This is a genomic window from Alloalcanivorax sp. C16-2 (genome assembly GCF_046507615.1).
In the GTDB taxonomy this organism is placed as follows: domain Bacteria; phylum Pseudomonadota; class Gammaproteobacteria; order Pseudomonadales; family Alcanivoracaceae; genus Alloalcanivorax; species Alloalcanivorax marinus_A.
In genome coordinates, this window is record NZ_JBKFTL010000001.1 from 1,452,498 (window position 1) to 1,510,168 (window position 57,671).

General features: G+C 66.6%; 45 protein-coding genes (2 of these 45 cut by a window edge). 22 read left to right on the forward strand and 23 right to left on the reverse strand.

What is annotated here, in order from left to right:
- The 4 genes from ACLD02_RS06865 to ACLD02_RS06880 all read left to right on the forward strand — a co-directional run.
- On the forward strand, window positions 1-5,371 hold the 3' portion of the coding sequence (locus tag ACLD02_RS06865) for an alpha-2-macroglobulin family protein (protein ID WP_410298273.1). It extends 227 nt beyond the left edge of the window; the window shows 5,371 of its 5,598 coding nt (coding positions 228-5,598); its start codon lies off the left edge, out of view; the stop codon is at window positions 5,369-5,371.
- A 10-nt stretch (window positions 5,372-5,381) separates the two neighbouring features.
- Window positions 5,382-7,706, forward strand: a complete 2,325-nt coding sequence (pbpC, locus tag ACLD02_RS06870; RefSeq protein ID WP_410298274.1) for a penicillin-binding protein 1C — start codon at window positions 5,382-5,384, stop codon at window positions 7,704-7,706.
- Between the two features lie 173 nt (window positions 7,707-7,879).
- A complete protein-coding gene (locus ACLD02_RS06875; RefSeq protein ID WP_203104760.1) occupies window positions 7,880-8,401 on the forward strand; it encodes a lipocalin family protein in 522 nt (173 codons plus the stop codon).
- Window positions 8,402-8,632: 231 nt separating this feature from the next.
- Window positions 8,633-9,274 carry an SDR family oxidoreductase gene (locus ACLD02_RS06880; protein WP_410298275.1) on the forward strand — a complete coding sequence of 214 codons (642 nt, stop codon included), beginning with the start codon at window positions 8,633-8,635 and terminating at the stop codon, window positions 9,272-9,274.
- Between the two features lie 112 nt (window positions 9,275-9,386).
- On the opposite strand, the gene ACLD02_RS06885 is transcribed toward ACLD02_RS06880, so the two are convergent.
- Window positions 9,387-11,003, reverse strand: a complete 1,617-nt coding sequence (locus tag ACLD02_RS06885; RefSeq protein ID WP_203104758.1) for a BCCT family transporter — start codon at window positions 11,001-11,003, stop codon at window positions 9,387-9,389.
- Between the two features lie 209 nt (window positions 11,004-11,212).
- Between ACLD02_RS06885 and ACLD02_RS06890 the strand changes: the two genes are divergently transcribed.
- Entirely contained in the window at window positions 11,213-13,141 is a 1,929-nt protein-coding gene (locus tag ACLD02_RS06890) for a PHB depolymerase family esterase (protein ID WP_410298276.1), read from the forward strand.
- Window positions 13,142-13,475: 334 nt separating this feature from the next.
- Window positions 13,476-14,162 (forward strand): TetR/AcrR family transcriptional regulator, encoded by a 687-nt coding sequence (locus ACLD02_RS06895; RefSeq protein ID WP_238401044.1) that lies wholly within the window; start codon window positions 13,476-13,478, stop codon window positions 14,160-14,162.
- 82 nt (window positions 14,163-14,244) lie between these two features.
- Here ACLD02_RS06895 and ACLD02_RS06900 read toward each other — a convergent pair whose 3' ends face one another.
- A complete protein-coding gene (locus ACLD02_RS06900) occupies window positions 14,245-15,588 on the reverse strand; it encodes a succinylglutamate desuccinylase/aspartoacylase family protein (protein WP_338015214.1) in 1,344 nt (447 codons plus the stop codon).
- Between the two features lie 39 nt (window positions 15,589-15,627).
- Complete coding sequence (locus ACLD02_RS06905; protein ID WP_410298635.1) at window positions 15,628-17,541, reverse strand: ATP-binding cassette domain-containing protein; 1,914 nt, start codon at window positions 17,539-17,541, stop codon at window positions 15,628-15,630.
- A gap of 173 nt (window positions 17,542-17,714) precedes the next feature.
- Here ACLD02_RS06905 and ACLD02_RS06910 point away from each other — a divergent pair, with 173 nt between their 5' ends.
- From ACLD02_RS06910 to ACLD02_RS06925, 4 genes are all read left to right on the forward strand, one after another.
- A complete protein-coding gene (locus ACLD02_RS06910) occupies window positions 17,715-19,652 on the forward strand; it encodes a purple acid phosphatase family protein (RefSeq protein ID WP_203104755.1) in 1,938 nt (645 codons plus the stop codon).
- A gap of 126 nt (window positions 19,653-19,778) precedes the next feature.
- Window positions 19,779-20,798: a phospholipase gene (locus ACLD02_RS06915; RefSeq protein ID WP_203104754.1), complete on the forward strand. Its 1,020-nt coding sequence runs from the start codon at window positions 19,779-19,781 to the stop codon at window positions 20,796-20,798.
- A gap of 8 nt (window positions 20,799-20,806) precedes the next feature.
- Window positions 20,807-22,138, forward strand: coding sequence for a peptidyl-prolyl cis-trans isomerase (locus ACLD02_RS06920; RefSeq protein ID WP_410298277.1), 1,332 nt, complete (start codon window positions 20,807-20,809; stop codon window positions 22,136-22,138).
- Window positions 22,135-22,728 (forward strand): hypothetical protein, encoded by a 594-nt coding sequence (locus ACLD02_RS06925; RefSeq protein WP_410298278.1) that lies wholly within the window; start codon window positions 22,135-22,137, stop codon window positions 22,726-22,728. Before ACLD02_RS06920 ends, ACLD02_RS06925 begins: the two co-directional genes overlap by 4 nt.
- A gap of 113 nt (window positions 22,729-22,841) precedes the next feature.
- Here the strand turns inward: ACLD02_RS06925 and mscK are convergent, their stop codons facing one another.
- The 10 genes from mscK to ACLD02_RS06975 form a co-directional block, all read right to left on the reverse strand.
- Entirely contained in the window at window positions 22,842-26,249 is a 3,408-nt protein-coding gene (mscK, locus tag ACLD02_RS06930; protein ID WP_410298279.1) for a mechanosensitive channel MscK, read from the reverse strand.
- A 77-nt stretch (window positions 26,250-26,326) separates the two neighbouring features.
- Window positions 26,327-27,244, reverse strand: a complete 918-nt coding sequence (locus tag ACLD02_RS06935) for a PA2778 family cysteine peptidase (protein WP_203104751.1) — start codon at window positions 27,242-27,244, stop codon at window positions 26,327-26,329.
- Window positions 27,244-27,633 carry a PA2779 family protein gene (locus tag ACLD02_RS06940; RefSeq protein WP_203104750.1) on the reverse strand — a complete coding sequence of 130 codons (390 nt, stop codon included), beginning with the start codon at window positions 27,631-27,633 and terminating at the stop codon, window positions 27,244-27,246. Before ACLD02_RS06940 ends, ACLD02_RS06935 begins: the two co-directional genes overlap by 1 nt.
- A 33-nt stretch (window positions 27,634-27,666) precedes the next feature.
- Window positions 27,667-29,874 carry a selenide, water dikinase SelD gene (gene selD / locus ACLD02_RS06945; protein WP_410298280.1) on the reverse strand — a complete coding sequence of 736 codons (2,208 nt, stop codon included), beginning with the start codon at window positions 29,872-29,874 and terminating at the stop codon, window positions 27,667-27,669.
- Window positions 29,875-29,964: 90 nt separating this feature from the next.
- Window positions 29,965-31,467, reverse strand: a complete 1,503-nt coding sequence (locus ACLD02_RS06950) for a PhnE/PtxC family ABC transporter permease (RefSeq protein WP_410298281.1) — start codon at window positions 31,465-31,467, stop codon at window positions 29,965-29,967.
- Complete coding sequence (locus ACLD02_RS06955) at window positions 31,464-32,126, reverse strand: ATP-binding cassette domain-containing protein (RefSeq protein WP_410298282.1); 663 nt, start codon at window positions 32,124-32,126, stop codon at window positions 31,464-31,466. The genes ACLD02_RS06950 and ACLD02_RS06955 overlap by 4 nt, the downstream gene beginning before the upstream one ends.
- 2 nt (window positions 32,127-32,128) lie before the next feature.
- Window positions 32,129-33,031, reverse strand: a complete 903-nt coding sequence (locus ACLD02_RS06960) for a putative selenate ABC transporter substrate-binding protein (protein ID WP_203104747.1) — start codon at window positions 33,029-33,031, stop codon at window positions 32,129-32,131.
- Between the two features lie 121 nt (window positions 33,032-33,152).
- Window positions 33,153-34,238: a tRNA 2-selenouridine(34) synthase MnmH gene (mnmH, locus tag ACLD02_RS06965; RefSeq protein WP_410298283.1), complete on the reverse strand. Its 1,086-nt coding sequence runs from the start codon at window positions 34,236-34,238 to the stop codon at window positions 33,153-33,155.
- A gap of 58 nt (window positions 34,239-34,296) precedes the next feature.
- Window positions 34,297-35,172 carry a MaoC family dehydratase gene (locus ACLD02_RS06970; protein WP_203104745.1) on the reverse strand — a complete coding sequence of 292 codons (876 nt, stop codon included), beginning with the start codon at window positions 35,170-35,172 and terminating at the stop codon, window positions 34,297-34,299.
- A 130-nt stretch (window positions 35,173-35,302) separates the two neighbouring features.
- Window positions 35,303-35,956, reverse strand: coding sequence for a TetR family transcriptional regulator (locus tag ACLD02_RS06975; protein WP_203104744.1), 654 nt, complete (start codon window positions 35,954-35,956; stop codon window positions 35,303-35,305).
- Between the two features lie 180 nt (window positions 35,957-36,136).
- Between ACLD02_RS06975 and ACLD02_RS06980 the strand changes: the two genes are divergently transcribed.
- The 3 genes from ACLD02_RS06980 to ACLD02_RS06990 all read left to right on the forward strand — a co-directional run bounded on the left by ACLD02_RS06980 (window position 36,137) and on the right by ACLD02_RS06990 (window position 39,463).
- The gene (locus ACLD02_RS06980; RefSeq protein ID WP_410298284.1) at window positions 36,137-37,222 is read left to right on the forward strand and encodes a flavin reductase family protein; all 1,086 of its coding nucleotides are present in this window, start codon (window positions 36,137-36,139) and stop codon (window positions 37,220-37,222) included.
- 18 nt (window positions 37,223-37,240) lie between these two features.
- On the forward strand, window positions 37,241-38,362 hold the full coding sequence (locus tag ACLD02_RS06985) for a fatty acid desaturase family protein (RefSeq protein WP_410298285.1): 1,122 nt from the start codon (window positions 37,241-37,243) through the stop codon (window positions 38,360-38,362).
- A gap of 72 nt (window positions 38,363-38,434) precedes the next feature.
- Window positions 38,435-39,463 (forward strand): AraC family transcriptional regulator, encoded by a 1,029-nt coding sequence (locus ACLD02_RS06990; protein WP_203104741.1) that lies wholly within the window; start codon window positions 38,435-38,437, stop codon window positions 39,461-39,463.
- 3 nt (window positions 39,464-39,466) lie between these two features.
- On the opposite strand, the gene ACLD02_RS06995 is transcribed toward ACLD02_RS06990, so the two are convergent.
- Window positions 39,467-40,021, reverse strand: a complete 555-nt coding sequence (locus ACLD02_RS06995; protein ID WP_203104740.1) for an FxsA family protein — start codon at window positions 40,019-40,021, stop codon at window positions 39,467-39,469.
- 178 nt (window positions 40,022-40,199) lie between these two features.
- On the reverse strand, window positions 40,200-41,618 hold the full coding sequence (locus ACLD02_RS07000; RefSeq protein ID WP_410298286.1) for a 3-oxoacyl-ACP reductase: 1,419 nt from the start codon (window positions 41,616-41,618) through the stop codon (window positions 40,200-40,202).
- A gap of 191 nt (window positions 41,619-41,809) precedes the next feature.
- Here ACLD02_RS07000 and ACLD02_RS07005 point away from each other — a divergent pair, with 191 nt between their 5' ends.
- A complete protein-coding gene (locus ACLD02_RS07005; RefSeq protein ID WP_410298287.1) occupies window positions 41,810-43,096 on the forward strand; it encodes an acetyl-CoA C-acetyltransferase in 1,287 nt (428 codons plus the stop codon).
- A 94-nt stretch (window positions 43,097-43,190) separates the two neighbouring features.
- On the opposite strand, the gene ACLD02_RS07010 is transcribed toward ACLD02_RS07005, so the two are convergent.
- Window positions 43,191-44,054: an acyl-CoA thioesterase gene (locus ACLD02_RS07010; protein ID WP_203104737.1), complete on the reverse strand. Its 864-nt coding sequence runs from the start codon at window positions 44,052-44,054 to the stop codon at window positions 43,191-43,193.
- A 292-nt stretch (window positions 44,055-44,346) separates the two neighbouring features.
- Here ACLD02_RS07010 and ACLD02_RS07015 point away from each other — a divergent pair, with 292 nt between their 5' ends.
- From ACLD02_RS07015 to ACLD02_RS07030, 4 genes are read left to right on the forward strand one after another with little or no spacing between them, the layout of a single operon-like run.
- Window positions 44,347-44,661 (forward strand): PepSY domain-containing protein, encoded by a 315-nt coding sequence (locus ACLD02_RS07015; protein ID WP_194865280.1) that lies wholly within the window; start codon window positions 44,347-44,349, stop codon window positions 44,659-44,661.
- A 39-nt stretch (window positions 44,662-44,700) separates the two neighbouring features.
- Window positions 44,701-44,988: a PepSY domain-containing protein gene (locus tag ACLD02_RS07020; protein WP_410298288.1), complete on the forward strand. Its 288-nt coding sequence runs from the start codon at window positions 44,701-44,703 to the stop codon at window positions 44,986-44,988.
- Window positions 44,988-45,659: a response regulator transcription factor gene (locus tag ACLD02_RS07025; protein ID WP_410298289.1), complete on the forward strand. Its 672-nt coding sequence runs from the start codon at window positions 44,988-44,990 to the stop codon at window positions 45,657-45,659. Before ACLD02_RS07020 ends, ACLD02_RS07025 begins: the two co-directional genes overlap by 1 nt.
- 2 nt (window positions 45,660-45,661) lie before the next feature.
- The gene (locus ACLD02_RS07030) at window positions 45,662-46,987 is read left to right on the forward strand and encodes an ATP-binding protein (RefSeq protein WP_203104735.1); all 1,326 of its coding nucleotides are present in this window, start codon (window positions 45,662-45,664) and stop codon (window positions 46,985-46,987) included.
- 23 nt (window positions 46,988-47,010) lie between these two features.
- Here the strand turns inward: ACLD02_RS07030 and ACLD02_RS07035 are convergent, their stop codons facing one another.
- Window positions 47,011-47,613: a TetR/AcrR family transcriptional regulator gene (locus ACLD02_RS07035; RefSeq protein ID WP_203104734.1), complete on the reverse strand. Its 603-nt coding sequence runs from the start codon at window positions 47,611-47,613 to the stop codon at window positions 47,011-47,013.
- Between the two features lie 116 nt (window positions 47,614-47,729).
- On the opposite strand from ACLD02_RS07035, the gene ACLD02_RS07040 reads away from it, so the two are divergent.
- Window positions 47,730-49,748 carry an FAD-dependent oxidoreductase gene (locus ACLD02_RS07040; RefSeq protein WP_410298290.1) on the forward strand — a complete coding sequence of 673 codons (2,019 nt, stop codon included), beginning with the start codon at window positions 47,730-47,732 and terminating at the stop codon, window positions 49,746-49,748.
- Between the two features lie 72 nt (window positions 49,749-49,820).
- Here the strand turns inward: ACLD02_RS07040 and ACLD02_RS07045 are convergent, their stop codons facing one another.
- The 6 genes from ACLD02_RS07045 to ACLD02_RS07070 form a co-directional block, all read right to left on the reverse strand.
- Entirely contained in the window at window positions 49,821-51,023 is a 1,203-nt protein-coding gene (locus tag ACLD02_RS07045) for an acyl-CoA dehydrogenase family protein (RefSeq protein ID WP_203104732.1), read from the reverse strand.
- Between the two features lie 12 nt (window positions 51,024-51,035).
- Window positions 51,036-52,343 (reverse strand): acyl-CoA dehydrogenase family protein, encoded by a 1,308-nt coding sequence (locus ACLD02_RS07050; RefSeq protein WP_410298291.1) that lies wholly within the window; start codon window positions 52,341-52,343, stop codon window positions 51,036-51,038.
- A 306-nt stretch (window positions 52,344-52,649) separates the two neighbouring features.
- Window positions 52,650-53,825: an OmpA family protein gene (locus tag ACLD02_RS07055; RefSeq protein ID WP_203104730.1), complete on the reverse strand. Its 1,176-nt coding sequence runs from the start codon at window positions 53,823-53,825 to the stop codon at window positions 52,650-52,652.
- Window positions 53,826-54,016: 191 nt separating this feature from the next.
- Entirely contained in the window at window positions 54,017-54,781 is a 765-nt protein-coding gene (locus ACLD02_RS07060; protein WP_203104729.1) for a GGDEF domain-containing protein, read from the reverse strand.
- Window positions 54,782-54,861: 80 nt separating this feature from the next.
- On the reverse strand, window positions 54,862-55,374 hold the full coding sequence (locus tag ACLD02_RS07065; RefSeq protein ID WP_203104728.1) for a chalcone isomerase family protein: 513 nt from the start codon (window positions 55,372-55,374) through the stop codon (window positions 54,862-54,864).
- On the reverse strand, window positions 55,353-55,916 hold the full coding sequence (locus tag ACLD02_RS07070; RefSeq protein WP_203104727.1) for a nuclear transport factor 2 family protein: 564 nt from the start codon (window positions 55,914-55,916) through the stop codon (window positions 55,353-55,355). Before ACLD02_RS07070 ends, ACLD02_RS07065 begins: the two co-directional genes overlap by 22 nt.
- An 84-nt stretch (window positions 55,917-56,000) precedes the next feature.
- On the opposite strand from ACLD02_RS07070, the gene ACLD02_RS07075 reads away from it, so the two are divergent.
- The 3 genes in view from ACLD02_RS07075 to ACLD02_RS07085 are tightly spaced (each overlapping or abutting the next) and all read left to right on the forward strand, a layout consistent with a single transcriptional unit that may run on beyond the window.
- Window positions 56,001-56,540, forward strand: coding sequence for a DUF2878 domain-containing protein (locus ACLD02_RS07075; protein WP_410298292.1), 540 nt, complete (start codon window positions 56,001-56,003; stop codon window positions 56,538-56,540).
- On the forward strand, window positions 56,533-57,309 hold the full coding sequence (locus ACLD02_RS07080; RefSeq protein WP_203104725.1) for a DUF1295 domain-containing protein: 777 nt from the start codon (window positions 56,533-56,535) through the stop codon (window positions 57,307-57,309). The genes ACLD02_RS07075 and ACLD02_RS07080 overlap by 8 nt, the downstream gene beginning before the upstream one ends.
- A protein-coding gene (locus ACLD02_RS07085) for an SAM-dependent methyltransferase (RefSeq protein WP_410298293.1) crosses the window boundary here: on the forward strand, window positions 57,306-57,671 show its beginning. Its footprint extends 645 nt past the window's final position; the window shows 366 of its 1,011 coding nt (coding positions 1-366); it begins with the start codon at window positions 57,306-57,308; the stop codon falls past the right edge of the window. Before ACLD02_RS07080 ends, ACLD02_RS07085 begins: the two co-directional genes overlap by 4 nt.

The following is a 57,671-nucleotide window of genomic DNA, read 5'->3' on the forward strand; positions in this document are numbered from 1 at the left end:
CCACCCGGTGGTGGATGAAAGCGGCCTCGACAAGCCCGTCGACGGTGTCGCCCGGCTGGCCCCGGAGCAGTCCTTCGAGGCGGTGTTCACCGCCCGCGACCGCCTGGAAATCCGTCCGCGCCAGGCGCTGCCCGCCGGCCAGACCCTGCAACTGACCCTGTTCGCCCAGGGACTCTCCGGAGTGGATGATGGCCTGCCGCCACTGCGCGCCGACGTCACCGTGATGACCCAGCACCTCAGTCTGCGCGTGGATGCCCTGGCACCGGAACCCGGTGACGAAAGCGCCATGCGCATGAGCGGCGCCCTGCGCACCCGGGACCAGGCCGACCCGGCGCAGGCGCAGTCGGTGCTGACCGCCCGCCAGGGCGACCGGACCCTGGACATCGCCTGGCAGCATGACGCCGCCAGCCTCAACCATGAATTCGTGATCTCCGGCATCCAGCGCAGCGACGGCGCGGCGCCGGTGATTTTGCGCTGGGATGGCGCGTCCCTGGACGTGGACGACAGCGGCGAACGAAGCTACCCGGTGCCCGCTCCCGGAGAATTCCGTGTCACCACCGCGCGTACCCTGAGCTACCCGGAACCACAGATCCTCGTGCAGTTCTCCGAGGCACTGATGGGCACCCAGAACAGCGCCGGCCTGGTCACCCTGAACGGCAAGGAGGCCCGGGTGCGCATCGACGGCAGCCGCCTGCGCGTTTACCCGGAGGACCGCGACGACCTGGGCGACGGTCGTTTCCGGTTGCGCATCGAGCCGGGCCTGCGCAGCGCCAGCCGCGCGCGGCTGGACAGCGCCTTCGAGCAGGAGCTGACGCTGACCGTGGCCAAGCCCGGCGTGCGTTTCGTCGGCGAGGGCGTGATTTTGCCCAATGGCGAGACTCTGAGCGTGCCGTTCGAGGCGGTGGCCGCCAAGGCGGTGAAGGTGCAGGCCTTCGAGGTGTTCGAGGACAACATCGCCGCCTACCTGCAAAACAACGAACTGGACGCCGCCTACCAGGACAGCCGCGCCGGCCGCTACCTGTGGCAGAAGACCCTGTCCCTGCCGCCCGGCACCGGGGATGACTGGCAGCGCTATCGGCTCGATCTGTCCGAGCTGATGGCCGGTCATCCCAACGGCCTGATCATGCTCACCCTCAAACTGGATGGCGAGACCATCGACTACCTGTGCCAGGGTGACGGCCCGCGGCGGGTGGCCGAGCTGCCGGACAGCTACGAGGGCCCTGGCCAGGCGGTCGACGACCAGGACCGGTTGAGCCGCTACTACCGCGACGCCGGCTATTTGAGATGGAGCGAGCGCGATGACCCCTGTTCCGATGCCTACTACCGCTACAATGATCGCGCCGAATCCAGTCGCGCCTTCCTGGCATCGAACCTGGGCCTGATCGCCAAGCAGGGCGAAAGCGACCGCCTTACGGTGATCGCCACTCACCTGGACGACAATACCCCGGCCACCAAGGTGCGGGTCACCGTGCACAACTACCAGCACCAGGTGCTGGCCAGTGGCACCACCAACAACAAGGGCGAGGTGACCCTGGCCCTGGATGGCGCGCCGTTCTATCTGGTGGCCCGGGACAACAAGGATCGCGGTTACCTGAAACTGGCCCGCAACCGGGCGCTGCCCACCAACCAGTTCAATACCGGTGGCGAGCGGGTTCGCGATGGTCTCAAGGGCTTTTTCTATGGCGAACGGGACGTTTGGCGGCCCGGTGACGATATCCACCTGACCTTCATCCTGGCGGACCCGCACAACCGCCTGCCGGACGACCACCCGGTAACCCTGGATTGGTTCGACCCGCGTGGCGACAAGGTGGCCAGCTACAGCAGCGCCGAGCCGGTGGGCCAGTTCCATGCCTTCACCCTGAGCACCAGCGAGGACGCGCCCACCGGCAACTGGCGGGCGGTGGCCCGGGTCGGCGAGCGTTATTTCGACACGCCGCTGCGGGTGGAAGCAATCAAGCCCAACCGCCTGAAGATCGAACTGGATGCGCCGGAGCCGCTTAAAGTCGGCGGCGATAACCCGGTCACCCTGCACGGCCAATGGCTCAATGGCGCCCGCGCCGGCGGCCTGAAAGCCGACGTCAAGGCGCGCCTGGTCAATGCCGGCGCTCCCTTCAAAGGCTATGACGGCTTCACCTTCACCGACCCGACCCGGAATCTCGGCGCGAACGACTTCACCGCCTTCGAGGGCACCCTGGACGCCGCCGGTGACGCCCGCTTCCCGCTGCAGGTGCCGGACATCACGCCGCCGGGCATGGCGGCGGCCCTGCTTACCAGCCGGGTGTTCGAGCAAAGCGGCGATTACAGCACCCAGGTGAAACGGCTGCCGGTGTCTCCATACGCGCACTGGGTGGGCCTCCGGGTGCCGAAAGGCAGCGGCTGGGGCGATTCCCTGGGCCGCGACCGGGACCATGAAATCGGCCTGCTGGCCCTGGATCGGGACGGCAAGCCCGAAGCCGGCCGTGACCTCACCCTGAGCCTCTACCGCATCGACTGGCGTTGGTGGTGGGACCGGGGTGGCCGCGACCTGACCCACTTCATCAGTGACCCGCATACCGAGAAACTGCGCGAGGAAAGCCTCGTCAGCGATGCCCAGGGCCGCGCCCAGTGGACGCTGGCCGGCGCCGACTACGAATGGGGCCGCTATCTGCTGCGGGTGTGCCAGCAAGATGGCCGCCACTGCGCCTCGCAAAGCGTTTACCTGGGCTGGAGCGGCGAGCGCAATGCCCAGGGCGATGCCGCCACCCGCCTGGCCCTGTCCAGCGACAAGGACCAGTACCAGGTGGGCGAGACCGCCCGGGTACGGGTGCCCGCCAGCGGCCAGGGCCGCCTGCTGGTCAGCCTGGAAACCGGTGACCGGGTGCTCGACCACTACTGGGTGGACGATACCGGCAAGGAGGGCGAAAGCCTGACCCTGGACATCCCGGTCACCGCCGAGATGGCGCCCAATGTCTATGTACATGTGGCGTTGCTGCAGCCCCATCGCGGCCGCGACAACGATCGGCCGATCCGTCTCTACGGCATCGCGCCGCTGATGGTGGAGGACCCGGCCACCCGGCTGGTCCCGGAGATCCGGGCGCCCGAGGAAGTGAAGCCGGACGCCACCCTGAAGGTGGCGGTGTCGGAGGCCAAGGGCAGGGCCATGACCTACACCCTGGCGGTGGTGGATGAGGGTCTGCTGGGCATCACCGCTTTCGCCACGCCGCGTCCCCATGACGCTTTCTACCAGCGCGAGGCCCTGGGCGTGCTCACCTGGGACCTGTTCGATCAGGTGGTGGGTGCCTACGGCGGCGAACTCGACCAATTGCTGGCGTTGGGTGGCTCCGACGCCCTCCAGGACGGCGAGGAGCAACGCCGCCGCCGGTTCCCGCCGGTGGTGCGCTTCGCCGGTCCGTTCCAGCTCAAGAAAGGCGAGACCCGCGAGCACGACATCGACCTGCCCCCCTACATGGGCCAGGTGCGGGTGATGGTGGTGGCCGGCAATGAGCGGGCCTACGGCCACGCCGAGCAGGATGTCACCGTGACCCAGCCGCTGACCCTGCTGTCGACGCTGCCCCGGGTGCTTGGCCCCGGCGAGACCCTGGATCTGCCGGTGACGGTGTTCGCCGCCAAGGACGGGCTCGGGAAGGTGGCGGTCAGCGCCGAGGCCCAGGCACCGCTGACCCTGACCCGGGACAGCGCCAGCCTGAACTTCACCGAAAGCGGTGACCAGGTGGCGGCGCTGTCCCTCAAGGCCGGCGACGCCACCGGTATCGCCGACGTGACGGTGCGCGCCCGGGCCGGCGACCACCGCGCCGAGGAAACCGTGCACTTGCCGGTGCGCAGCGCCAACCCGCCCACGGTGCGTGACAGCGGCAAGCTGTTGGAGCCCGGCGCCAGCTGGAGCCTGACGCACACCCCCCATGGCCTGCCGGGCACCAATGAAAGCCTGCTCACGGTGAGCAGCCTACCGGACATGGGCCTGGAACGGCGCCAGGAATACCTGATCGAATACCCCCACGGCTGCATCGAGCAGACCGTGTCGGGGGTGCTGCCGCAGCTCTATCTGTCGCGGCTCACCACTCTCAGCGCGGAGCAGCAGGCCGCCGTGCAGGAAAACGTGGACGCGGCCATCCAGCGGCTGCGGCGCTTTCAGCGGGGTGGTGGTTTCAGCTACTGGCCCGGAGGCGACAGCGTCACCGACTGGGGCACCACCTACGCTGGCCACTTCCTGCTGGAAGCCCGGCGCCAGGGTTACGCGGTGCCCGCCGACATGCTCGACGCCTGGCGGGCCTACCAGAGCCGGGTAGGGCAGAGCCCCGGTCGTTTCCCCTGGCAGTGGGCGGCCCAGGCCTACCGCCTGTATACCCTGGCCCTGGCCGGTGAGCCGGAGGTGGGCGCCATGAATCGCCTGCGCGAGGCCTATCAGGCCCGTGCCGGCGAGCAGAGCCACGGCCAGGCCAGTTACCGCGCCGGTCGCTGGCTGCTGGCGGCGGCCTACCAGCAGATGGGGCTCACCGAGGTGGCCGGCGAATTGCTGGCCGCCGCCCGCGACGACGCCGGCGACTACCTCAGCCCCGGGCCCACCTACGGCTCACGGTTGCGTGACCAGGCCATCGCGTTGATGGTGCTGGACGCCCGTGGCGACAGCGAGGCCGCCTGGGAGCAGGCCCGTGTCATCGCCAGCCAGCTGGCATCCCGGAACTGGTACTCCACGCAGAGCACCGCCTGGGCGCTGATGGCCATGGCCCGTTTCGCCGGCAGTGCCGGCGGCCAGGGCTATGATTTCGCCTGGCGGCACGACGACGGCGACTGGCAGGCCATCAGCAGCCAGTCACCGGTGTTCCGCCAGGCCCTGGCGTTGGGCGATCGCAGCGCCGAGCTGGCGATTCGCAACGACAGCGAACGGCGCCTGTTCGTGTCGGTAAGCACCCGCGGCACGCCGGCCGCCGGCCAGGAACGGGCGGAGAGCCATGGCCTCAATCTGAGTGCCCGCTTCCGCACCCTGGATGGCCGCGAGCTGAACCCGGCATCCCTGGCCCAGGGCACCGACTTCCGCGCCACGGTGACGATCACCAACCACAGTGGTCAGCACCTGGACAACGTGGCGCTCACCCAGGTAATCCCGTCCGGCTGGCAGATCATCGACAGCCGGCTGGCCGGGGATGAGCAGGCCGAGCCGGTGGATTACCGGGACCAGCGCGACGACCGGGTGCTCAGCTACTTCTCGTTGCCCGCCGGCAAGAGCCGCACCTACCACCTGGGGCTCAACGCCACTTTCGCCGGTCGTTTCTATCTGCCCGGCTGGCAGGTGGAGGCCATGTACCGGGGGGATATCCGTGCCCGGGACCAGGGCCGCTGGGTGGAAGTAACCCGCCCGGCCGGCGCCGATTGAGGGACCGCCCGTGAAGCGTCGGCGTCGCCTTCGGCGGGCCGGCGCGGCGTTGCTGCTGGCGGCCCTGGTGGTGCTGGGGTGGCTGCAGTTCACGCCGTTGCCGGCGACCCTGGACGGGGAGGACTACGCCACCCTGATGCTGGACCGCCATGGCCGGCCCCTGGCGGCGCGCATCGCCGCTGACCAGCAGTGGCGATTCGCCCCGGTCACCGCCTTGCCGGACAAATACCGGCGCGCGCTGCTCACCTTCGAGGACCGGCGCTTCGACCAGCACCCCGGCGTGGACCCTCTGGCCATCGGCCGGGCGGCGCTGGCCAACGTCCGTGCCGGCCGGGTGGTCAGCGGTGGTTCCACCCTGACCATGCAACTGGCTCGCTTGCTGCACCACGACCCGCCTCGCACCCTGGCCGAGAAATTCCGCGAGGCACGGCTGGCGCTGCGTCTGGAATGGCACCTCAGCAAGGACCGGATTCTGATCGAGTACGCCAGCCGGGCCCCTTTCGGTGGCAACACCGTGGGCCTGCGCGCCGCCGCCTGGCGTTACTTCCGGCGCCCGCCGGAGTCCTTGAGCTGGGCCGAGGCGGCGCTGCTGGCGGTGCTGCCCAACAGCCCGGCGCTGATCCACCCGGGTCGCGACCGGGGCCGGCTGCGGGCCAAGCGCGACCGGCTGCTGGCCCGTTTGCACCAGCAGGGCGACCTGGACGCCGACGACCTGGCCCTGGCCAGGTTGGAACCCTTGCCCCGGGTCCATGCGCTGCCGTCCCTGGCGCCGCGCCTGCTGGACACGCTCAGCGCCAACGGCGGCGGGCCACTGCTGCGCACCACCCTGGACGCCAACCTGCAGCGCCGGGTGCGCGAGCTGGCGGAGCGTCATGGCCGGCGTCTGGGCCGCCAGGGCGTGCACAACCTGGCGGTGGTGGTGATCGACCACCGCGATCTGGAAACCCGTGCCTACCTGGGCAATGTGCAGCACGGCGATACCGACACCTACGGCGCCGCCGTGGACATCGCCAACCGCCCGCGCTCCACCGGCAGCGTGCTCAAGCCGCTGCTCTACGGCCTGATGCTCGATGCCGGCCTGATCCTGCCGGACACGCTGATCCCGGACCTGCCCACCAACTACGGCGGCTACAGCCCGGAGAACTTCGATCGGCAATACCGTGGCGCGGTGCCCGCCCACGAGGCCCTGGCGCGTTCGTTGAACGTGCCGGCGGTGCGCCTGCTGCGCCGCTACGGCGTGGGGCGCTTCCACGATCAATTACGCGAGCTGGGCATGACCACCCTGTTCCGCTCCGCCGACGACTACGGCTTGACCCTGGTGCTGGGCGGCGCAGAGGGCACCCTGGAGCAGCTCACCGCTATTTATGCGCGTCTGATCGCCACCGCCCGGGACGGCCAGGCGGCGCCGGTGACCCGCTTGGCCGGCATCACGCCGGTGGCGGAGCCGTTCGCGCTCAGCCCCGGCGCCGCCTGGCTGACCCTGGACGCGCTGCGCGACGTGGCCCGGCCCGGCACCGCCCGCCAGTGGCGGCTGTACCAGTCCAGCCAGCCGATCGCCTGGAAAACCGGCACCAGCTATGGCCTGCGCGATGCCTGGGCAATCGGCAGCAACGGCCGCTACACGGTGGGGGTATGGGCGGGCAACGGTAATGGCGAGCCGGCGCCGCACCTGGGCGGCGCCGACAGCGCCGCGCCGCTGATGCTGGATGTGTTCAGCCTGCTGGGCCCGGCGCCGTTCCCGGAACCGCCACTCAACGATCTCAAGCAGGTGCGGGTGTGCGCCGACGACGGTTACCTGGCCGGTGGGCGCTGTCCGGCGAAGACCGCGTTGGCGCCCTTGCACAGCCACTTTCAAACGGTGACACCGCACCATCGCCGGGTGCATGTGGACGTTAACGGTCAGCGGGTGCACGGTGGCTGCGAAGCGGTGGCCGCGATGCAAAGCCGCGACTGGTTCGTGCTGCCGCCGGCCCAGGCCTGGTTCTACCGCCAGCACCACCCGGATTACCGGCCGCTACCGGCCTGGCGCTCGGACTGTCTGGCCGGGGCCCGGAAGCTGGACCATAGCCCGCCCATGGCGATTCTCTATCCCCACGCCGGCGCCGGCCTCTTCATTCCCCGGGAACTGGGCGGGCAGCGCGGGCAGGCGGTGTTCCGGGTGGTCCACGAGCGCGCCGGCGCGAGGCTGTTCTGGCACCTGGACGATCACTACCTGGGCGTGACCGAACACTTCCATGAATGGGCCCTGCGCGCCGACCCGGGCTGGCACATCCTCACCCTGGTGGACGACCAGGGCTTCCGCCTGCGGCGTCGCTTCAAGGTGCTCGGCGACTGACGCTGGGGCCCCACACCGCGATGCTTCGAGGTAGCGTCCCGCGTGATTTTGTAGTGGGCTCCAGCGCTGCTTGTGGGTGAAGCGGTCGCGGGAAAGGGGAGGGCGTTTTCACGCGCTCTTGGCCGGGGGACGGGCAGGCTTTGGGCACTGTCTTATCGATTTGGAGAACCCCCATGCGCCTTGCCCTGATCGGAGTGTTCGCCCTGTTGCTGGCCGCCTGCCTGAGCCAGCCGGAGCGGCCGCCGATTCCGCTGGCGAAGAACCTGGATCTGGACCGTTTCATGGGCGACTGGTACGTGATCGCCAACATTCCCACGCCGCCGGAGAAGGGCGCCCACAACGCCGTGGAAAGCTACCAGCGGCTGGGGCCGGACAAGATCGGCGTGACCTTCAGTTTCAACCAGGACGGCTTCGACGGCGAGCGCAAGACCATGACCCCCACCGGTTTCGTCAGCGAGACGGATAACTCGGTTTGGAAGATGCAGTTCATCTGGCCGTTGCGGGCGGATTTCCGGGTGGTGTACGTGGACAATGCCTACCAGACCACCATCATCGGCCGGCAAAAACGGGACTATCTGTGGATCATGGCCCGGCAGCCGAACCCGGACGAGGCCACCCTGGAACGGCTCTATCGGATCGCCGCCGACGCGGGCTACGACACCGACAGTATCCAGCGTGTGCCTCAGCGCTGGTAAGGGAAAACGCCAGCCACAAGATACCGTGCCGGCGGACGGGCCTTACCATCTCGCCGGACGATCATGCGATTTCAACTTGCAACTTGTAACTTGCAACGGTCTCTCGATAGACACGGCCCATCCGCCATCATCATCATCGGCTTGCGGCTTGCGGCTTGCGGCTTGCGGCTTGCGGCTTGCGGGCCTAGGGTTGAGGCCGTGTTCCAAGTCGAGCTGTGAGGAGACCTCCCCATGCGTGTTCTGATTGCCGGGGCCAACGGCAAGATTGGCCGTCGTCTGGTGAAGCTGTTGGGCGACAGCGACCATGTGTGCCGCGCCATGGTGCGCGACCCGTCCCAGGAATGGGAACTGCGCCAGCTGGGCGCCGACGAGGTGGTGGTGGCGGATCTGGAAGGCGATTGCCGGGCGGCGCTGATCACCTGCGACGCGGTGGTGTTCACCGCCGGTTCCGGGGCGCACACCGGGCCGGAGAAGACCGTGGACGTGGACCAGAACGGTGCCATCAACCTGATCGACCTGGCCCAGGAAATGGGCGTGCCCCGTTTCGTGATCGTCAGTTCCATGCGCGCCGACGATCCGGACAGCGGGCCGGAAAGCATGCGCCATTACTTCGTCGCCAAGCAGAAGGCGGACAACCATCTGCGCGCCAGCCATCTCAACTACACCATCGTGCGTCCGGGTCGGCTTACCGAGGAAGAGGGCACCGGCAAGGTTCGCCTGGCCGAGCGCATCGATGCGTTCGGCGAGATCCCCCGCCAGGATGTGGCGGCGGTGATCCGGGCGGTGCTCGACCACCCGGGCAGCAGCAAGCGGGAGTTCGACCTGATCAGCGGCGACACCGCCATTGATCAGGCGGTGGCCTCACTGGAGTAGGCCGCCTTGCGTGTTGTAGGAGCGACTTTAGTCGCGATGAAGTTGGCACCGCCGGTGAATCGCGACTGAATTCGCTCCTACAAAACAAAACGCCGAACCGCGCTCCCCTGGCTTACGGTTTGCGATTGAAGTTGAGCCGGCGGCGGATGCGTTGCTCGGGAACCAGATCGGTGAAGTCGTCCGCCTCGAACACATCGGCGCCCACCGGAGTTTCCGCGTTGCGTTGATACAGCTCCACCAGCATGGCGCGGCGGTCGGCGCGCAGCTGCGAGATCAGCACCCCCATCATCAGGAACAAGACCACCGCGAATGGTAGCGCCGCCAGAAGACTGGCGGATTGCAGCCCCTTCAGGCCGCTCGCCACGATCAGGGTCAAGCAGATCGCCGAAATCAGCACGCCCCAGGTCAGGCGTTTGTAGAGCGGCGGGTCGAGAGAACCGTGGTCGGTCATCTGCGAGACGATGTAGGAGGCGGAGTCCGCCGAGGTGACCAGGAACACGAACAGGATCAGCATGGTGATGCCGGAAAGGAAGGTGCTGAACGGCAGCGCCTGATACATCTGGAACAGGGCGTTGGCCACGTCGTCGGCCACCGGCCCGGCCAGGTCCACGCCGCCGCTGAGCTGCAGGTCCAGGGCGGTGGTGCCGAACACGGCGATCCAGGCGCAGGCCAGCAGCGGCGGCACCAGCAGCACGCCGAGCACGTACTCGGTGATGGTGCGACCCTTGGAGATGCGTGCCACGAAGGTACCCACGAACGGTGACCAGGCGATCACCCAGGCCCAGTAGAACAGGGTGAAGCGGTTCATCCAGTCCCGGTCCTCCATGGGCGGGATGGTGAGCGCCATCTCGATGTAGTTGCCCAGGTAGGCGCCCAGGCCGTTCACGAAATTATCCAGGATCAGCACCGTCGGGCCAGTGAACAGCATGTAGCCCATGAAGCCCAGGCACAGGGCCATGTTCAGGTTGCTGAGCAGGCGGATGCCTTTGTCCAGGCCACTGTAGGACGAGGCCGTGTAGCACACGAACATCGCCCCCAGAATCGCCGCCTTGGTCCAGAAGTTGTCCGCCCAGCCGAACACCGTGTGCAAACCGCCGTTCATCTGCAGGATGCCCAGCCCCAGGGAGGTGGCGACCCCCATTACCGTGGCCACCACCGCCAGCACGTCCAGGGAATCGGACAGACCCTGGCGGCCCGGCAGGTTCACCGTGGCCGGCTCCACCATGGTGGACACCAGGCCGGGGCGTTCCTTGCGGAACTGAAAGAAGGCGATGATCAGCCCCACCAGGGTGAACGCCGCCCACTGGTTCATGCCCCAGTGGAAAAAACTGTACTGCATGGCCAGGGTAGCGGCCTCGGCGCCGCCGGGTTCGACCAGGCCGTGGGGCGGCTCGGTGAGGTGCTGGATCGGTTCGGCCATGCCATAGAACACCAGGCCGACGCCGAAGCCGGCGGACAACAGCATGCTCAACCAGGAAAACACCCCGTACTCGGGCCCGGAGTTTTGCGGCCCCAGACGGATCTTGCCATAGCGGCTCATGGCCAGCCCCAGCAGGAAGACCACGAACACGAAGGTGCTGATCAAATAGAACCAGCCGAAGTAGTGCCCCAGGGTATTGAGCACCGTCTCGGAGACACTCTGAAAGGAATGGGGAGCGGCCACGCCGAGGGCCACGAGGAGGGCCATCAAACTGGCGGATATGAAATACACGCGGTGTCGTTTCAGCATCCGGCAAGGTTACCAGCGGAGAACCACAGCGCTACCCCGTTTGTGCGTCTGTTCAAAGATTATACATTTTTACCCCTCGCCATGACTGGACCCCGGTTATTCATCGGTTGTAGAGTTTTTATTCATCGGCCGATGAATAATGAAAAAACGATCACAACAACCCATCACGCAACCGACTACAACAACAACGCGAAAAACGGGAGAACATCATGATCAAGAAGGCCCTGACCGCCCTCGCGGCGGCACTGTTCCTGGTCGCGGCGCCGGTTCACGCCGGTAGCTGGCAGGACAATCTGTCCCTGGGCGGCTTCAACAATGTCCATCTCTACACCCCCGACACCGACTCACCGGTGGGCGCTGGCAAGGCGCTGCTGATCGTGCTGCACGGCTGTACCCAGTCGATCAACGCCTACAAGACCGCCAACCTGGAAGTAGCCGCCGAGGAATACGGCATGGTGGTGGCGGTGCCGGACGCCATGAACAAAGCCGGTTTCAGTTGCTGGTCCTACTGGCAGGGCAGCAAATCGCGCAGCGCCGGCGACTATAAAAACCTGATCGACCTGGCCAATGAACTGTCCGGCGACGGCGCCCGCGACATCGACCCCAACCAGGTCTATATCGCCGGCCTGTCGTCCGGCGCCAGCTTCGCCAACACCACCGCCTGCCTGGCCCCGGACGTGTTCGCCGGTGTCGGCGTCAGCGCCGGCCCCAGCGTGGGCACCAGCTCCAGCGGTGCCATCGGCGTTTGCGAACAGGCCAACGTGGAAAGCCGCTGCCGCAACCTGGGCGGCGCCTACCAGAGCGCCTTCGACACCCAGGTGGCGTCCATCGCCCACGGCGACGCGGATACCACCGTGGACACCTGCTACAACCGCCAGAACGCGGAAGGCATGGCCGGCCTCTACGGGGTCAGCGAACTGTCCGGCAGCACCGTGATCAGCCAGGACGGCGGCACCGCCGAGGAATATCTGTGGCAGGATGGCCGCGTCTCCATGCTCTGGCTCAACGGTCTGGACCACTCCTGGTCCGGCGGCCAGGGCGCCAGCGGCAACTACATCGGCAGCGCCAGCATCAACTACGCTCGCTACCTGGGCGAATTCTTCAGCCAGAATAACGCCCGGGTGAATCGCAACCTGGCGCCCAGCATCGACGGCCTGACCCTGGCCGCCAACGGCGACGCCATCCAGATCGGCGGCCAGGCCGATGACGAAGACGGTACCGTCACCGTCATCACCATCGTCATTGAAGGGTTGGCCGGCGGCGGCGAGACCCTCACCACCACCGTGGACGGTGGTGGCGCCTTCCAGGCCACCAGCGGTAGCCTGGTGGACGATCTCTACACCGTGGCGGTCACCGCCGAGGACAACGACGGCGGCGAAAGCGACCCGGCCATCGACACCGTGCGGGTGGGCCCGGCGCCGCCGCCCAGCGCCCCGGTACTCAGCGACATCGCGGTGAGCGTGGACGGCCAGTGCGCCACGGTCAGCGGTCAGGTAGTGGACGAAAATCAGGATCTCGCCTCGGTGACGGTGACCTTCGCCAGTGGCGCGGTCAGTGCTGAACTGGACGGCGTGCACTACAGCGCCCGCGCCTGCGACCTGCCCGGCGGCGCCAACAGCGCCAGCGTGGAAGCCCTGGACCAGGGCGGTCTCGCCGACAACGACCAGATCGACTTCCAGATCGACGCCGGCCAGGTGGCCACCCTGGACCAGCACATCAGCGCCGGTCGCCTGGACTACACCAACTACGCCAACTGCTACCTGGAATACGGCACCGCCACCTTCAAACTCACCGAGCAGCCCAATGGCGACCAATGCCAATGGCAGGACGACGACGCCAGTTGCAGCGGTCCGGTCCAGGCCTGTGCCGGTGATGATGGCGGTGATGATGGCGGTGACGATGGTGACGACAACGGTGGCGACAACGGCGGCGGTGACCCGCAACCGGGCTGCCAGCAGGAAAGCGCCTACAACTACTACCACAAGACCGCCGGCCGCGCGTACAGCACCGGCAATTACCTGACCCCGGACTACTTCGCCCAGGGCAGCGACCAGCCCATGGCCGGCTCCACCTGGGGCAACACCACCCTGTACAGCAGCGACGGCGGCGCCACCTGGCAGGTCGGCACCTGCCCCTGACCGTTCCTGCCGGGGTCGTCCGTAGGAGCGACCGGGCGGCGCTCCGCTTGAGTCGCGATTGCCGGCGCTGCCACCGGCATCGCGGCTAAAGCCGCTCCTACACTCTCCATCCTGGCGCCGGGATATAATCCGTTACGCGGAGGATCACCGCCAAGCGATTCCGGGCCAGGCCCTTCCGGGACCCTTGAGAACAGGACGTTCGAAAGGGAGCCCCCAGGGACGGGTTCACGGCGTTCCCGGAAGGGCCTGGCCCGGAATCGCGCCTCGACTGGAGGGTGACGCGCATAGGGCCGGGTTGCTTGTTGTCCAAGCGGCGCTTGCGTACTATCCGCGCATGACGAAAAAGACCGTGGGTCGCCCCCGGGCCCGGGACGGCGCCGGCGACCGTGGCGCCACCATCCTCGATGTCTCCGAACGCCTGTTCGCCCGCCACGGCTACGACGGCGTGACCCTGCGCACCATCGCCCGCGAAGCCGGCGTGGACGTGGCCCTGATCAACTACTACTTCGGCCCCAAGCAACAGCTCTTCGACACCGTCTTCCAACGCCGTGCCCGCATCCTCAACGACGACCGCCTGGAAGAACTCCACCGTGCCCGCGCCGAAGCCGAGCCGGCCCCGGTGCCGCTGGAACGCATCATCGAGGCCTATCTGCGACCGCTGGAAATGGCCCAGGAAAGCGAGGACCAGGGCTGGCGTAACTACTGCGCGCTGCTCGCCTACGTGAACACCTCGCCGGTGTGGGGCCCGGTGCTCATGAGCCGCCACTTCGATGCCCCCATGGAAGCCTTCGTGGAAGCCCTGGCGCGGGTGCTGCCCAAGGCCGAGCGCGCCGACCTTTACTGGTGCTACCACTTCATGTCCGGCTCCATGACCCTGACCTTCGCCAACACCGGGCGCATCAACGCCATGTCCGGCGGCCTGTGCCGTTCCGACGACTTCCAGACCGCCTACGACCGCATGATTCCGTTCGTGGTGGCCGGCTTCGAGCGTGTTTGCGGGCCCCTGGCGGATCGCGGCTGAAGCCGCTCCTACAGCAGTGTTAGACGTACCGTAGGAGCGGCCAGGCGGCTTACCGCTTGAGCCGCGATCCGCACCCAGGCTGCTATTCGGTATCGCCGTCGGGCCGGTCCGATTCCTCGGCGGATGCGCCGGCACCGGTGTTCTCGTCGTCGCCATCCGCATCGCCCTGTTCCTGGGCCTGCTCCGCTTTGGCTTCCACTTCCTCGGCGCTCTTCTCCTCGCCGATGCGGTAGGCGGCGAAGCCGGCGTGCACCACCTGGTTCACCGCCATGCCCAGCACACGCCCGTCGTAGGGGGCGATGATGGCGCTGCCGGTATTGCTGATCGGGTCGGTGACGGTGCCCAGGATCTGGCCCTTCTTGACCTGATCGTTGAGTTCCACCTCGGAGAGCAGAATGCCGCCCTGGCCGGCCCGAATCCATTCAGACTCATAGAACACCGGCTGCGGCGCGCCCCAGAAGCGGCTCGCCTTGCGCATGTCCAGGTTCTCCAGCAGCGTTTCCAGGGCCTGCACGCCGTAGTCCACGGCGTCGTCCTCGAGACGATTGGGGCCGCCAGCTTCCATGGTTACCGCGACGATGCCCTGGTCCACGGCGGCGGCGCGCAGCATGCCGCTGGAGGAGGGGCTGTGCAGCACCGTCATGCCACCGAAATGCTTGGCGAACGCCACCACCTGGGGATTTTCCAGGTCGGCGCGCAGCTGCGGCTGGTTGACCCGCTTCTGGGAACCGGTGTGCAAGTCCACCAGGTAGTCGCAATGGCGCACGATGTTCTCGAACAGGGAATACGCCACCCGGCTGGCGGCGCTGCCGTTCTTGCGGCCGGGGAAATAGCGGTTCAGGTCGCGGCGGTCGCTCAGGTAGCGCGAGCCGTTGCGGAAGCCGTCCAGGTTGACGATCGGCACGCCCACCACGGTGCCCGCCAGTTCGTCGGGTTCGAGCTCGTACATCAGGCGGCGCACCATTTCGATGCCGTTCAACTCGTCGCCATGCACGGCGGCGGTCAGGCACAGGTGCGGGCCGGGCCGGGTGCCGTGGGCCACCAGCACCGGCACCGGCGTGGCGATGGAGCGGAAGGACTGGTCCGGAGTCCAGTAGAGGGTGTCGAAGGTGCCCACCGGCACGCTCTGGCCGAGCAGTTCCAGCGGTGCCACCGGGTCCGGCGCCGGCGGCGTGGCCGGCTCGGCGCCAGTCTCGCCGGTGGCGGCCGGGTGGCTTTCGGCGCCGTCACGGTTGTCGTCGGCGCGATGGTCATCACGGCGCGCCGGCGGGCCATCCGGGTCCTCGGCGGGCGGTGCCGCCTGGTCGGCGCTGGCGGGGGCCACGTGGCGGCCATCCTCATCCTCACTCTCATTGGCCGCCAGTGGCGCGGCCAGAGCCAGCAGGGAGAGGGTGATGGCGATGTTCTTGAGCGGTTGCCTGGGCACGAAACACATCCTCCTCGCGGCCCGGGATCACCGGGCCTGCTATGACGGTCGCTGGTCCAGTTCCTCCCAGCGGCCGTAGTGGTCGTTGAGCGCCTGCTCCAGCGTCTGCAACTGGCGCTGGGCGGCGGCGATGTCCTGCGCCGGCCCCTTGTAGAAGTCCGGGTCGGCGAGCCGCGCCTGGGCGGCGTCAAGCTCCGCCTCCAGGGCTTCGATCTTCTCGGGCAGCGCCTTCAGCTCGAGCTGTTCCTTGTAGGTCAGCTTACGGGCTCCGGCCTGTTCCGGCGCGGGCGCCGGCGTGTTTTTTACCTTGCTTTCCGTTTGCGGCGCGGCGGCGGGTTTGACGTTTTCCGTCGGCGCCGGTTCCGGACGCTGCCGTAGCCAGTCCTGGTAGCCGCCCACATAGACGCGGGGGTCACCGTCGCCCTCGAACACCAGGGTGGAGGTAACCACATTGTCGATGAATTCCCGGTCATGGCTGACCAGCAGCAGGGTGCCCTGGTAGTTCACCAGCTGTTCTTCCAGCAGCTCCAGGGTTTCCACGTCCAGGTCGTTGGTCGGTTCGTCCAGCACCAGCAGGTTGAATGGCCGGGTGAACAGCTTCGCCAGCAGCAGCCGGTTGCGCTCGCCGCCGGACAGCGAGCGCACCGGCTGGCGGGCCCGGGCCGGCTCGAACAGGAAATCCTGCAGGTAGCCCATGACGTGCTTCTTGCGACCGTTGATCTCCACCACGTCGGAGCCTTCCGCCAGGTTGTCGAGCACGCTCTTGTCGCCGTCCAGGGTGTCGCGCAGTTGGTCGAAGTAAGCCACCTGAAGCTGGGTGCCCGACTTTACCGTGCCCCGTTCCGGCTCGAGCCGGCCCAGCAGCAGGCGGATCAACGTGGACTTGCCACAGCCATTGGGGCCCAGCACACCGATGCGGTCGCCGCGCATCACGGTCAACGAGAAATCCTCCAGGATACGCTTGCCGCCCAGTTCGCAGGCCAGGTGCTCGGCCTCGATCACCACCTTGCCGGAGCTGTCGCCCTGCTGGATTTCCAGGCCCGCGGTGCCTTGGCGGTTGCGGCGCTGGGCGAACTGCTCGCGCAGGCTCTTGAGGGCGCGCACGCGGCCTTCGTTGCGGGTGCGCCGGGCCTTGATGCCCTGGCGTATCCAGCGCTCCTCCTGGCTCAGCTTCTTGTCGAACTCGGCGTTGGCGCGTTCCTCGTTGTCCAGCGCCGCCTGTTTGCCGGCCAGGTACTTGTCGTAGTCCCCGGGCCAGCTGGTCAGATGGCCCCGGTCCAGCTCGATGATGCGGGTCGCCAGCGCGCGGATGAAGGCGCGGTCGTGGGAGATGAACACCAGGGTCGCCGGGTAGCTTTTCAGGAAGCTCTCCAGCCAGCGGATGCTGTCCAGATCCAGGTGGTTGGTGGGCTCGTCGAGCAGCAGGATGTCCGGCTCGCGCACCAGGGCCCGGGCCAGCAGCACGCGGCGCTTCATGCCCCCGGAGAGGCCGGCGAAGGCCACCTCGCCGTCCAGCTTGAGCTTGGAGAGCACCGTCTCCACACGCTGGAACAGCTGCCAGGCGCCGCGTGCCTCGATCTGGTCGTTGAGCGATTCGAAGCGCGCCATGGCGTCTTCGTCGCCGTTGGCCAGGGCGCGGCTCAGGCGGTCGTGCTCGTTGAGCAGCTCGCCCAGCTCGCCGAGGCCACCGGCCACCATGTCATGGACGCTGTGATCCTGATCGTCCGGGACTTCCTGTTCCAGGCGCGCCACGGTCAGTTCGCGGGCGGTCTCAATCTGGCCATCGTCGGCCTGCTGCTCGCCGGTGAGCACCTTGAACAGGGTCGACTTGCCGGTGCCGTTGCGGCCCACCAGACACAGCCGCTCGCCGGGTTCGATGGCCAGGTTCACCTTGTCGAGCAAGGGTTGCTCGCCGTAATGGAGGTCGAGATCACGAAGGGTAATAAGAGGCATGTAATGGGCGCGATTCGCGGTCATTGGGAAAGCCGCCAGTGTAACACCTTGCGGGCCTTGAAGTGGTGCTGTGAACCGGCGCACGGAATCGCGGGGGCGTCATCGAATCTCAACGGTTCTGTCATGTGTCGCCTTCAGCATGTCCCGGTCTTTTATTTCCAGGAGAATGGATAATGCGCGGGTCGTTCTTGCCGGTTCTGATGGCGCTTTCGGGCGCCCTGGCTCTGTCTGGTTGCTCCGATGATGAGGAGCGCGTGGAGGTAATCACCGAGGTGCCGGTGGAGGTGAATCAGGAAAACCGCTTCATCACCGATCCTTTTCTGCAAATGCCCGATGCCGATTCCGTCCACGTGGTCTGGTTCACCAGCTTCGCCGGCAAGGCGCACACGCTTCATTATGGCGATGGCCGTAGCGCGGAGGCGGACACCTTCAAGATGTCGCGCATGATGGAGGACGCCTCCTCCAAGCAGTTTGGCAAGAGCTACGAAGGCATCACGGAGCGACCGGTGTACCGCCATGAAGCCATCGCCGCCGGGCTGGCGCCGGGGGAGCGCCTGGAATACCACGTATCCAGTACCGACGAAAACGGCCATACCCTTACCAGCGATAGCTTCTCGCTGGCGCCGGCGCCGGGGAAAAACCAGCCCTTGAAGATTCTGCTCACCTCCGATCTGCAACTGAAAAAGAACGCCGCCGCCAATTATCAGAAAGTGGTGGAGACCGTGGGCCGACCGGACGCGGTGTTCTTCGCCGGGGATCTGGTCAACGTGCCCGACCGTGCCTCCGAGTGGTTCGATCAGGCCTCCGACAACGCGCCCGCCTTCTTCCCAACCCTGCAGGGGCGCTATCAGGAATTCCTGCCCGGCTACCCCTACACCGGTGGTGAGATTCTGCAGCACGTTCCGCTGTTCGCCACCATTGGCAACCATGAGGTGATGGGCCGCTATACCCATGACGGTAGCGCCGACAGCGATTACACCCTCGGCGGCGCGTTCGGTGACCCGCAGCCGCGCTGGTACGCCGGCATCGCCTATGAGCAGCTCAAGGACGAGGTCAATCCCAGCGGCGACGCGGACATCAAAGCCCGCTGGATCGCAGACCATTCCCACAATCATGAAAGCTACCGGGAAATGTTCAGCTTCCCCGACGACGGTCCCGCCGGCGAGGATTATTACGCGGTGGCGTTCGGCGATGTGTTCCTGATCTCCATGAATGTCTCGCGGATCTGGCGATCCTGGAGCGTCAGCGGCACCGGCAATAGCAAGTTCGTGGAAACCCTGAGTGAACTGGAAAATCCGGAAGCCTGGGGGTTTGGCGAGTTCATCTTCGAGCGTTTCGACAAGGAGTCGGAACAGTACCGTTGGCTGCAAGAGGTGCTGCAAAGCGATGCCTTCAAGCAGGCCCGCTACAAGGTGGTCATGGCGCACCAGGGCGTATTCGGCCTCGGCGACAACACCGTGCCGGTGCTCGCCGAGCCGGTGATGCAGCTGGTGGAAGTCGAAAACGGCGAGGAAGTCATCACCGAACTGCCGTTCCCGATCAGCGCGGAGCAGTGGCAGCAGCAGGTGCGCCCGCGTCTGGATTCCGCCGCTCTCAGCGAAGTCCGTTATCAGTACCCCCTGGAAGAAGACGTCTGGTACCGCGACATCGAGCCACTGCTGATAGAAAACGGCGTCGATCTGGTACACATCGGCCACTCCCATCTTTGGAATCGCGCCGAGGTGGAAGGCATGCACTATCTGGAAAGCTCCAACGTGGGCAATAGCTACGGGGCTTACTACCAGGACAACACCGGCAACTACACCAAGGATGTGCGTTCCAGCGGCGCCGATTTCTGGGACGACGTGAAGGGTCCGAACCCGCGCTGGAGCATCGACGACTATGCTCCCAATGGCGATCCCCAGGGACGTGTCATGGCCCTGCCCAGTGAGTTCAGTCCGATGAGCTGGGAGAACGACAGCTATCCGGATTTGCCGTTCGTGGCCAGCAACGACCTTAGCGTGTTTTCCATTCTCGAAACCGACACCGGGCTGGTGAAAAGTTATGTGTTCGACCCCGCCGACCTGAACGGTGAGGTGCAATTGTTCGACCAGTTCTCGATCGTCAACTGAGGTGGCCGTCGCGCGGCCCGGAAGGGCCGCGTGAAGGCGGTTGTCGCGGATGAACAATTGAAGCGTGGACCGAATTACGCCTGTATAGGACGGGCATACCAAAAACAACATCCCAGGGAGGGAGTCATGAAACGGATGCTCATCGGTTTGCTGGCCGTGGCCTGTGTTTGCCCCACCGCCCAAGCCTTCAAGCAAGAGACCCATCGCCGTCTGGTGGAAGACGCGGTGGCCTACATGCAGGCCCATCCGCAGACCACCGGCTACGCCGACCTGCAGGCGGTGGCCAGCGCCGCCGGCTATACCGTGGCCCAGTTCGCCCAGGTGCTTGGTCAGAGCGCCTACGACGTGGACGACTTCCAGGACACCTATTTCTGCGGCGCCATCACCGGCGATTGCGTCTACGCACCGGTGTTCAACGCCGGCAGCTCGCTGGTCAACTACACCTCCTACTGGCACTTCCAGAATCACACCCGCGGGCCGGACGTGCACGGCAACGACCTGGGCGGTTACAACTACGACAAGCTCACCGTGTCCGGCGACATCGACAATCTGGCCGCCGCCTGGCTGGTGGGTGACTACATGGACGATGGCCCCGGCGGCATGACGGGCTGGTGGTCCAACGACGACTCCGAATACAACACCTACGGCATCACCGAGGCCAATTACCGGCAGGGCACCACCTCCTCGAAATCCATGTACGACGACTTCGAGGAAATGCCTTTCCAGCCGCTGGATAACCTGGCCCAGTACTGGTACGACCAGTTCCTGGCCAATCCCACCGCGCAGAGCCTGGGTTATGCGCTGCACGCCACCGACGTGGTGCAGCCGCACCATGTGTGGACCACCTCGGCGCTTAACCACAGCGGTTGGGAAGGCTGGGTGGCCGATTATTACGACAGCGAGGACCTCAACGACGAAACCCTGGTGACCCAGGCGCTGTCCAGCTTCACCGCCCCCGGCAGCGGTACCACGGATATCCGCCCGCTGCTCACCCAGGGCGGTGATATCGCCTACGCCAACGGAAGCCTGGTGCTGTCCAGCACCGACCATACCGATCGGGTACAGGTGGGCCGGGTGGTGGTGCCCCACGCCATCGCCATGGTGGTACACCTGCTGGGCCATGCCTCCGCGCAGTTGACCCAGTGACCGGGTGCTTGCGACACGCGCGCCGCCGGGGCCAGTTTCTGGCGGCGCTGTCGATGACCGCGCTGTCGATGACCGCGTTGCTGATGGCCACGCTGGCGAGCGCCACGCCAAGGGACGCGCGGGTGGTGGCGGAGGTGGACGGCGTCGCGCTGACCCGCCCGGTGCTGGACGTGTTTCTGGCGTCGGCGCGGATGCACGACCCCGCCGTGGAGCCGCTGCAGGTGCTGGAAAACCTGGTGGACATTCATCTGATGGGCGAGTGGTACCGGCAGAACCATGCCGCCGGAGCGGAGCCGGCCCGTGTGGGCTACAACCGCGCCACCCGCGTCGACCGGGATACCGCCGCCTTGATCCGGGTCGCCTATCGCGATGAGCTGGCGGCGGCGCTGACCGCCAGTGGCTGGGCCTCGCCACTGGACGCCTTGCAAGGGGAGCTGAACCTGGACCGCAAGGCCCTGAGGCCGATTCTCAGCGCCGATTCCGGGCTGCGCCAGACCCTCAACCCGGCCCAGCGCCGGGCGGCCCGGGCCTGGGTGGTGGCGGAATACCGCTTCCCCGCCGCCGGGCCCCGGCAACTGACCCTGGCCGATCTCTACGATGCCCAGAACATCGCCCTGAAAACCCGCTTCCATAACCTGGACACCCTGGCCATGGCGAATGCCGCCGATGACTGGGTGCGCCGCGCCTTCGTGCTGGACTGGTTCGAGCGGCGCTCGCCGCTGGAGGAGGAGGAACGGGCCTGGGTGCGGCAATTGGTGCTTGACCGCCTGGACCAGCGTGCCCTGATTCGCACCCTGGGGCTCAGCGACGACCCCCACGACGACAACACCCGGCTGCGGGAAGTGGCCGACGGCATTTCCGACAAGGAAATCCGCCGTTACTACCAACTGCACCGGGATCATTTCCGGCGCGTGGAGAAGGTGCGCGCGGCGCGTCTGTATCTTCCCACCCAGGCGCTCGCCGACGAAGCGCGGGCCCGCCTTGATGGCGGCGCCAGCCTGCCGGAACTGGCGGAGGCTTACGCGGACCAGGAAGGCGTGGTCTACCGGAAGCCGGCCTGGCTGGAGCGCGGTGACGGCGAGGATGCCTGGCTGGTCGGCTTCGCGTTCACGTTGCAACAGGGCGCGGTGTCGCCGCCGGCCCGGGTGCCGGGGCAGGCGCGTTGGGTGATCCTTCGGGTGGACCGGCGCCAGGAGGGCTTCCAGGCCGCCGACAGCGAGGCGGTGCGTTATCAGGCATCACGAGTGCTGGCCCGGGAGCGCCTTCAGGAGCGGTTACGCACCGGCCTGGCGCGGCGCCATGCGTCCGCTGGTGTGCGCTTTCACGCGGAGGCGCTGTGATACGCCTGGCGGTAGCGATGGCGGCGGCGCTGGCGGTGCTGGCGGCGGCGGCGATGTGGTGGCCCGGCGATCCGGCGCCGCCGCCGGCGGTGGCCGCGCCGGTCGCCGCCGACACGGCGGAGGGGCCGCCGCCCGTGTTGGCCCCGGCGGCGCCGGTGTTGGTCTCCGAAGTGCCTCCGGCGCCGTCGCCGGCGCCCTCCGATGCCAGGCCGGCGCCAGGGGTGGACGCGGTGATCGCGCCCCGGGTGCGGCCGGCGGCGGCGGAGTCGCTGCGGCGAGCACGTCGCGATGGCGATCCGCGTACTCCGCCGGTGGCTCCCCGGGAACCCCGGGTGCCCCCGCCCCAGGAGGTGCTCGACGACCCGGAGCTTTACAGCCGCTATGAGCAGGGGGAAAGAATGGCGGTGTACGCGTCCTTCATGGCCGCTTCCCAGCGGCGCATTGGCGAGCTGGAGGCACTGGTGGCCCAGGGGGAGCGGGACGGGCTGCCGCCGGAGCAACTGGCGGAGGGGCGGCGCAAGCTGGAAGGCTTGAAAGCCCGCCGCCAGGAATTGCTGTCCCGGTTCCCCGGGCTGGCGCCGACGGACTAACCCGCCTGGCCGGAGGGTTGCTTCAGTCGCGATCAACGGTGGTGCCACCAGCCATCGCGACTGAAGTCGCTCCTACAACAGCACCATCCAGGCTACGGAGCGGCGCTGGCGGCCTATTCCTCACCCTCGTCGCCGACGCCCTTGGGCGGCTCATCGCCGTCGTGGTAATGGCTCCGGGTGTTGCCGTAATGGCCACGGGTGTCGCCGCCCCTGCGCTGTTCGGCTTCGGCGGGTTCGCCGCCGGCTTCCAGTATCTTGACGTCGTCGGTGGTGGAGCGCAGGTGCACATCGATCTGGTTGAAGGCGATCTCCACGCCATGCTCCCGGCAGGCCGCGTCGATGGCCTTGTTGATCTCATCGGTGGCGAACAGGATGTCGCCGATTTCTCCCAGATAGACCCGCAACTCATGATCCAGGGTGCTGGCGCCGAAGGCCATGAACAGGATCAGCGGCTCTGGATCACTCAGCACCCGGGTGTTGTCCCTGGCCACCTTCTCAAGCAGGTCGTGGCAGACCTTGAGATCCGAGCCGTAGGCGAACCCCACTTTGATGGTAAGGCGGGTAATCGTGTCCGAGAGCGTCCAGTTGATCAGCCGCTCGGTGACGAACACCTTGTTGGGAATGACGATCTCCTTGCGGTCGAAGTCGATGATGGTGGTGGCGCGAATGCGGATGCGGCTCACCGTGCCGGACAGATTCTCGATGGTGATCACGTCGCCGATGCGGATCGGCCGTTCGAACAGGATAATGATGCCGGAAATGAAGTTGGCGAAAATCTCCTGCAGGCCGAAGCCCAGGCCCACGCCGAGGGCCGCCACCAGCCACTGCATCTTGCTCCAGGACAGCCCCAGTGAACCCAGGGCGACGATCACGCCGAGCACGATCACCAGATAGGAGAGCAGGGTGGTGACCGCGTAGCTTGACCCCTGGCGCAGGTTGAGCCGTGACAGCAGCAGCACTTCCAGCAGGCCGGGCAGGTTGGCCACCAGCATGAAGGTGCCGGCGCCGATGGCCAGCGAGGTGATCACGTCGCCCAGGCTGATCGGCGTGTTGGTGGCGTTCAGGCCGCTGCCCTCGGTGCTCTGCCAGAGCACGATGGTGTCGGTGTAGGAGAAGGCGTTGATGACATCCGCCCACACCCAGTACAGCAGCAGCCCGAACAGACCCAGCAGGGCCAGCCGGATCAGGCGCAGGGATTGCTGGTTGATCTGCTGCAGGTCGAGCTGGGGCTCCTCGACTTCCACGCCTTCCACGTTTTCCTTGGGCTCGGCGTCCCGCTCCGCCACGGCCCGTTTGTAGGCCAGGCGCTGGGCGGCCACCGCCAGGCCACGCACGGCGGTAGCGTCGAGCAGAATCCACAGCAGGGACAGATAGAAAGTGTCGATCATGCGTCCGGACAGACGCACGGCGGTGAAGTAATAGCCGGCCACGATCAGGGCCACCAGTATCAACGGCACGCCGGCGCACAGCACCACGGCGGCGCCGCGCAGGGTGCGGGAGTAGCGCCGGGCGCGGTAGGCCAGGGCGGCCCGGGACAGGGTCACACTGATCACCAGCAGACAGGCGACCATGGTCACCAGGCCAATGCGGTCGTTGCTGAGCTGGGCCGGCCATTCCTCGCCGAAGGCGATCACCAGGGTCATCGGTACCATGGTCAGGCCCACCACCAGCAGCCGCCGGCGCAGTACCAGGTTGCCTTCCGCCTGCCAGCGGAAATGGCGCTGGGCGATGCCCTTGGGCGCCAGCAGGCGGTAACAGAGCTCGAACACCATCCATAGCAGGGCGATCTTGGCCAGAGCCGCGCCCAGCACCGTGCTCAAGGTGCCCGGTTGCGTCCACAACCCCCACGCCAGAAGACCGATGGCCAGCGGTACCGGCGCGCTCACCAGGGTGGTGATCACGATGGCCGCTGGCGTGTGCCGCTGGCTGTCCCGTTTCAGAAAGCCGATGTCGCCATTGAGCGCGCGCAGACGGGCGCGCAGGCGCCGCCGCCACAGCCACAGCAGCCCGGCCAGCAGCAGGGGAAGGAACAGCCACGGCCACTTGTTCTTCATCAGTTCGGCGGCGTCGTCACCCAGCCGCGCCCAGGGGATGTCATGGACCTGATCGCGCACCTGAGTCGGGAAATCGCGTATCCAGGCGGGCAACGGCTGGGTGCTGGGCATCCAGAAGGTCTGCTCGGAAATGGTGTCGTGCAGATTTTCGGTGATCTTGCGTAGCTGCTCCTGGGACAGATTCAGCCGCACCAGAATGTTGAGCTTGCGGCCCAGCTCCTGGTCGAGCTGGTTGAGCAGTTCCAGGCGGCTGTCCGCCAGCCGGCGCAGGGCGTCGTCCAGTTGTTGCCGCTCGGCGGGCGGCAACTCATCCGTGTTCTCCACTTCCAGGGGCCGGCTTTCCAGTTCCTGCATGGCTTGGCGCAGGTCGAACTGGGCCAGGCGGGTATCGCTGATCAGTTTGTCCAGGCCTTCCTGGGGGTGATATTCCGGCAGGCTCTTCTGCTGCTCGTAGAGAATGCGCGAGAGCAGCAGGCTGCCGTCGAGCATGCGAATCTGATCGTTCACCGTGCTCGACAGCGAGCGCGCCCGGTCGAGCCGGGTCTCGGCGCTGATCACTTCGCGAATCAGGTCGTTGACGTCGTTGCTGGTCTGTTTGAGCTGGTCGCGCAGCTCGTCGTTGCGCTCGCGGGCCTGCTTGAGCCGGGGATGGTCGGCCAGCGCGGCGGGCAGGTCGGTCTCGTCGTCGCCGATTTCATTGCTGAGGCTTTGTTCGCGGCGCTCGTTGATCATCGGCTGCAGCACGTCCAGGCGCTTTTGAATCACCGCTTCCTGGGCTTCCAGCACCCGCTTGTTGAGCCGCGACAGTTCTTCCAGGGTGCTGGCCACGGACAATTCCTGGTTGCGCAGTTGAATGCGTGTTTCCAGGGTGGTCAGTTCGGTTTGCAGGCGGGTCTTCTCGGCGTCGTCCAGGTTTTCTTCCTGGCGGTTCAGTCGCTGGCGGATCTCATCCATGCGCGACAGGCTGTCGCTGATGGTGGTCTGTGCCCGTTCGGGCAGGGTCTGGGCGCGGGTCAGCTCGCTGCTGACCCGCGCCAGCGTTTGCTGATTCTGTTCCAGGGCGTCGAGCTGGTCGCTGAGTTCCTTGGCCAGGGCCGCCAGGGACAGGGATTGATAGCGCTGACGCCAGTCCTGCTGACGCTCGCGGCGGGCTTCGTCCAGGTCGTTGCCGAGGCGGGCGCGGCGGCGTGGCGCTTCGGCCTGCTGTTTCTTGAGCGCGTCGATCCGTTCCCGGTTGGCGTCGATTTCGCGGCGCAGTTCCAGGGTCTTTTCCAGGGTTTCCCGGTGTTCCGGATTATCCTGGCCGCTCTCGCCGTTCTGGCCGCCACCGTTGTTGTCGCCGCCGCCGTCGCCGGCCAGCTGTTTCTCCAGGTCGGCGATCCCGGGCAGGGTGAAATCAGCGGGGCTTTGCGCCAGAGCCGGGGTCGCCGCGTACAGCAGCCCCAGCAACAAGAGTCGAATCCACACAGGCGTTGTCTTCCGTCGTTTTTGCGCAGCTTAGGCGTTGTTCGCCTCAAATACGATAGCCGCCGACGGCGTCAGGGTCAGCATCCCGCGTCGCCGGTGATCTCCTTGACGCTGTCGGCGATGTTGTCGCTGTCCGGCGCCAGGGCCCGGGCCCGACATACCGCCTCGCGGGCGCCGGCCTGGTCGCCGGCGTCACGGCGCGCGTAGGCCAGGTTGTTCCAGGCCGGCGCCAGCTCCGGGGCCAGGGTCACGGTGCGTTCGTAGGCATCCAGCGCCTGATCCTGCTTTTGTGCCGCCCACAGGGCATTGGCCAGGCCAAAACGCAGGCGGCCATTGTCCGGGAAGCGGGCCACCGCCGCCCGCCAGTGCGCCAGGGCGTCCTGTTGCATTGGCGCCAGGGCGCGCAGCAGGGGTTCGGGCTTCACGCTGGCGGGCATTTCGCCGGGGGGCAACAACACGAAACCCCAGTACTCCGCCCGCGCCCAGGTGCGCAGGAAGCGGTTCCAATGGCTGCTGGTGGCTTCCTTGGTGCCACTGTGCAGCACGATGCGCTCGCCGCCATCGCGGTAGCCGATCACCACCGCGTAGTGCCACATGGGCCATTGCGGCAGGGCCAGGTTCTGCAGTACCAGCACCGGGTGGCCGGCCTGCACTTCCGCGAACAGGGCATCCGGGGATTGCACCGGGTAGGCGAGCAGGCCGCGGGCGCGACCGGCGGCCTTCAGTTCAATGCCCAGGGCGCCTTTGCGTTCCGGCAACCAGACCTCGTCCACCAGGGCCTCCTTGTCACCGGGCAGCCGATTCCATTGCAGCATCATGCCGAGGGCGGCGGGGCCGCACTGATAGGCGTCCTGGGCAATGAAAGGCACGTCCAGGTATTGCTGGGGAGGGTGTTCCGCCTCCTGGGGCGGGGGGACGGTCTGACAGGCCGCGAGCAGCAGGCCCAGCAGCAAGGCGGCGACCGGACGGCCGCCGCGCTTCAGGGGCAGGGGCATCACCCGATCGGATCGATGACCGGGAACACGTCGGTGGCGCCGAGCAGATCAAGCAGCACCAGGATCAGGATCACCGCCAGGATCACGCCCACCACGCCGCTGCCGGCGGGCATCTGGTCGGCCTTGGTGGCCAGTTGCTGCAGTTCGGAGTCGCTCAGGCGGCTCAGGCGCTGCTGCACGTCGTCGCGGGTAACGCCGTTTTCGGCGAGTACCTTGGCGGCGGCGTCCCGTTCCATGAAACGCATGACTTTCTGTTCCATGGCGGCGCGCTGTTCATTGGCGACCATGCCATCGGTGGTCACCATGGCGGCCTGGGCGGCGGGGACGAACAAGCCTTGGGTAATCAGCATGACGAGGGCGGTCAAGGCGCCCGTGATGGACTTCTTCATTGGCATCGCTCCACTTGAAATGATGGCCAAACACTAGCATGGGCCGTCGCCGTGCAACGTCAGGGTGGCGAAAGCTTTGTGATTTTTTACAGTCAGCTCACCGACTTGCGTGGCGTGCAGGCCATGGCGGCGCAGCGCGGCCAGCGCCGCCGCGGCGCGTTCCCGGTCGATGCTGAACAACAGTCCGCCACCGGTCTGAGGGTCGGTGAGCGCGGCCAGGCGCGGGTCGTCCTCGGCCACGCCCCGGTGCTCGCAGCGGGCCAGCACCTGATCGTTGGCCGGCTTCAGGGTGCTGACCACACCCGCCTCCACCAGCGCCAGGGTGCCGGGCAGCAGCGGGATCGCATCCAGGTCCAGGCGCGCGTCCACGGCGCTTTGCTCGCAGATCTCCAGCAAATGGCCGAGCAGGCCGAAGCCGGTCACGTCGGTGCAGGCGCCGGGGCGGGTATCGGTCAGCCCGGCCAGGGCGTCCCGCGCCGGGCCGTTGCCGGCCAGCATGGTGTCCAGGGTGGTATCCAGCCAGGGGCCATGGGCCTGGCCGCGCATCAGGCTGGCCAGTTGAATGCCGATGCCCAGCGGGCGGGTCAGGATCAGCGTCTGGCCGGCTTGGCCTCCGCTTTTGTGCCACAGCGCCGTTGGCGCGGCGGCGCCATTCACGGTGAAGCCGGCGGCCAGCTCCGGGCCCTCGATGGTATGGCCGCCCACCAGGGTGCAGCGGGCCCGGTTGAGTTCCGCCACGGCGCCGGCCATCAGCCGTTGCAGGTCACGGCCCTGCAGGCGCGGGTGATGACGTGGCAGGCTCACGGTGGCCAGGGCGGAATGGGGCGTGGCGTTCATGGCGTAGAGGTCGCTGAGGCTGTGCAGGGCGGCCACGCGACCGAACAGATAGGGCTCGTCGAGGAAGGCCGGCAAATAGTCCAGGGTCTGCACCAGCCGTTGCCCCGCCGGCCAGTTCAGTACGGCCGCGTCGTCGGCCTGGTGCAGGCCGGCTTCCACGCCTTCACGGGCGAACGGGCGCAGCGGCGCCAGGGCTTCGCTCAGGGCGCCGGCGCCAACCTTGGCGCCGCAACCGGCGCAGTACGGCGCGGAGTCCGCCGGCGCCGCCGTCATCGCCGGTAGCGGCTCATCGAAGCGGGCCATGAAGCGGCGGTCGATGCGGTCCTTCCAGCGCCACACCCAGGGGCCGGCCACGCCCGGTCCGACGCCCCGGCTGCCCACCGCGTCCTGGTCGCCGGCGGACAGCAAGGACAGGAAACGCTTCTGCGGGCGGTAGGTCCGCAACCGGCGGCCAGCGACGGCGGCGGCCAGGTTATGGGCCAGTGCACGGGCCTGGCGCACCGCGTACACCCCGGCCTTGGGCAGATCGCCGGGGAAGGCGGCGCAGTCGCCGGCGGCGAACACCCGCTCGTCGGCGGGGCTGCGCAGGTGTTCATTCACCCGCACGAAGCCGGAGCCGTCGCAGGGCAGGCCGCTGGCCGCCAGCCAGGGGGCGGCCTTGACCCCGGTGCACCAGAGCAGAAAGTCGTAATCCAGCGTGTCGTCGCCGAGGGTCAGGCGCCCCGCGTCCACCCGCTGTACCCGGGCATGGGTGCGCAGCCGCACGCCGGCGTCCGCCAGCCGCCGCGCCATGCGCAGCCGCACGCCGCGCGGGTAGCCGGGCAGCAGATCGCCGGCGGTAACCAGGCTGAGGCGCGCCGCCAGGCCCTGTTCGATCAGCGCCCGGGCCACCGCCAGCACCATCTCGGTGCCGCCGGCGCCGCCCCCCACCACGGTGATCGCCAGCTCGTCGGTGCGGTGGTCCAGATCGGCCAGCAGGGCCCGCCAGCGGCGATGAAAATCGCTGACCGGCTTCACCGGCACGGCGTGCTCGGCGGCGCCGGGCACCGTCTCCAGGTCCGGGGTGGCGCCCACGTCCAGGCTTAGCCAGTCGTATTCCAGGGTGCTGCCATCGTCCAGGGTCAGCCGCCGTGCCGCCGGGTCCAGCGCGGTGACCCGGGCGCGCACGAAGCGGGTGCCGGATGCCTGGCACAGCCGCCGCAGGTCCACGTGGGTTTCCTCCAACCGGTAGTGGCCGGCCACCAGGCCCGGCAGCATGCCGGAATAGGCCGCCAGGCTGTCCGGTGACACCAGCGTCAGGCGCAGCCCGGGTTCCGGCTTCATGGCCAGCATGCGCAGAGCCAGGGCATGACTGTGACCGCCGCCTACCATGACCAGATCCTGGTTCGCCACGGATGCCCTCATGATCGGGGGACTCCTCGGGGGCGGCGGGTAAGGCGGCGGACGGCAGGCTTCATGCGGGGTCCTTCAGCGTTTCGCAATGGTGGCATGGGTTCAACACAGCCTCCCTTCGCGGGCCAGGCGCAGGCGCGCCCGCAGGCGGCGGGAAAAGGCGTCCACGGCGAGGTTCAGGCACACCGTGGCGAGGATCAATACCAGGGTGCGGTCGAAACGGAACTCCGCCACGCTGGAGTCGATGTAGAACCCCAGGGTATGAATACCAAGAATACCCAGCACGGCGGTTTCGCGCATGATGATTTCCCAGCGGTACAGCAACAGCGCCAGGAAGGTGGGCGACAGCCGGGGCAGTACTTCGTAGGCATAGCGGTTGATGCCCCGGGCGCTATCGGCGCGCAGCCGCAGCCCCTCGCTGAAGCGGCCGGTGAGATGGCCGATGATGGCGCCGGTGTGCAGCGCCAGGGCGAGAATGCCGGGCAGCATGGACGGCCCCAGGATGATCAGCAGGAAGAACGCCAGGAAGAACTCCGGGGTGGTGCGCAGCACCACCAGCAGGCCGTGGCCCAGCCACCGGGTCAGCCGGTTACCGAACAGCGGCGAGCGCAGCGGAAACAACAGCAGCGCCAGCAGCGCGGTGAGCAGCAGCGCCGCCATGCCCAGCACCAGCGTGTTCCACAGGCCGGGGCCGACCTGCTCGCGCCACAGCATCCAGCCCCAGTCGCCCAGGGCCGCCCAGCCCTGATCCCGGGCCAGGGGTGCCGGCACCAGATCCTGGGTGACGAAGCGCACCAGGGTGGCCCAGTCGCCCTGGCTCAGCGGCGGCGCCCACAGCAGCGCGGCCAGCAGATAAACCGGCACCAGCCGGGCGCGCAACCACAGGCGCTGGGTCAGGATCAGGGCGAACAGCAGATACAGCAGGCCGGCGCCCTGGCTGTAATGGCCCTCCCGGAACGCGGTCTCCAGATGAAAGCCCAGGGTCGGCAGCCCGATGAAACCGAGAATCGCCGAAGCACGCAGTGCGCATTCCAGCCGGTAGGCGGTGTAGGCGCGGGCGTCGGCGGCGATCAGCGGCAAGCGGGCATAGAAGAAGGTGCTCAAACGCTGGCGCGCGAGGGGCAGGCTGGCCACCGGCGCCGGGTCCGCCTCCTCGAGCATTTCACCGAACACCTTGGCGAAGATGCCGGCGTAGGGCAGGGCGATGGCCAGCACCCCGGTGAGCGGCGACAGCCCCGCCACCTGCATCAGCAGCAATCCCCAGAACAGCTCATGAACGGCGCGCACCGAAGCGGCGGCGGCGCGCACCGCGCGCCGGTGCCAGAACAGCGCCAGCAGGAAGCCGGCGGCGGCGCCGAAGACCACGCCCTGGAAGGCGAACGCCAGCGTGTTGGCCAGGGCGCGGCCCAGCTCGCCGGCGCCCAGGCCATGCTCGCCCAGCAGGCGTGGCGCCAGGAAGCCCTGAGCGACGCGCAGCAGCTCGGCCCCCGGGGCGGTACGGGTCACCGCCAGATCGGCGCAGGCGAAGGCCACCAGGCCGGCCAGCAGTAGCCAGCCACTGGCGCGGCGCCAGCCGGCGGCGGTGGTGGCGGGGCGCTCGTTCATGGTCGGTACAGGGCGTCCAGGTCGGCCAGGGTGAGGCTGGCCGCCGGGGCGTCCAGTACCAGCTCGCCGTGGCGCAGGCCCAGCACGCGCTGGAAGCAGGCCAGGGCCAGGGCGCGATCGTGCATCGCCACCACGGCGGTGTCATGGGCGGCCAGGGCGTGTCGCATCAGCGCCAGCCCCTGGTGCTCATCCAGGTTGGAGACCGGCTCGTCGCCAAGCAGCACCGGCCTTTGAGTGTAGAGGGCGCGGCCCAGGGCGGTGCGCTGGGCCTGGCCGCCGGACAGCCGGTCGACGCTGGTGAACAGCTTGTCGGTAAGGCCCAGGCGCGCCGCCAGGGCGCCTACCTCGGCGCGGTCGGCGGCGCCGGGGCGCAGCAGGGCGCGCAGGTTGTGCCAGGTGCCGTGGCGGTGCAGGCCACCCATGTAGATGTTGTGGAACACGCTCAACATGGGCACCAGGGCCTGCTCCTGGGGGCACCAGGCGCACAGCGCCTCATGCTGGGCGCGCAGTGCCGCCAGCAGGGTGGATTTGCCGCTGCCGGAGGCGCCCAGCAGCGCCACGGTTTCGCCGCGCTGGATACTCAGGTCCAGGGCCGCGAACACGGTGGCGTCGCCGTGGCCCAGACGCGCGCCGTGGAACCGGAACAGGGCGTCGCTCACCGTCAGTCCAACAGGCCAATGGCCTCGGCGGTGTCCTCGATGGCCTGGTAGTCGTCGTTGGACGCCGGCACGAAACGCTGGCGCGGGAATGCCTCCAGCAGGGCCGGGTCGTCGATCGCCAGCAACGCCTCGGTGACCCGGTCGGTGAAGCCGTCACCGAAACGCTCGTCGAGGTCGCCGCGCACGGTCCAGTGGTAGTCCGGGTAGGGCGGTGTTTCCCAGATCACGCGTACCTGGTCGGTATCCACCTGGCCGTCCTTCAGTGCCCGCTCCCAGACCTTGTAGTTAAGCGCGCCGGTGGCGTAGGCGCCGCTCTGCACCAGGGCCAGGGTGCGGTTGTGATCGCCGCTGAAGCCGACCTTGCCGATCAACTCCTGGGGTGCCGCGCCGAACCGTTCGCGGAAGAAGTATTCCGGCATCAGGCGCCCGGAGGTGCTGCCCTTGGAGCCGAACGTGAACGACGGCTGCTCGGCGAAGGCGTCCGGCAGGGTATCGCCGGGTTCCAGGCCGGTGGCGGCATTGGCGATGAAGTAGGACTTGAAAGCGGTGTCCTCCTGGCCCTGGGCGATGGCCCGGGAGCCGGGCACGAGGCGCCGGGCCTGGACACCGGACAGGCCGCCGAACCAGGCCATTTGTACCTGGTCGTTGCGGAACGCGGTGACCGCCGCCGGGTAGGATTTCACCGGTACGTAGGTCACCGGTACCCCCAGGGTTTCTTCCAGGTAGTCGGCCACCTGGCCGAAGCGCTTCTCGAGCTGGGATTCATCCTGGTCGGGAATCGCGGTGAAGGTGAAGGTGGGGGCCTGCTCGGCGGGGCCGCAGGCGGTGAGCAGCAAGGTCGCGCCGGCGGCGGCCACCAGGGTGCGGACAGCCCGCGCGGCGCGGGTTGCAATCAGCAAGGGCATGATCGTCTCCGTTCAATGGGGAGTCGGGCCGGACCGTTATCAATGCCCGCCGCTGGTCCGGTCAGCGCGGCGGGCAATGTCGCTATCGTGGCTGAAGCGGCTCCTGCCGCGTTCGCGGGTGTCAGCGCAGGAACGCCAACACTTCCTCCCGCGTGCCCCGGAACAGGATTTCGCCATCCCGGTGCTTGCTCATCATGTAGTCATACATGGGATCGTAGTAGCCCGCCAGCAGCTCGCGAATCCAGTCCCGGTGGGCGTCGTTGTCGCCGTGCCGGCGCTGCCGCTCCAGGGCGCGCGCCAGCTGGCCGCGCAGTTGCCGGTGGCGGTCGCCACCCAGGCGGCTCTGGATGCGATCCATGGCCGCCAGCAACTCCTCGGCGAGCCGCTCGAAGCCATGGGCCGGGCCGTAATGGCGGCGGTATTCATCCAGCGGGCCGATCACGTAATCCTCCAGGGTCACCTGGACGCGGGCCTCCAGGGGCTCCTCGATCAGCACCCGGGGCGCCGTCTTCAGGCGGGCCTGCAGGGCCAGCGGCAAAAAGCAGCGACCGATCAGCTTGCTTTCATCCTCGACCACCACCGTGGGCACGCCCCGTTCCGCCAGGCCGAGCAGGTCGATGGCGAGGCGGTTCTCGAAGTCGATCTGTGAAGGCTGCCCGCCCGGACGGCGGCCGAAGGCGGAGCCGCGATGGTGGGCCAGACCCTCCAGGTCCAGGGCGTTGCCCAACCGACCAATAACCCGGGTCTTGGCGCAGCCGGTGCGCCCGCCCAACACCCACAGCGGCAGGCGTTGCAGATTGGCATCCAGGCTTTCGAGCAGGAACCGGCGCATGGCTTTGTAGCCGCCCACCACCAGGGGGACCGTCACCCCTTCGGTGGCGAGCCAGGCCTGGGTGGTGTGGCTGCGCAGGCCGCCGCGGAAACAATACAGGTAGCCGTTCGGATGCGCCGCGTGCCACTGGCGCCAGGCTTTCAGCCGGTCGCGTTTGACGCGACCGCTGACCAGTTCGTTGCCGAGATCGATGGCGGCCTGCTGGCCGGCCTGTTTGTAGCGAATGCCGACCCGGTGGCGTTCCCGGTCGTCAAGGAGGGGCAGATTGGTGGCGCCGGGAAAGGCGCCCTTGGTGAATTCCACCGGCGCGCGCACGTCCAGCAAAGGCGTGCGGGTCAGGAAAAGGGCGCGGTAGTCTCGGGTGTCGTCGGCCATGACGCCAGGTTCCTGCAACAGCGGCGCGGGGCGGGAAGCCGGCGCGCCGGGGTGCCGGTCAGTCGCCCAGCAGGCGCAACTGGCCGGTCAGGTGGGGTTTGATCCCGTCCCGGGCCAGTACCCGGAAATCCAGGCCGCCGTCCACGTCCCGTTGCTCGAACTTGACGGTGGCGGGGATGAACATGGGCAGCTTGAACTGCACGTCCACGCGGAACGCCTCCTCCGGCAGTTGCCGCTGGAGCTGGCCCAGGGCGCGGGCCTTGGACCACATGCCGTGGGCGATCTGGCGCTTGAAGCCGAACAGCCGGGCGGTCAGCGGGTACAGATGGATCGGATTGCGGTCGCCGGACACGGCGCCGTAGCGGCGGCCGGTGTTGCCAGGCACCTTCCACTCGATGGTGTCGGTGGCCGGCGCCGGTTCGCCGGAGCCTTTCTTCTCTTCCTTGCGACCGTGGCCGCCGCCCCGGAAGAAGTTGATCGATTCGCTGGACCAGACCCGCTCGCCGGCGGTGCTCACCACGGTGAAGATGGAAAACTCCCAGCCTTTTTCCACCTGATTGAGGTTGCCCAGGGAGCATTTGATATTGAGCTGTTCGCGTTCCGCGATGGGGCGGTACTGGGTGATGCGGTTGCGTACATGCACCAGCCCCATGGCCGGGAACGGGAACCCTTGTTCCATCATCAGCGCCATGTGCAGCGGGAAGGCGTGGATGTGCGGGTAGGTCACCGGCAGACGGCCATCGGCGCTGAAACCGCACACCTTGCGGTAGGCCTTCAGGTGCTTGCTGTCCAGGCCCACGTCGTTGAGACGCAGCCCCACGTTCGGCAGGGTCGGGCTGCTGCCCGGCTTGACACCGGCGCGCAGCACCGCCTTGGCGAAATTCACCGGCATCGCCGGCGCGTGGCGCAGTTCGCGGAAGTGGACTTCACTCATAGCAGCGTCCTTGATCCTGTACAAAAAACGGTCCGTAAAGCGTGGGGACAGTATAGGGAGGGCGCCGAAGTGCCTGATTGGCCGTTCCGCCTGAAAGGTTGCTGGAAGAGCCTATTTGCGCGGCCCCGGTTCAGGCCGGCGCGCCGGCCTCCGAACGCCACTGGGCAACGCCAAAATAGATCAGGCGCACCTGCTTTTCCGCCAGGATCAGCATTTCCTGCTGGCCGGCTTCGTCGTCTTCGTCCAGTTCCAGCATCTCCTGGGTCAAGGCCACCACGCTGTTGACCACCAGCGAGGCCATCATTTGCAGGTCCTCGGCATTCACCTGCACCAGGAACGGGAACCGCGCCATGTCCATGGCCAGCTCGCTGACGAACAGGCGGATTTCCCGGCGAATCGCCTGGCGCATGGTGGCGGAGCCGCCATACAGCTCCTTGGACACGAACAGAAAGTGGGTGCGGTTATTACGCACGTAGGTGAAGAAGGTCTCCATGGAGCCGCGAATCATGCGCTCATTGGGCAGTTCCTGCTGGCGCACCTCGCGCATCATCTGGCGCAGGGTACGGAACGATTCATCGAGCAGGGTCAGGCCGAGGGCGCTCATGTCCGGGAAATGCCGGTAGAAGGCGGTGGGCACCACGCCGGCGCGCTTGGTTACCTCGCGCAGGCTCAGCGACGAAAAAGGCGCCTTCTTCGCCACCAGGTCCAGGGCCGCGTCCATGAGCGCCTGACGCGTACGTCCCCGCTTGGGCCGTCGCCCGCGGGCCGGCGTTTCTCTGCTCATGGTTTTGCTCCCCGTTGGTGATTTGTTATCGCTGATTGTTTAGCCATGTTATTCAAGTTTCTCTCCCGGATACATACAACTACTTGATTTTCCTGTGTAAAAAAATATTTGTGAACATGTGTTGACTGAAAAAGCGGGTCGCGGTACAAAGTGCACAACTGTAAACATCCGGAGTTGGTCATGCACCTGGAGACCCGTTTCGACACCACCGGCTGGATGCGTCGCCTGGGCAAGGCCCTGGCCACGCCGTTCGACCCGGAGGACTACCTGGCACTGTTCGATGCCCGCTATTCGGCCCGGGAAATCCGTGCCCGGGTGCACCGCGTGCGTCGCGAAAGCGACCGGGCGGTGACCCTGGAACTGGCACCCAACCGGCTCTGGAAACCCCATAAAGCGGGTCAGCACGTGCTGGTCGGCGTGGATATGGGCGGCGTGCGTCGGCAACGCTGTTTTTCCCTGTCCTCGGCGCCGACCGACCCGCGCCCGATGATCACCGTGAAACAGCACGGTACCGGCGGCGTCAGTGATCACCTGGTGAACCACTGCCGGGAAGGCGACCTGCTCACCCTGTCGCCGGCCAGCGGTGACTTCGTGATGCCCGAACCCGCACCGGAGCGCATTCTGTTCCTTACCGCCGGCTCAGGGGTAACACCTGTTCACAGTATCGTGAAGTCCCTGCTCGCGTCCAACTATGGGGGACACCTGATCTGGGCCCACTTCGAGCGTTCCTATGATCAATGGTTGCTCGGTGAAGGCCTGCGTGGCCTGGCCTTGGACGAACGTCTCGATTTCCGGCTGGTGCTGACCGGCGATACCCCCCGGCCCGGTGACCTGGCCGGTCGCCTCGATGAACACTGGCTCACCGAGCAGGTCCCGGACGGCGCCAGCCGGACACTGTTCACCTGCGGCCCGCAAGGCTTTCTGGACACCGTAATCGACTGGCACCAGCGGTGTGGCCGCGCGCCCCTGTTCCATGAGCGTTTCCAGAGCACGCCGGTCAGCGGTGGTGACGGTGGCACGGTGCGTTTCGCGCGCAGCGGCGGCGACATCCAGGCGCAAGGCACCCAGTCGCTGCTGGAGGCGGCGGAAGCCGCCGGCCTGCGGCCCCAACACGGTTGCCGGATGGGGATTTGCCATACCTGCAAATGTCGCGTGACCCGGGGCCGGGTGCGAGACCTGCGCAGTGGCGCCAGCCTCGAGCTGGCCAATCAGGAAATCCGAATTTGCATGCACGGCGCCGACGGCGACGTGGAACTGGATATTTGAGGCTCCAAGGAGGTTTGTATGAACGCCAAGGTGGAAGAACTGGACCCGATTGTCTTTGAACGGGGCGGCACCCGTCTGACCCGGTCCCAGGTCGAGGCGTTCGGTCGCGAGATCGACGCCCTCCGCGAGGAGATCATGAACGACCTGGGTGAAGAGGACGCACGCTACATCCGGCGTCTGGTGAAAACCCAGAAAGGCATGGAGCTGGCCGGGCGCGGCCTGCTGTTCCTGGGCATCCTGCCGCCGGCCTGGCTGGCCGGCACCGCGCTGCTTTCGGTGTCCAAGATCCTGGAGAACATGGAGATCGGGCACAACGTGATGCATGCCCAGTGGGACTGGCTCAACGACCCGGCGCTGGATTCATCCACCTACGACTGGGACAACACCTGCCCGGCGGAGCAGTGGAAGCACTCACACAATTACATGCACCACACCTTCACCAACGTGGTGGGCAAGGATCGGGACGTGGGCTACGGCATCATGCGGCTATCCGATGACCAGCCCTGGAATCCCCTGTATCTGGCGCAACCGGTTTACAACTGGATGCTGGCGGCTCTGTTCCAGTGGGGCGTGGCGTTCCACGACCTGGAATACGAAAAGCTGCTCAAGGGCGAGAAAAGCCGGGCCGAGTACCGGACGCAACGGCGCAAGATCATGAAGAAGGTGCGCAAACAGGTGCTCAAGGATTACCTGCTGTTCCCGGCTCTGGCCGGCCCTTTCTTCCCATTGGTGTTCGCCGGCAACCTGAGCGCCAACCTGGTTCGCAACCTGTGGGCCTACATGATCATCTTCTGCGGCCATTTCACCGAGCACGCGGAGATGTTCACCGAGCAGGACATCATCGATGAGAGCCGTGGCCAGTGGTACCTGCGGCAGTTGCTGGGGTCGTCCAACCTGGAGGGAGGGCCGCTGTTCCATATCATGAGCGGCAATCTCAGCCACCAGATCGAGCACCACCTGTTTCCCGACATGCCGTCCAACCGCTACGCCCAGGCGGCGCCCCGGGTACGCGCCATCGCCGAGCGCTACGGGCTGCACTACAACACCGGCCGGTTGGGGCGCCAGTTCGGCACCGTGCTCAAGCGTATTCACCGTTTGGCATTGCCCGGTCGGCGGCGTGCGAATTCCGCACCAATGTGATGTGGTTCCGGCTCCCAAGACGGTATGCTAGTCTCCGGATTTGGTGTTTACCGTTGGGGAAGTTGCAAAAGGATGGCAGAACTTACCGATTCCGGCGTACTCCTGCGAATGGCCTACCGGGCCATGCTGAACGCGGATATTGACGCCGACGCGGTGCTGGCCGAGCTGGGCCTGGACCGTTCGATACTGGATGTACCGGACCTGCGCACGCCCCATGATGGCCAGGAGTGGTTCTGGGAGGCGCTGGAGAAGGTGTCCGGCGACGCCCATGTGGGCCTGCATCTGGGCAAGCACATCCCGGTGTACAAGGGGCAGGTGCTGGAGTACCTGTTCCTGTCCAGCCCCAACTTCGGCGAGGGCCTGGACCGGGCCCTGAGCTATCAGCGGTTGCTGTCCGATGCCGCCAGCGCCGAGATGTTCCGCGAGGGTGACCGGGTGTTTCTGCGTCAGCCTTTCTGGGGGCGCCGCCTGTCGCACCTCAACGAATGCGTGATGATGGGGTTGATCAAATTCTTCCGCTTCGTCACCGACGACGCCTTCGAGCCCCTGGAAGTGCACTTCGGTCACGCCCTCCAGGGAGACCTGCTGGAATACGAACGGGCCTTCGATTGCCCGGTGAAATTCGACATGCCTTCCGTGGGCGTCTACTTCGACGCCGCGCTGCTGTCGCTGCCCTCGGCCCACCACGAGCCGGAGCTGCTGCGCCTGCATGAGCAGCTCGCCAGCGAGCAGGTGGCACGGCTGGAAAAGCAGGATCTGGTGGCCCAGGTGAACCGGCTGATCGCCGAGTTGCTGGAATCCGGCCACGCCAATCTGGAAGAAGTGGCGGAGCGGCTTGGCATCAAGGCGCGCCAGTTGCGCACCCGCCTCGCGGACGCCGGCACCAACTTCAACCAGTTGGTGGCGGATTACCGTTGCAAATTGGCCAAGCGCTTGCTCGCCGGCACCGATGAGTCCATTGACGAGATCGTTTACCTCACCGGTTTCTCCGAGCCGTCCACCTTCTACCGGGCGTTCAAGCGCTGGGTGGGGATGACGCCCATCGAGTATCGGCGCATGAAAGCCGAAGAGGACGCCGCCGCGGCCCGCGGCGAAGTCTGATCATCAGCGCCGGCCTTCGGGGCCGTCGTCCTCGTCCAGGGTCAGTGGCCGGCGCTGGTGGTCGCCATCGTTGGCCGGCTCCCGATCCGCGCCGGCCTCGCCTTCATAGACATTGCCGCCGCCGAAACCGCCCGGTCCGCGCCGCCACTGGGTGCTCTGGTAAAAGAACGCCCCGTTACCACCCCGGGTGGCGAAGGCCTGCACCGTGCCCCGCCGGATCAGGCGTTCCGCCAGGGCACGGCGGGTAAACGGCAGCAGCAGCACGAAGCCCAGGGCGTCGGTAATAAAGCCCGGAGTGATCAGGAAAGCGCCGCCCAGCAGCAGCATCATCCCCTCCACCAGTTCCCGGCCCGGCATCTCGCCCCGGTTCATGCGCTCATTGAGTCGCACCCAGGTATCCAGCCCCTGGCGCCGGAACAACGCACTGCCGATCAATGCCGTGGCCACCACCGCGATGATGGTGACCGGCCAGCCGATCATGTCCGCCACGGCGGCAAGCACCATCACCTCCACCAGGGCGAAGATCAGGATGGTCAGAAAAACACGGCCGAAGCCCATGGGCACCTCTAAAACGTCACGATTTCTTCAGAGGTGGCGGCAAAGCGGGGGGGATTCAAGGGTAGGGACGTGGGAAAGAGCGGTTGGGACAGTGGTAGGAGCGGTTTCAGCGCGATCAGCGGTGGAAGCCAGGCCGCGCGGCTTTTCGCGGCTGAAGCCGCTCCTACAGGGGGCAGTGTCAGGCGCCCAGCATCATCTGGCCGCAGACGCGCACCACATTGCCGCTCAGACCCTGTGACGCGGGGCTGGCGAAGAAGGCGATGGTTTCCGCCACGTCCACCGGCTGGCCGCCCTGGTTCATGGCGTTCATGCGCCGGCCGGCCTCGCGGATGGTGAACGGAATGGCGGCGGTCATCTGCGTCTCGATGAAGCCCGGCGCCACCGCGTTCACGGTGATGCCCTGGTCCGCGTACTCCTCGGAATAGGTGTCGATCATGCCGATCACCGCGGCCTTGGAGGTGCCGTAGTTGGTCTGGCCCAGGTTGCCGGCGATGCCGGCGATGGAGCTGATCGAGATAATACGGCCGCCTTCGCCCATGGCACCGTCGGCCACCAGTTGTTCGTTGATGCGCAACTGGCTGGCGATGTTGATGTTCAGCACCATGTCCCAGAAGTTCTCCGGCATGTTGCCGAGCATCTTGTCACGGGTGACACCGGCGTTGTGCACCAGGATGTCCAGGCCGCCCATCTTGCGCGCCGCCTCGGCGATCACGCGTGGCGCCTCGTCGCTGGTGATGTCCAGCTCCAGGGTCTGGCCCTGGATTTCCTCGGCCACCTTGTTCAGGTCCTCGGCCATGGGCGGAATATCCAGCACCGTGACCTCGGCGCCGTCACGGGCCAGCACCCGGGCGATGGCCGCGCCGATGCCCCGGGAGCCGCCGGTGACCAGGGCTTTCTTGCCGGCCAGGGGCTTGTCCCAATCGAAGGCGCTGGCGTCGAAGCCGGACGCCGCCACCCGCACCACCTGGGCGGACACATAGGCGGACTTCGGCGACAGGAAGAAATGCAGCGGCGAAGCCAGCTGGCTTTCGGCGCCGGCGTCGCAGTACACCAGCTGCACCGTGGAGCCCTTCTTGATTTCCTTGCCCACGGAACGGGTGAAGCCTTCCAGGCCACGCTGGGCGACCCGGGCGGCGCCGCCCAGGGTTTCCGGGGTACGACCGATCACCAGCACCCGCGCGCATTTGTCCAGTTTCTTGATCACCGGGTGGAAGAATTCCCACAGCGCCTTGAGCTGCTCCGGGGTCTCGATGCCGGTGGCGTCGAACACCAGCGCCTTGAAGCGGGTCTCGTCTTCCTTGGTGGCGGTGTAGTTGTCGGCGCTGACGCCGGCGGCCGCCGCCTGCTTTTGCAGATCGCTGGCGTTGCCGGTGTTGGCGAGCACCGCCGCTTGTGCGTCCGGCGCCTCCTTGAGGGTGGCGAAAACGGTATCCACGGCGGTGGAACCGGGGGCGGCACCCACCAGCACCCGGCCGCTGATAAAGGAGGCCTGGCCGGGCTGCCAGCGTTCGAGAATCACCGGGATGGGCAGATTGATGGCGTTGAAGAGGGCCTTGCCCATGGGAGAATTGGCAATCGTCTGATAGGTATCGCTCATGATCCTGTCCTTTGCCGTGCGATGTGTAGTGAGGCCGCGTATTGAAGCACCCGCCTGTAAAAGGTGTATTGACCGGTCGGAAAAGCCGGTAGGCGCCCAAGCCAATGAGGCCGGGCGGTGGGGAGATAGACTGCGCTCATCTGTTAACCTGGGCGAACCGACCGGAAACGCCCCTGTGGAGGATTTCAACTATGCTGGCAGGCGATAAAGTACGCAAGGTGGCCATCGTCGGTGGCAACCGCATCCCCTTTGCCCGCTCCAACACCGCCTATTTCGAGGTGGGCAACCAGGAAATGCTCACCGCCGCCCTGAACGGCCTGGTGGATCGTTTCAAACTCCACGGCGAGCGCATGGGCGAGGTGGCCGCCGGCGCGGTGATGAAGCACGCCAAGGACTTCAACCTGGTGCGCGAATGCGTGCTGGGCTCCAAGCTGGCCCCGGAAACCCCGGCCTACGATTTGCAGCAGGCCTGCGGCACCGGCCTGGAAGCGGCCATCCTGGTGGCCAACAAGATCGCCCTGGGGCAGATCGACAGCGCCGTGGCCGGCGGCGTGGACACCACCTCCGACGCGCCCCTGGGCGTCAACGAGCAGGCGCGCAAGATCTTCATGGAGATCAACCGTGCCAAGAGCACCGGTGACAAGCTCAAGCAGGCGGTCAAGCTGATCAATCCCAAGCTGATGATTCCGGACATCCCCAAGAATGGCGAGCCGCGCACCGGCCTGTCCATGGGCGAGCACCAGGCGATCACCGCCGCCGAGTGGGGCATCGCCCGGGAAGCCCAGGACGAGCTGGCGTGGCGTTCCCACCAGAATCTGGCCAAGTCCTACGAGGAAGGCTGGCAGCAGGACCTGATGAGCCCGTTCCATGGCCTGGAGCGCGACAACAACATGCGCGCGGATTCCACCGTGGAGAAGCTGAGCACCCTGAAGCCGGTGTTCGGCGGCCCGGAGGGCACCATGACCGCGGCCAACTCCACGCCGCTGACCGATGGCGCCTCCGCGGTGTTGCTGGCCAGCGAGGAGTGGGCCGAGCAGCGCGGTTTGCCGGTACAGGCTTATATGACCCACTGCGAAGTGGCGGCGGTGGATTTCGTCGGCAAGAAGGAAGGGTTGCTGATGGCGCCGGCCTACGCGGTGCCGCGCATGCTCGAGAAAGCTGGCCTGACGCTGCAGGATTTCGATTTCTATGAGATCCACGAAGCGTTCGCTTCCCAGGTGCTGAGCACCCTCAAGGCCTGGAACGACGAGACCTTCTGCAAGGAACGGCTGGGTCTGGACAAGCCGCTGGGCGAGATCGACACCAGCAAGCTTAACGTCAAGGGTTCGTCCCTGGCCGCCGGCCACCCGTTCGCCGCCACCGGCGGCCGGATTCTGGCCAACGCCGCCAAGCTGCTCAACCAGAAGGGCTCCGGCCGTTGCCTGATCTCCATCTGCGCCGCCGGTGGTCAGGGCGTGGTCGCCATCCTGGAAAAATAAGTTGGAAGTGAAAAGTTAAAAGGAGAAAGCGCGGGCATGGCCTGGCTGAAAAGGCGAGGCTCCGCGCCGCGTTTCAACTTGTAACTTTCAACTTTTAACTTTGCCGCCGCATCAACCCTTCCTGGGCCACCGACGCCACCAGCTCGCCGGCGCGATTGAAAATCCTGCCTCGCGTGAAGCCCCGCCCGCCCGTGGCGATGGGGCTCTCCATGTCGTAGAACAGCCAGTCGTCGAAGCGCACTGGCCGGTGGAACCAGAGGGTGTGGTCGAGGCTGGCCACCTGCATGTCCCGGCTCATGAAGGTGACGCCATGGGGCAGCAGGGCGGCGCCCATCAGACTGTGGTCGGACACATAGGCCAGTAGCGCCTGATGCAGCAGCGGATCGTCGCTATCCAGGCCGCTGGCGCGAATCCAGGTCTGACGCACCGGCTCGGTTTTTTCCGGGCGCAGCGGGTGGCGCCGGGTCACCGGGCGGATCTCGATGGGCTTGCGGCGCAGCAGGGCGGCGCGGAAATTGTCCGAGATCTCCTCGCCTTCGAGAAAAGCGGCGGTCACCGTCTGTTCCGTGTCCAGGCTGTCCGGGTCCGGTGCCTCGAACGTGGCGGTCTGGTGCTCCAGGCCCGGTTCGGCCTGGTGGAAGGACGCGGCCAGATCGAAGATCGGTCGGCCCCGTTGCTCCGCCACCACCCGGCGGGTGGAGAAGGTGCCGCCGTCGCGCACCCGCTCCACTCGGTAGATCACCGGCTCGCGCACGTCGCCGGGGCGCAGGAAATAGGCCTGCAGGGAGTGGGCGGGGCGGCCTTCCACGGTGCGGGAGGCGGCCACCAGGGCCTGGCTGATGACCTGCCCGCCGAAGATGCGCGGCCCGACGATATTGCGGCTTTCGCCCTGAAAGTGATCCTCATCCAGGGGGGTCAGGTCGAGCAGGGCAAGCAGGTCGGGCAGATCGGTGTGCATGGATTGTCCTTGTTATGGCTCCCGATGAACGGAGCTCGTAATGAAAATGGAAATGCGTTCCGAAAACGTAACTTCACCCAGGCGCCGTTGCTTTGCAAGGGTCGATACCGACAGCGGGCGTGCGAGGCGCGCCACCGGCGGCGGACCGGGGGCTGGCCGGTTAAGGTTGCGTTCAGGATCGCTTCAGGGAGAATTAAGCGGGCCGTCGTATCGTGACAACCGTACCCAGGCGGTACGCACGATAACCCGGCAGCGCCGAGCCGCGTTGCCCCGATGAGGAAAGGAGACACTCATGAACGCCATCAACAAAACGCTGCTCGCTACCCTGATTGCTTTCACCGGCGCCACCACCGTGGCCCACGCCGACGATGTCGGTCCCGAGCAGGTGGTCAAGCTGGTCAATGACGGCACCATCCAGTCCTTCGAGAAACTCAATCAGGCGGCCCTGGCCAACCACCCGGACGCCAAGATCGAGGACACCGAACTGGAACAGGAATACGGTCGCTATATCTATCAGGTGGATCTGCGCGATGCCCAGGGTCAGGAATGGGACGTGGAGCTGGACGCCACCAACGCGGAAATCCTGCGCGAGGAACGGGACGACTGAATGCACCCTGATTTTCTTCAACGCATGGGAAAGGCGGCCTTGGCCGCCTTTCTGGCGTGTCTGGTCACTGCCCCCGCCGGTGCCCTGGACGTGGACCAGGACGAGGCCCTGCGTCTGCGCCAGAGCGGCGAGGTGCTTTCCTTCGAAGCGATCCTGGGCGTCGCGCTGGCGCGCCATCCGGGCGCCCGTCTGCTGGAAGCGGAGCTGGAGCGCGACGATGGCGAGCTGATCTACGAGCTGGAGCTGCTCACCGACGACGGCGTGGTTCGTGAGCTGGAGATCGACGCGCGCACCGGCGATGTCATCGAAGACGAAGTGGACGACTGATGCGCCTGTTACTGGTGGAAGACAGCGTCGACCTGGCCGATCAATTGATGCCGCTGCTGCGCGACAACGGTTACGCGGTGGACTGGTTGGCGGATGGCCGTGATGCTCTGGTGCGCGCCCACGACGAGCCCTTCGATCTGGCCATTCTCGATCTCGGCCTGCCCGGCATGGACGGCCTGGAAGTGCTGCGTCGCTGGCGCGACGAAGGCCTGGCCATGCCGGTGCTGATTCTTACCGCCCGGGACAGTTGGGCGGAGCGGGTGGACGGTCTGCGCGCCGGCGCCGACGATTACCTGACCAAACCCTTCCACCCCGACGAATTGCTGCTGCGGGTGCAAGCGGTGCTGCGGCGCAGCCATGGCAGCAGCGGCGGCGGCCGTCTGGAAGCCGGCGGCCTGGCCCTGGACGAGGCGCGTCAGTCCGTGTGGGAGGGCGACCGGGAAATGGAACTCACCGGCGCCGAATTCCGCATGCTGCGCTATTTCATGCTCAACCCGGGCCGGCTGTTGTCCAAGGCGGCGCTCACCGAGCACCTTTACGACGGCGAAAGCGAACGCGATTCCAACGTGGTGGAGGTGCACGTCAACCGGCTGCGTCGCAAGCTGGGCCGTGACGCCATCCAGACCCGGCGCGGTCAGGGCTATCTGTTCGTCGGTCGCGGGGCGGCCTGACCATGGCGCACCCGTCCATCGGTCGCCGGCTGGGCATCAGCCTGTTCGTCAGCCTGTTGCTGGCCGGCGTGCTGGTGGGGCAGGCGGCACTGTGGTGGCTGGACCGGGAGCAGCGCCAGTTGAGCGGTCGCCAGCTGCGCGAGGAAGCGGCCAGCGTGCTGGCGGCCATTGTCACCGGCCCCGGCGGCCCGGTGCTGGATGAGGACCTGCTCGACCCGGCCTACCGCAAACCCCTGTCGGGCCGCTATTTCGTGGTGCTGATCGGCGACCAGCGCTGGCGCTCCCGGTCGCTGTGGGACGCGCGCCTGGCGCTGCCGGAACACACCGGCATGGACACCGAACTGCGCCCTGGCCCCGGCGGCCAGAGTCTGCTCCGTTACCGGGCGGAATTCCGCCGCGACGACCGGCCTCTCACCGTGGTGGTGGCCCAGGACTATGGGCCGCAACTGGATAAGTTCAGCGAACTGAAACGGGCCGCCCTGGCCGCCTGGGTGGTGTTGCTGGTGGGGCTGGCGCTGGCCCAGCAGTGGCTGATTCGCCGTGGCCTGAGACCGCTTAAGGGCGCGCGCCGGCAGATCGAGCAGTTGCGCGGAGGCCGGCGCTCGGAACTGGATGAGAACGTGGCCGCGGAATTGCGCCCACTGGTTACCGAGATCAACCGGCTGCAGCGCCACACCGAGCAGCAACTGGCGCGCTCCCGCCATGCTCTGGGTGACCTGGGCCATGCCTTGAAGACGCCCCTGGCGGTACTGCGTAACCGCTGCGACGAGCGGCTGCGTCGGGACGACCCGGAGCTGTACCGTCTGCTCGACGGCCAGCTCGACCAGATCGAGAACACGGTGCGCCGGGCGCTGGGCCGTGCCCGGGTCGCCGCCGGCGCCACCGCCGCCACCCGTTTCGAACCGGCCCGGGATGTGCCGGTTTTGCTGGATACCCTGCGCCGGGCCCACCACCGACCCCTGACGCTCAGTGCCGAGGGCCAGGACCTGCCGCCGCAGCCGGTGGAGCGTGATGACATGCTGGAACTGCTTGGCAACCTGCTGGACAACGCCTGCAAATGGGCCGCCGGTGAGGTGCGCCTGACCCTGGCGCGGGACGGAGGGGATCTGTGCGTGACGGTGGACGACGACGGCCCCGGCATCGCCGCCGGGCGCCACGAAGAGGTGCTGCAGCGTGGCCGCCGCCTGGACCAGCGGGTGGCCGGTCATGGCCTGGGCCTGGCCATCGTCAACGACACCGTGGAAGCCTATGGCGGCAGTCTGGAATTGGGCGAATCGCCCCTGGGCGGGTTGCGGGTGAGCTTGCGGTTGCCCCGGGAGCGCGGCTGAAGCCGTGATCCCGGGCTGCCAGGTCAGGCGCGCCCCAAACCGGCCAGCATCAATGCCACCGCCTGATCGCTGACCGCTTCCATATCCTCGCGGCGCAGGTAGATGCCATCCAGCAGCAGGCGGCACAGGCCATGCAGGGTGGCCCAGCTGGCCTGGGCCACGCGCAGCGGGTCGGCGCCACCGGGCGCCGCCGCCAGACGGTCCAGGCGCACCGCTTCCACATAGCGGCGGAAGCAGCCGTGGGCCACCCGGGTCAGTGCCGGGCCGGGCCGGCCCGCCTTCCACAGGGTGCGCCCGAACATCAGCTCGTAGCGTTCCGGATCATCGCTGGCGAAGCGCAGGTAGGCACGCACGAAGCGGCGCAGGCCCGGTTCCGGGTCCGCCGGGTCGAGGGAAAGCTCCTCGATCAGCCCCTCCAGACGTTGAAAGCCGCGCTCCGCCAGGGCGCAGAGCAGGGCGTTCTTGTCCGCGAAGTGGTGGTAGGGCGCGGTGCGCGATACCCCGGCCCGTTCCGCCAACCGTCGCAGGGACAGGCCTTCCACGCCCTGCTCGCGGAGCAGGACGCCGGCTTCGCGCAGCAGGGTGTCGTGGAGGTCGCCGTGGTGGTAGCGGTCGGGACGGGGCATGGGGTTCCTTGCTTCAATCTTGACGGCGTCAAAATAGCACCGTATCTTGACGGCGTCCAGATTAGCCAGGCCGGCCCGCCGGCCCAGCCACACCCGTATTCGGGAAGGAGAACGACATGGTGGCCAACGCCTACCCGCACCTGCTGTCCCCGCTGGATCTGGGGCATACCCAGCTCAAGAACCGGGTGATCATGGGGTCCATGCACACCGGTCTGGAAGACCGCTTCTGGCACTACCCCAAGCTGGCCGCCTATTTCGCCGAGCGGGCCCGGGGCGGCGTGGCGCTGTCGGTGACCGGCGGCATCAACCCCAACCGGCACGGCTGGTTCTACCCGCTGGCGGGTACCTTCAACCGCAAGCTGGATATCCGCAACCACCGCAAGATCACCGAGGCGGTGCACAAGGAAGGCGGCAAGATCGCCCTGCAGATCCTCCACGCCGGGCGTTACAGCTACCACCCGTTCTCCCGTTCCGCGTCGGCGATCAAGAGCCCGATCAACCCGTTCAAGCCCAAGGCCATGACCACCCGCGAGGTGAAGAAGACGGTGCGCGATTTCGCCCGTACCGCGGAATTGGCCAAACAGGCCGGCTACGACGGCGTCGAGATCATGGGTTCCGAGGGCTACCTGATCAATCAGTTCACCGCGCCGCGCAGCAACCGCCGCACCGATGAATACGGCGGCAGCGCCGAGAACCGGCGTCGCTTCCCGGTGGAGATCGTCGAGGAGACGCGGCGCCGCTGCGGCGAGGATTTCATCATCATGTACCGGCTGTCGGTGATCGACCTGGTGCCGGATGGTTCCACCCGGGAGGAAGTGCTGGATCTGGCCCGCGCCATCGAGGGCGCCGGCGCCAGCCTGATCAACAGTGGCATCGGCTGGCACGAGGCCCGGGTGCCCACCATCGTCACTTCGGTGCCCCGCGCCGCCTTCGTGGAGGCCACCCGCCAGGTGCGCGAGGTGGTGTCGATTCCGGTGGTGGCGTCCAACCGCATCAACGACCCGGAAGTGGCCGAGCGCATCCTCGCCGAGGACCAGGCCGACGCCGTGTCCATGGCGCGGCCGTTGCTGGCGGACCCGGACTTCGTCAACAAGGCCGCCGAGGGCCGCGAGGACGAGATCAACACCTGCATCGCCTGCAACCAGGCCTGCCTGGATCATACTTTCGAGCTCAAGCGCGCTTCCTGTCTGGTGAACCCGCGTGCCTGCCACGAAACCGAACTGGTCTATCTGCGCACCGCCCATCCCAGGAAAGTGGCGGTGGTGGGCGCCGGCCCCGCCGGGCTGGCCTGCGCCACGGTGGCCGCCGAGCGCGGCCACGATGTGACCCTGTTCGACCAGGCCGACCGTATCGGTGGCCAGTTCAACATGGCCAAGGTGGTCCCCGGCAAGGAAGAATTCCACGAAACCCTGCGTTACTTCGGCAAACGCATCGAGCGCACCGGCGTGAAGCTGGTGTTGGGGCGCCGGGTGGAAGAGGGCGAGCTGGAAGCGGAAGGCTTCGAGGAAATCGTTATCGCCACCGGCGTGCTGCCACGCCGGCCCGGCATCGAGGGGATTGATCACCCCAAGGTGGTGTCCTACGTGGATGTGCTCACCGGCAAGGTCACCGTGGGCGACAAGGTGGCCATTATCGGCGCCGGCGGTATTGGTTTCGACGTGGCGGAATTCCTCGCCGAGCCGCCCAGGGAAGGTGCCCAGCCGCTGCCGGAATGGCTGGCGGAATGGGGCGTGGATTTCCAGGCGGAAACCCGTGGCGGGCTGGTGGAGAGGCATCCGGAAAAGCCGGTGCGCCGGTTGTATCTGCTGCAACGCAAGACCAGCACGCCGGGCAAGGATCTGGGCAAGACCAGCGGCTGGGTGCACCGTGCCACGCTCAAGGCGCGCAACGTGGAAATGCTGGCCGGCTGCCAGTACGACCGGGTCGACGACCACGGCCTGCACATCACCCAGGACGAGAAACAGGGCTTGCTGGAAGTGGACCACGTGGTGATCTGCGCCGGCCAGGAATCCCTGCGCGAGCTGTACCGGGAAGAGGATGCCCGTTACCACCTGATCGGCGGCGCCGAACTGGCCGCCGAGCTGGACGCCAAGCGCGCCATCAAGCAGGGCTCGGAGCTGGCCGCGCGGCTGTAGGGCGGCTGCGCCGCCCGTTACAGGATGCAGGTGTATCCTTTATCCTGAATCCTGTATCGCGGCCGAAGGCCGCTACTTCAGTTCCCTGGAGCTGAGCCCGAGAACGCGGCGGGCGATGATCAGCTTCTGAATCTGCTGGGTGCCTTCGAAGATATCGAGAATCTTGGAATCCCGCGCCCATTTCTCCAGCAGCTCGTCCTCGGTGTAGCCCACCGAGCCGGCCAGTTCCACGCAACGCAGGGTGATGTGGTTGCCGACCCGTCCGGCCTTGGCCTTGGAAATCGACGCCTCCACGGAGTTGGACTTTTTGTTGTCCGCCATCCAGGCCGCCTTCATGGCCAGCCAGTACGCCGCTTCCCATTCCGCCTCCATGCGGTACAGCTCCGCTTCGGCGGCGCTCACCGTATCCACCGGTTTGCCGTAGTCGTAATCGATGGCGTCGGCGAGCAGTTCCCGGGTGCGCTCCAGGGAAGCCTTGGCTACGCCGAGGGCGAAGCAGGCCACCAGCGGCCGGGTGTTGTCGAAGGTCTCCATGACGCCGCCGAAGCCCTGGGTGTCCACCTCCGGGTTGCCGAGCAGATTTTCCTTGGGCACGCGACAGTCGTTGAAGCTGATGGCGGCGGTGTCCGAGGCACGGATGCCCAGTTTCTTCTCCAGCCGCGCCAGTTCCATGCCCGGCGTGCCCCATTCCACCACAAAGGATTTGATCGCCGCCCGGCCCAGTTTCGGGTCCAGGGTCGCCCACACCACCACGCAGTCGGCGCGTTCGCCGGAGGTCACGTAGATCTTCTCGCCGTTGAGCACGTAGTGGTCACCGTCTTCCCTGGCGGTGGTGCGGATCGCCGCCGAGTCGGAGCCGGCGCCGGGCTCGGTGATCGCCATCGCCGCCCACTTGCCCTTGAAGCGCTCCAGTTGCTCGTCGGTGGCCACCGCGGCGATGGCCGCGTTGCCCAGACCCTGGCGCGGCATGCCGAGCAGAAAGCCGGTGTCGCCGTAGCAGAATTCCAGGGCGCCCAGGCAGGTCATCATGTTGGCGCCGTTTTTCACGGAGCCATCGTCCTTCACTTTGCCCTTGCCGGTCTGGCTGGCGCCGGCGGAGTTGGCCGGGTCGCCTTCGTTGAAGCCGTCCAGCACCGAGGCGACCATGTCCAGCTCCTTGGGGCGTTCGTGTTCGGCGCGGTCGTATTTGCGCGAGATCGGCCGGAAGCTGTTCAGCGCCACCTGGCGGGCGTTGTGGATCACCGGTTTGAATTTCCTGGGAATTTCGATGTTCATGATGCGCTCCCCTTACAGATGCAGTCCGCCGAAGGCCACGCCGATGGCGCGCAGATCCCGATACCAGCGTTCCACCGGGTATTCGTGGGTGAAGCCGTGGCCGCCCAGCAACTGGACGCCGTCGGTGCCGATTTGCATGGCTTTTTCCTTCACCAGGGTTCGGGCCAGATGGGTTTCACGCTGGAAGGTCTTGCCCTGTTCGGCCCGACACGCGGCCCGGTAGGTGAGCATGCGCATGGCCTCCAGCTCGATGGCGATGTCCGCCACCATGAACGCCACCGCCTGGCGATGGCTGATTGGCTCGCCGAATGCCTGGCGCTCGTTGACATAGGGAATCACGTAATCGAGCACCGCCTGGGCGGTGCCCACGGCCAACGCGCACCAGGCCAGGGTGCCCAGATCCACGAACGCCTGGTAGTCGAAGTCGTCGCTGCCCAGGCGGTTGTCCGCCGGCACCCGCACATTCTTCAGGTACAGAGGCCGCTGGGCGCTGGCACGGATGCCCATGGACGGGTCCTCGCCGGCGGTGAGGCCCTCGCTGCCGCCCTCGACGATGAACACCGCCGGGCCGTCATCGGTGGCCGCCGCCACCAGGAACAGTTCCGCCTCGGCCGCCAGGGGCACCAGGGATTTTTCGCCGTTGAGCACCCAGAAATCGCCGTCGCGGGTGGCGCTGGTGCGCGGTTGTTTGGGGTCGAACAGGGGACGCGGCTCGCACAGCGCGATGCTGGCCAGCGGCGGCTCCTCGCCGGCGAACGGCGTCAGGTATTTGTCCTGCTGCAGGGCCGAGCCCCAGCGGGTCAGGGCGTTGGCCACGCCCATCGGCGCCAGGATCGCCACTGCCTGGCCCATGTCGCCGCGGGCCAGCTCCTCGGCCACCAGCATGCTGGTCACGGTGGAACGTTCGGCGGCGGCGCCGCCCAGCGCTTCCGGCACGGCGAAGAAGTTGAGCCCCAGTTCCCGGGCCTGGGCTTGAACCTCATCGCCGGTGCGTTGGGCCGCGTCCGCTTCCTCGGCGCCTTCGCGCAGCACGTCATCGGCGAAGGCGCGCACGCTGTCGCGGATCATTTGCTGTTCTTCGGTGATGCCCAGATCGAACAGGTCGGTGGTTTCTCCTGGAGCGTGCAACCGCTGGGGTTTGTCCGGGTTGCCCTTGCTCTTGAAGGCGCGGGCGGTGGTGGTGATCACCTGGAAACCGCTCTTGGTGAGCCGGTAGGCCAGCCGTTCGGCGCCTTGCCGCATGCCCAGCCGGTCCAGGAGTTCGGAGCCGGCGAGTCGGTTGAGGGCGCTCAGGGCGAAGCCGATCGCGTCTTTCGCCATGGGTCGGGGTCCTGTTTGGAAAGCGATCACCGGATTATCGGTCAGTGACGGTCAGGACCATTGACTTCCTTGCCTGGTGCCGTGGGCGACGCAGCCAGCGCGGCGGCGCTGGGGCGCTGTTCAGGGTGGGGACGGGGTAGTAGGCTCCCGGAGGGCGTTATTTCGCTTCCACGGCGATCATCGGCGCCGGGTATCGCCACTGAAGTCGCTCCTACGGTGCCATCCGTACACGGTTCTTCTTATCCGCGCATAAAAAAAGGGCCGGCGAAAGCCGGCCCTTTTTAGTGTCGCGCGTTGGCGAGGGAATCAGTCCTCGTACTGCGCTTCCTCGGTGGTTGCCTTCATGATGGCTTCCACGCGGCGGTTTTGGGCACGACCGTCACGGGTGCCGTTGTCCGCGATCGGACGCTCTTCACCGTAACCCACGGTGGAGATGCGCTCGCCATCAATGCCGAACTGGTCCACCAGCACGTTTTTGACCGCGCCGGCACGCTTCTCGGAAAGCTGCTTGTTGTACGCGGCGGAGCCGGTGCTGTCAGTGTGGCCTTCCAGTACCAGGTTGGCGGAGGGGTACTGGTACATGCGCTCGGACAGGTTCTCCAGTTCCGGGTAGGAGGTTTCGCGAACCTCGGCTTTGTCCAGGCCGAACTGAACGTACAGGGTTTCCTTGACGTCCTTGGTCAAGTATTCCTGACAGCCTTTCTCATCCACCTTGGCGCGCGCCGGAGTGTCCGGGCACTGGTCCTTGCTGTTGACCACGCCGTCGCCATCGTCGTCCAGCTCACAGCCGGTAGCGTCCACCTGGGCGCCGGCCGGGGTGTTCGGGCAGCGGTCATTGCTGTCCGGAACGCCATCGCCGTCGCTGTCGGTGGCGGCTTCGGTCACCGGTTCCGGCTCTTCGTCGTGGGACGCGCCCACCAGCAGGTTCAGGCCGGCGTAGACTTCACCGTCCCAGCGCTCGGTGCGGAAGCTGTAGGTCGGCCGCACGCCCACGTCCAGCAGGAAGTTGCTGGCCAGCGCGGTTTGCATGCCGGCTTCGAAGCCACCGGTGGCTTCCTTGAAGTCGTCGCTGCTTTCGCTGTTGAACTCGGTGCGGGTCTCACCACCGCCGATACCCAGGTAGGTCTCGAAGGCGGCATCGTCGTCACCGAAGTGGCGGCGCAGGCTGGCGAAGTTCTCGCGCAGGTACACCTTGCCATTGCTGGTGGCCATGTTGTTGCGCTGGTAGGTGGCCTGGATGGACCAGTCCTTGTTGAAGCGGTAACCGATCTGAGCCCCGGGAAGGGTCACGGTATCCTGCTCGTAGAATGAATCGCTGATGTAGCCATCGTCGTCGTAGTGATCGCCGATATCCAGCCATTGCTGGCCGATGTGGCCACCCAGGTAGAAATAGCGATCCGGGATGTCATTGGCGACGGCGGCGGAGGCCAGACCCAACGACGCGCAAGCGATGCTGGAGGCGAGAAAACGTTTAGCGTCCATAACTCCTTCCTTGTTGTCTTGTAGGCAGAAAAACAGTGCCCGCAGTTTTGCCTCGGGCGGCGCTACTGTAAATGCTTCCATGAAAGCTTAATAAAAAAATTTACAAAGAATGGGAACAAAGCGGAATGAAAAAAAATCTTTTGTAAAAAATAATTATTTTAGTGAGAAAAAAGGATGACTAAAAAAAGGCATCAGGCGGTTTCATGAGGCCGATGTTCATTACGGCTCTGGTAAAGCATGTAGTCGGCTTCGTTCAGCAGGGCGTTGAGCTGGCGACCGCTGTTTTCCGTGCAGGCGGCGCCGATGCGGATGTCGCATCCGACCCGTTCCTCGCCATTCTGGACCTGGATGGCGGCGGTCAGGGCGCGCAGCCCCTGGGCCATGTGCAGGGCGTCCTCGTAGTCGGTATGAGGCAGAACCAGCAGAAACTGGGCGCCATCGATACGCCCGAACAGATCGCTGTCGCGGATTTTCTCGCGAATCCGCTCGGAAAACACGCGCAGCAGGGAATCACCCAGGTGGCGACCATGGCGGTCGGCGATGTCGCTGAAATCGACGATATCGATCAGCAGGATGGATACCGTGTAGTCGTGGCGCAGGCTCAGTGACAGCTCCCGTTCCAGCATGCTGAGCAGATGGGGCCGGTTGAACAGGCCGGTGAGGTGGTCTTCCCGGGCTTGCTGACGCAGCAGTTTGTTGTCCCGGTTCAGAGCCGACAGCCTGGCCAGCACCGGATAACAGACTGGTGGCAGCAGCAGCAGGGGAATCAGCAACGCCAGGGTGATGGCGGCCAGCCAGTCACGCTGGCCGGTCAACAGCACGCCCACGGCGGTGATCAGCAGCGACAGCAACAGCCCGCCCAGGGAATAGAGGACGGTCACGCGCAGGGCGAAGAGCCGGTCGCTGTTGTGAACCGGCGCGGCCTGGCTGAAGCGACCTTGCGGCGCACTGCCCATGTGGAACCCCCAAACTGAGAAGATAATGCCGTTGTTTGGGTGAAAGTATCCGGTGTCGTCGGTGGGGGCGCAAGGGCGGTTCAAGAGCCGCCGGAGAGCAGTTCGGCCTTGAGATTGTCGGAATAGGGGTTTTCGCCGAACCAGATGGAAAGATAGGCGTCGGCGAAATCGCGGCCGCGCTCCCGCGCCAGCTCCTCGCCGTTGAGGCGTAGCACCAGGGATTGATCGGAATCGTAATCCAGGGTGTAACGATCACCATCGGAGGTGGTGCGGTAGTGGCGATTGAAGGCATCGATGCGCCGCGACAGGCTCTGAAAGCGGGCCTCGGTCAGGTTCCGCTCGATCATCTTGCGCGCCGCCTTGGCGAAGGCATCACCGGGCACCTCCCGGTTGTAGCCAAACGCCAGCCGCAGCGGTGGCGCCAGCTTGTCATCGGCGCCGCAGTCCTGGCGGTACAGTGCCGCCTGGCCGACATGGAATACCTTGAGGGCTTTCACCTTGGCGCTGGAACACTGGCGCAGCCCCTCGAAGTCGGTGGCGCTGGCGCCGGCGGTGATCAGCAACAGGGCGATCAGGGGTGTTCTCTTAACCATCGCGTCACCGTTCCCAGAATTGGCAGGTGCTGATCCAGGCCCTGGCTGCTGTCCCAGAAATCCTGGTGGAAGATCACCCGGCCTTGATCGTCGAAACGCAGTTGCGAGATCCCGATGGTGCGGGACTGCCGCTGGCTACCCATGATGGTGAAGTGGGTCTCCATGATCCAACGCAGAAAGACGTCCTGGCCGTCGCGCCATTGCTGCTGCACGTCCAGGCTCATGTAGTCCAGCCGCTTGGCGGTTTTCAGCATGTGCTCCTTGAGCGCCGCGCGATCGTAAATGGTGGCCAGGGTATCGTTGAAATACAGGTCCGGAGCGTAAACCTGGTCCAGGTGGGTTTCGATGTAATCGGCGTCGATGGGCGAATAAAGCGCCACGAAACGGCGCACCGCGGCCTCGGAAACCGGGGCGACGCCCTGGCGTTCGCGCAACCCCTGCTCGTAGAGCCGGGAGTAGCCTTCGTTGTCGGCGGCCTGGCTGGCGCAGCCGGTGACGGCGAACAGCACGATGATGAGTGTGAGCAGGGATGTGGGTTTCATGATGGCTACTGTCCGCGCCCGGCGGTGAACCCACTGTGAAGCCGGTTCACAGCCCATTGACGGGAGCCGGGCCAAGCTCGCCGCATGAACGGATCATTCCCCGCCCTGGCGGTCAATTTCATCGGTTTTCAATTGCTCTGGTTCGTGGCGGTGTACGGCGCCGCCCACGGCTGGGGGGCCGCCGCGTTGCTGGTACTGCTGGCCATGCAGGGTGGTGTATGGGCGCTTAACCGGGCCTGGCGCCGGGATCTGCCGCTGCTTGCCGTCGGCGCACTGGCCTGCCTGGTGTGCGAGCCACTGTGGCTGGCCCCCGGGTTGATCCGCTACGCGGACTGGTCCGTCGCCTGGGTGGCGCCGGCCTGGATCTGGGCGCTATGGCTGGGGTTCGCGGTGAGCTTCAACTACTGCCTGGGCTGGCTGCGCCGGCGGTTGGCGCTGGCCGCTGTGTTCGGCGCTTTGGGCGGCGTATTCTCGGTGACGGTGGGCATCCGTCTGGGGGCCGCCGATACGCCCCACGGTTGGTGGGCGCTGGCGCTGGTGTATGGCGTGGCGTGGGCATTGGTGGTGCCGGCCCTGGCCTGGTGGGCGCGCCGTGGGGAAGAGGAGCGAACGAATTATGCCTGAGATGTTGTGGTTCAGCCTGGCGCTGTTGCTGATGCTGTTTACCCTGGCCTGGATGGTGCAGCGGCTGACCGCCAACGCCGGCTATGTGGACGTGGCCTGGAGCTTCGGTACCGGCATGGTCGGTCTTGGCTACCTGCTGGTGGGCGATGGGGAAGCCTGGCCGCGCTGGGTGGCCGGCGGGTTGCTGGCGGCCTGGTCGCTGCGCCTGGGCGGCCACATTCTTACCCGGGTGATCGGCGAAGGCAGCGAGGATGGCCGCTACGCGGCCATGCGCGAGCGCCTGGGGGGGGCCACCCAGCCGGTCTTCCTGTTGGTGTTCTGGGGCCAGGCCGGGCTGGCGTGGGCGTTTTCCCTGCCGTTCTGGGTGATTGCTCACCAGCCGGATTTCATTCCCCTGTTCGTCAATCTGGGCCTGGCGGTGGGGGCCGTGGCGATCGTCGGCGAGGCTCTGGCCGACCGGCAACTGGCCCGCTTCAAGGCGCGCCCGGATAGTCACGGCAAGACCTGCCGGGAAGGGTTCTGGCGCTATTCCCGCCACCCCAACTATTTCTTCGAGTGGCTGCACTGGTTCAGCTATCCGTTGATCGCGGCGGTGGCCGCGCCCCACGGCGCCTGGCTGTGGCTGCTGCCGGTGGCCATGTTCCTGTTCCTGTGGTTCGTCACCGGTATTCCCTACACCGAAAAACAGGCGCTGAAATCCCGTGGTGACGATTACCGGGACTATCAGCGCACCACCAGTCCCTTTATTCCCTGGAGATCCGGCTCATGATTATTCGCATGGCGGAATCCGGCCTGGTGCCGGATCGATTGGTTCGCGGCGGTATTCGTCATTTGCTCAAGCGTCGTCTTTCCCGCGAAAGCGACCGGCGTGACGAGCAGGAAAGACTGTTCCAGGAACTGTCCCGGGGGCCGGTGGCGATTGCCCAGGATCAGGCCAACGAACAGCATTACGAAGTGGATGCCCGTTTCTACGATCAGGTGCTGGGCCCGCATTTGAAATACTCCAGCGGTTACTGGGGTGATGGCGTCACCGACCTGGCCGGCGCCGAGGAAGCGATGCTGGCGCTGACCTGCGAGCGCGCGGAGCTGGCGGATGGCCAGGAAATTCTCGAGCTGGGCTGTGGCTGGGGC

Excerpts from the sequence above, each read along its gene's own strand:
- ACLD02_RS07015 (WP_194865280.1), top strand. The coding sequence starts at position 44,347 with ATGAACGCCATCAACAAAACGCTGCTCGCTACCCTGATTGCTTTCACC.
- ACLD02_RS06995 (WP_203104740.1), bottom strand. The coding sequence starts at position 40,021 with ATGGGCTTCGGCCGTGTTTTTCTGACCATCCTGATCTTCGCCCTGGTG.
- ACLD02_RS07030 (WP_203104735.1), top strand. The coding sequence starts at position 45,662 with ATGGCGCACCCGTCCATCGGTCGCCGGCTGGGCATCAGCCTGTTCGTC.
- ACLD02_RS06935 (WP_203104751.1), bottom strand. The coding sequence starts at position 27,244 with ATGCCCCTGCCCCTGAAGCGCGGCGGCCGTCCGGTCGCCGCCTTGCTG.
- ACLD02_RS06940 (WP_203104750.1), bottom strand. The coding sequence starts at position 27,633 with ATGAAGAAGTCCATCACGGGCGCCTTGACCGCCCTCGTCATGCTGATT.
- ACLD02_RS07010 (WP_203104737.1), bottom strand. The coding sequence starts at position 44,054 with ATGCACACCGATCTGCCCGACCTGCTTGCCCTGCTCGACCTGACCCCC.
- ACLD02_RS07055 (WP_203104730.1), bottom strand. The coding sequence starts at position 53,825 with ATGGACGCTAAACGTTTTCTCGCCTCCAGCATCGCTTGCGCGTCGTTG.
- ACLD02_RS06895 (WP_238401044.1), top strand. The coding sequence starts at position 13,476 with ATGACGAAAAAGACCGTGGGTCGCCCCCGGGCCCGGGACGGCGCCGGC.
- ACLD02_RS06985 (WP_410298285.1), top strand. The coding sequence starts at position 37,241 with ATGAACGCCAAGGTGGAAGAACTGGACCCGATTGTCTTTGAACGGGGC.
- ACLD02_RS06890 (WP_410298276.1), top strand. The coding sequence starts at position 11,213 with ATGATCAAGAAGGCCCTGACCGCCCTCGCGGCGGCACTGTTCCTGGTC.
- ACLD02_RS07070 (WP_203104727.1), bottom strand. The coding sequence starts at position 55,916 with ATGAAACCCACATCCCTGCTCACACTCATCATCGTGCTGTTCGCCGTC.
- ACLD02_RS06910 (WP_203104755.1), top strand. The coding sequence starts at position 17,715 with ATGCGCGGGTCGTTCTTGCCGGTTCTGATGGCGCTTTCGGGCGCCCTG.
- ACLD02_RS06970 (WP_203104745.1), bottom strand. The coding sequence starts at position 35,172 with ATGAGTGAAGTCCACTTCCGCGAACTGCGCCACGCGCCGGCGATGCCG.
- ACLD02_RS07050 (WP_410298291.1), bottom strand. The coding sequence starts at position 52,343 with ATGGCGAAAGACGCGATCGGCTTCGCCCTGAGCGCCCTCAACCGACTC.
- ACLD02_RS06875 (WP_203104760.1), top strand. The coding sequence starts at position 7,880 with ATGCGCCTTGCCCTGATCGGAGTGTTCGCCCTGTTGCTGGCCGCCTGC.
- ACLD02_RS07045 (WP_203104732.1), bottom strand. The coding sequence starts at position 51,023 with ATGAACATCGAAATTCCCAGGAAATTCAAACCGGTGATCCACAACGCC.
- ACLD02_RS07040 (WP_410298290.1), top strand. The coding sequence starts at position 47,730 with ATGGTGGCCAACGCCTACCCGCACCTGCTGTCCCCGCTGGATCTGGGG.
- ACLD02_RS06885 (WP_203104758.1), bottom strand. The coding sequence starts at position 11,003 with ATGCTGAAACGACACCGCGTGTATTTCATATCCGCCAGTTTGATGGCC.
- ACLD02_RS06990 (WP_203104741.1), top strand. The coding sequence starts at position 38,435 with ATGGCAGAACTTACCGATTCCGGCGTACTCCTGCGAATGGCCTACCGG.
- ACLD02_RS07060 (WP_203104729.1), bottom strand. The coding sequence starts at position 54,781 with ATGGGCAGTGCGCCGCAAGGTCGCTTCAGCCAGGCCGCGCCGGTTCAC.
- ACLD02_RS07035 (WP_203104734.1), bottom strand. The coding sequence starts at position 47,613 with ATGCCCCGTCCCGACCGCTACCACCACGGCGACCTCCACGACACCCTG.
- ACLD02_RS06950 (WP_410298281.1), bottom strand. The coding sequence starts at position 31,467 with ATGAACGAGCGCCCCGCCACCACCGCCGCCGGCTGGCGCCGCGCCAGT.
- ACLD02_RS07000 (WP_410298286.1), bottom strand. The coding sequence starts at position 41,618 with ATGAGCGATACCTATCAGACGATTGCCAATTCTCCCATGGGCAAGGCC.
- ACLD02_RS07005 (WP_410298287.1), top strand. The coding sequence starts at position 41,810 with ATGCTGGCAGGCGATAAAGTACGCAAGGTGGCCATCGTCGGTGGCAAC.
- ACLD02_RS06915 (WP_203104754.1), top strand. The coding sequence starts at position 19,779 with ATGAAACGGATGCTCATCGGTTTGCTGGCCGTGGCCTGTGTTTGCCCC.
- ACLD02_RS07065 (WP_203104728.1), bottom strand. The coding sequence starts at position 55,374 with ATGGTTAAGAGAACACCCCTGATCGCCCTGTTGCTGATCACCGCCGGC.
- selD (WP_410298280.1), bottom strand. The coding sequence starts at position 29,874 with ATGAGGGCATCCGTGGCGAACCAGGATCTGGTCATGGTAGGCGGCGGT.
- ACLD02_RS07075 (WP_410298292.1), top strand. The coding sequence starts at position 56,001 with ATGAACGGATCATTCCCCGCCCTGGCGGTCAATTTCATCGGTTTTCAA.
- mnmH (WP_410298283.1), bottom strand. The coding sequence starts at position 34,238 with ATGGCCGACGACACCCGAGACTACCGCGCCCTTTTCCTGACCCGCACG.
- ACLD02_RS06975 (WP_203104744.1), bottom strand. The coding sequence starts at position 35,956 with ATGAGCAGAGAAACGCCGGCCCGCGGGCGACGGCCCAAGCGGGGACGT.
- ACLD02_RS06905 (WP_410298635.1), bottom strand. The coding sequence starts at position 17,541 with ATGCCTCTTATTACCCTTCGTGATCTCGACCTCCATTACGGCGAGCAA.
- ACLD02_RS07080 (WP_203104725.1), top strand. The coding sequence starts at position 56,533 with ATGCCTGAGATGTTGTGGTTCAGCCTGGCGCTGTTGCTGATGCTGTTT.
- ACLD02_RS07025 (WP_410298289.1), top strand. The coding sequence starts at position 44,988 with ATGCGCCTGTTACTGGTGGAAGACAGCGTCGACCTGGCCGATCAATTG.
- ACLD02_RS06880 (WP_410298275.1), top strand. The coding sequence starts at position 8,633 with ATGCGTGTTCTGATTGCCGGGGCCAACGGCAAGATTGGCCGTCGTCTG.
- ACLD02_RS06980 (WP_410298284.1), top strand. The coding sequence starts at position 36,137 with ATGCACCTGGAGACCCGTTTCGACACCACCGGCTGGATGCGTCGCCTG.
- ACLD02_RS06960 (WP_203104747.1), bottom strand. The coding sequence starts at position 33,031 with ATGCCCTTGCTGATTGCAACCCGCGCCGCGCGGGCTGTCCGCACCCTG.